The sequence below is a fragment of the Streptomyces viridochromogenes genome (assembly GCF_001270495.1).
GTDB classification, from domain to species: Bacteria; Actinomycetota; Actinomycetes; order Streptomycetales; family Streptomycetaceae; genus Streptomyces; species Streptomyces viridochromogenes_A.
Window position 1 is genome coordinate 1 of the sequence record NZ_LGUR01000036.1, and the last position, 56,937, is coordinate 56,937.

At 70.8% G+C, this 56,937-nt stretch carries 47 protein-coding genes and 5 pseudogenes; 25 read left to right on the forward strand and 27 right to left on the reverse strand.

Going from position 1 to position 56,937, the window contains the following annotated elements:
- The first annotated feature begins 119 nt into the window (after positions 1–119).
- A complete protein-coding gene (locus tag ADK36_RS49970) occupies positions 120–668 on the forward strand; it encodes a protein kinase domain-containing protein (RefSeq protein ID WP_234329690.1) in 549 nt (182 codons plus the stop codon).
- Positions 669–1,545: 877 nt separating this feature from the next.
- Entirely contained in the window at positions 1,546–1,830 is a 285-nt protein-coding gene (locus ADK36_RS49975; RefSeq protein WP_053084662.1) for a hypothetical protein, read from the forward strand.
- Positions 1,831–2,142: 312 nt separating this feature from the next.
- Here the strand turns inward: ADK36_RS49975 and ADK36_RS48695 are convergent, their stop codons facing one another.
- A complete protein-coding gene (locus ADK36_RS48695; RefSeq protein WP_159391086.1) occupies positions 2,143–2,361 on the reverse strand; it encodes a hypothetical protein in 219 nt (72 codons plus the stop codon).
- Positions 2,362–2,574: 213 nt separating this feature from the next.
- On the opposite strand from ADK36_RS48695, the gene ADK36_RS06010 reads away from it, so the two are divergent.
- Entirely contained in the window at positions 2,575–3,876 is a 1,302-nt protein-coding gene (locus ADK36_RS06010) for a HEPN domain-containing protein (RefSeq protein WP_159391087.1), read from the forward strand.
- 385 nt (positions 3,877–4,261) lie between these two features.
- Here the strand turns inward: ADK36_RS06010 and ADK36_RS45885 are convergent.
- Positions 4,262–4,390: pseudogene (locus tag ADK36_RS45885) on the reverse strand (undecaprenyl-diphosphatase); the annotation flags it as partial.
- 723 nt (positions 4,391–5,113) lie between these two features.
- Between ADK36_RS45885 and ADK36_RS06020 the strand changes: the two are divergent.
- Together ADK36_RS06020 and ADK36_RS06030 are read left to right on the forward strand one after the other, a co-directional pair.
- Positions 5,114–5,725, forward strand: coding sequence for a hypothetical protein (locus ADK36_RS06020; protein ID WP_053196625.1), 612 nt, complete (start codon positions 5,114–5,116; stop codon positions 5,723–5,725).
- Positions 5,726–6,129: 404 nt separating this feature from the next.
- A pseudogene (locus ADK36_RS06030) lies at positions 6,130–7,146 on the forward strand (phospholipase domain-containing protein); the annotation flags it as partial.
- 6 nt (positions 7,147–7,152) lie between these two features.
- Here the strand turns inward: ADK36_RS06030 and ADK36_RS06035 are convergent.
- Both ADK36_RS06035 and ADK36_RS06040 read right to left on the reverse strand, forming a co-directional pair.
- On the reverse strand, positions 7,153–8,133 hold the full coding sequence (locus ADK36_RS06035; RefSeq protein ID WP_048580944.1) for a DMT family transporter: 981 nt from the start codon (positions 8,131–8,133) through the stop codon (positions 7,153–7,155).
- Entirely contained in the window at positions 8,130–8,936 is an 807-nt protein-coding gene (locus ADK36_RS06040; protein ID WP_053196630.1) for a phosphatase PAP2 family protein, read from the reverse strand. Before ADK36_RS06040 ends, ADK36_RS06035 begins: the two co-directional genes overlap by 4 nt.
- 215 nt (positions 8,937–9,151) lie before the next feature.
- Between ADK36_RS06040 and ADK36_RS06045 the strand changes: the two genes are divergently transcribed.
- Positions 9,152–9,766 (forward strand): TetR/AcrR family transcriptional regulator, encoded by a 615-nt coding sequence (locus ADK36_RS06045; protein WP_048580942.1) that lies wholly within the window; start codon positions 9,152–9,154, stop codon positions 9,764–9,766.
- 162 nt (positions 9,767–9,928) lie between these two features.
- Here ADK36_RS06045 and ADK36_RS06050 read toward each other — a convergent pair whose 3' ends face one another.
- The 3 genes from ADK36_RS06050 to ADK36_RS06060 all read right to left on the reverse strand — a co-directional run bounded on the left by ADK36_RS06050 (position 9,929) and on the right by ADK36_RS06060 (position 13,658).
- The gene (locus ADK36_RS06050) at positions 9,929–10,966 is read right to left on the reverse strand and encodes a DUF2510 domain-containing protein (protein WP_053196632.1); all 1,038 of its coding nucleotides are present in this window, start codon (positions 10,964–10,966) and stop codon (positions 9,929–9,931) included.
- 226 nt (positions 10,967–11,192) lie between these two features.
- Positions 11,193–12,347, reverse strand: a complete 1,155-nt coding sequence (locus tag ADK36_RS06055) for an anhydro-N-acetylmuramic acid kinase (protein WP_048580940.1) — start codon at positions 12,345–12,347, stop codon at positions 11,193–11,195.
- 18 nt (positions 12,348–12,365) lie between these two features.
- Positions 12,366–13,658 (reverse strand): MFS transporter, encoded by a 1,293-nt coding sequence (locus ADK36_RS06060; protein WP_053196634.1) that lies wholly within the window; start codon positions 13,656–13,658, stop codon positions 12,366–12,368.
- Positions 13,659–13,873: 215 nt separating this feature from the next.
- Between ADK36_RS06060 and ADK36_RS06065 the strand changes: the two genes are divergently transcribed.
- Positions 13,874–16,555 carry an ATP-binding protein gene (locus ADK36_RS06065; protein ID WP_048580938.1) on the forward strand — a complete coding sequence of 894 codons (2,682 nt, stop codon included), beginning with the start codon at positions 13,874–13,876 and terminating at the stop codon, positions 16,553–16,555.
- A 33-nt stretch (positions 16,556–16,588) separates the two neighbouring features.
- On the opposite strand, the gene pcaD is transcribed toward ADK36_RS06065, so the two are convergent.
- The 7 genes from pcaD to ADK36_RS06100 are packed head-to-tail and all read right to left on the reverse strand — an operon-like array spanning position 16,589 to position 23,025.
- Positions 16,589–17,707: a 3-oxoadipate enol-lactonase gene (pcaD, locus tag ADK36_RS06070; protein ID WP_048580937.1), complete on the reverse strand. Its 1,119-nt coding sequence runs from the start codon at positions 17,705–17,707 to the stop codon at positions 16,589–16,591.
- Positions 17,704–18,999: a 3-carboxy-cis,cis-muconate cycloisomerase gene (gene pcaB / locus ADK36_RS06075; protein WP_053196636.1), complete on the reverse strand. Its 1,296-nt coding sequence runs from the start codon at positions 18,997–18,999 to the stop codon at positions 17,704–17,706. The genes pcaD and pcaB overlap by 4 nt, the downstream gene beginning before the upstream one ends.
- Complete coding sequence (gene pcaG / locus ADK36_RS06080; protein ID WP_048580935.1) at positions 18,996–19,601, reverse strand: protocatechuate 3,4-dioxygenase subunit alpha; 606 nt, start codon at positions 19,599–19,601, stop codon at positions 18,996–18,998. The genes pcaB and pcaG overlap by 4 nt, the downstream gene beginning before the upstream one ends.
- A 6-nt stretch (positions 19,602–19,607) precedes the next feature.
- Positions 19,608–20,381 carry a protocatechuate 3,4-dioxygenase subunit beta gene (pcaH, locus tag ADK36_RS06085; protein ID WP_048580934.1) on the reverse strand — a complete coding sequence of 258 codons (774 nt, stop codon included), beginning with the start codon at positions 20,379–20,381 and terminating at the stop codon, positions 19,608–19,610.
- An 18-nt stretch (positions 20,382–20,399) separates the two neighbouring features.
- Positions 20,400–21,602: a thiolase family protein gene (locus tag ADK36_RS06090; protein ID WP_048580933.1), complete on the reverse strand. Its 1,203-nt coding sequence runs from the start codon at positions 21,600–21,602 to the stop codon at positions 20,400–20,402.
- On the reverse strand, positions 21,599–22,243 hold the full coding sequence (locus ADK36_RS06095; RefSeq protein WP_048580932.1) for a CoA transferase subunit B: 645 nt from the start codon (positions 22,241–22,243) through the stop codon (positions 21,599–21,601). Before ADK36_RS06095 ends, ADK36_RS06090 begins: the two co-directional genes overlap by 4 nt.
- Before the next feature lie 2 nt (positions 22,244–22,245).
- Positions 22,246–23,025, reverse strand: a complete 780-nt coding sequence (locus tag ADK36_RS06100; RefSeq protein WP_048580931.1) for a CoA transferase subunit A — start codon at positions 23,023–23,025, stop codon at positions 22,246–22,248.
- A 209-nt stretch (positions 23,026–23,234) separates the two neighbouring features.
- Here ADK36_RS06100 and ADK36_RS06105 point away from each other — a divergent pair, with 209 nt between their 5' ends.
- Positions 23,235–23,699, forward strand: a complete 465-nt coding sequence (locus tag ADK36_RS06105) for a MarR family winged helix-turn-helix transcriptional regulator (RefSeq protein ID WP_048580930.1) — start codon at positions 23,235–23,237, stop codon at positions 23,697–23,699.
- Positions 23,700–23,753: 54 nt separating this feature from the next.
- On the opposite strand, the gene ADK36_RS06110 is transcribed toward ADK36_RS06105, so the two are convergent.
- Positions 23,754–24,716 carry a DUF3048 domain-containing protein gene (locus ADK36_RS06110; RefSeq protein WP_053196638.1) on the reverse strand — a complete coding sequence of 321 codons (963 nt, stop codon included), beginning with the start codon at positions 24,714–24,716 and terminating at the stop codon, positions 23,754–23,756.
- A gap of 276 nt (positions 24,717–24,992) precedes the next feature.
- Between ADK36_RS06110 and ADK36_RS06115 the strand changes: the two genes are divergently transcribed.
- Entirely contained in the window at positions 24,993–26,183 is a 1,191-nt protein-coding gene (locus tag ADK36_RS06115; protein ID WP_048580928.1) for a zinc-dependent alcohol dehydrogenase, read from the forward strand.
- Positions 26,184–26,201: 18 nt separating this feature from the next.
- Here the strand turns inward: ADK36_RS06115 and ADK36_RS06120 are convergent, their stop codons facing one another.
- Positions 26,202–27,272: an ATP-dependent DNA ligase gene (locus ADK36_RS06120; protein WP_053196640.1), complete on the reverse strand. Its 1,071-nt coding sequence runs from the start codon at positions 27,270–27,272 to the stop codon at positions 26,202–26,204.
- 75 nt (positions 27,273–27,347) lie between these two features.
- On the opposite strand from ADK36_RS06120, the gene ligD reads away from it, so the two are divergent.
- Positions 27,348–28,400 carry a non-homologous end-joining DNA ligase gene (ligD, locus tag ADK36_RS06125; RefSeq protein WP_048580926.1) on the forward strand — a complete coding sequence of 351 codons (1,053 nt, stop codon included), beginning with the start codon at positions 27,348–27,350 and terminating at the stop codon, positions 28,398–28,400.
- A gap of 16 nt (positions 28,401–28,416) precedes the next feature.
- Here ligD and ADK36_RS06130 read toward each other — a convergent pair whose 3' ends face one another.
- Together ADK36_RS06130 and ADK36_RS06135 are read right to left on the reverse strand one after the other, a co-directional pair.
- Complete coding sequence (locus ADK36_RS06130) at positions 28,417–30,612, reverse strand: OmpL47-type beta-barrel domain-containing protein (protein ID WP_053196642.1); 2,196 nt, start codon at positions 30,610–30,612, stop codon at positions 28,417–28,419.
- Between the two features lie 14 nt (positions 30,613–30,626).
- Positions 30,627–33,104 (reverse strand): ThuA domain-containing protein, encoded by a 2,478-nt coding sequence (locus ADK36_RS06135; RefSeq protein WP_199830119.1) that lies wholly within the window; start codon positions 33,102–33,104, stop codon positions 30,627–30,629.
- Between the two features lie 178 nt (positions 33,105–33,282).
- On the opposite strand from ADK36_RS06135, the gene ADK36_RS06140 reads away from it, so the two are divergent.
- Both ADK36_RS06140 and ADK36_RS06145 read left to right on the forward strand, forming a co-directional pair.
- Positions 33,283–34,284 (forward strand): multicopper oxidase domain-containing protein, encoded by a 1,002-nt coding sequence (locus ADK36_RS06140; RefSeq protein ID WP_048580923.1) that lies wholly within the window; start codon positions 33,283–33,285, stop codon positions 34,282–34,284.
- A gap of 79 nt (positions 34,285–34,363) precedes the next feature.
- Positions 34,364–35,398: a LacI family DNA-binding transcriptional regulator gene (locus ADK36_RS06145; protein ID WP_048580922.1), complete on the forward strand. Its 1,035-nt coding sequence runs from the start codon at positions 34,364–34,366 to the stop codon at positions 35,396–35,398.
- Positions 35,399–35,592: 194 nt separating this feature from the next.
- Here ADK36_RS06145 and ADK36_RS06150 read toward each other — a convergent pair whose 3' ends face one another.
- Complete coding sequence (locus tag ADK36_RS06150; RefSeq protein WP_048581028.1) at positions 35,593–36,384, reverse strand: VOC family protein; 792 nt, start codon at positions 36,382–36,384, stop codon at positions 35,593–35,595.
- A gap of 330 nt (positions 36,385–36,714) precedes the next feature.
- Here ADK36_RS06150 and ADK36_RS06155 point away from each other — a divergent pair, with 330 nt between their 5' ends.
- Entirely contained in the window at positions 36,715–36,969 is a 255-nt protein-coding gene (locus ADK36_RS06155; RefSeq protein ID WP_199830120.1) for a WhiB family transcriptional regulator, read from the forward strand.
- A 196-nt stretch (positions 36,970–37,165) separates the two neighbouring features.
- Here the strand turns inward: ADK36_RS06155 and ADK36_RS06160 are convergent, their stop codons facing one another.
- The 4 genes and pseudogenes from ADK36_RS06160 to ADK36_RS06175 all read right to left on the reverse strand — a co-directional run.
- Complete coding sequence (locus ADK36_RS06160) at positions 37,166–38,140, reverse strand: acyl-ACP desaturase (RefSeq protein WP_048580920.1); 975 nt, start codon at positions 38,138–38,140, stop codon at positions 37,166–37,168.
- Between the two features lie 221 nt (positions 38,141–38,361).
- Positions 38,362–39,138, reverse strand: a complete 777-nt coding sequence (ddaH, locus tag ADK36_RS06165) for a dimethylargininase (protein ID WP_053196645.1) — start codon at positions 39,136–39,138, stop codon at positions 38,362–38,364.
- Between the two features lie 319 nt (positions 39,139–39,457).
- A complete protein-coding gene (locus tag ADK36_RS06170) occupies positions 39,458–41,083 on the reverse strand; it encodes an ABC-F family ATP-binding cassette domain-containing protein (protein WP_053196648.1) in 1,626 nt (541 codons plus the stop codon).
- Between the two features lie 342 nt (positions 41,084–41,425).
- A pseudogene (locus ADK36_RS06175) lies at positions 41,426–42,067 on the reverse strand (nitric oxide synthase oxygenase); the annotation flags it as partial.
- Between the two features lie 673 nt (positions 42,068–42,740).
- On the opposite strand from ADK36_RS06175, the pseudogene ADK36_RS06180 reads away from it, so the two are divergent.
- The 3 genes and pseudogenes from ADK36_RS06180 to ADK36_RS50910 form a co-directional block, all read left to right on the forward strand.
- Positions 42,741–43,274 (forward strand): annotated as a pseudogene (locus ADK36_RS06180) (condensation domain-containing protein); the annotation flags it as partial.
- A gap of 47 nt (positions 43,275–43,321) precedes the next feature.
- Positions 43,322–43,519 carry a thaxtomin biosynthesis NRPS accessory protein TxtH gene (gene txtH / locus ADK36_RS06185; protein ID WP_053196654.1) on the forward strand — a complete coding sequence of 66 codons (198 nt, stop codon included), beginning with the start codon at positions 43,322–43,324 and terminating at the stop codon, positions 43,517–43,519.
- Positions 43,520–43,576: 57 nt separating this feature from the next.
- Positions 43,577–44,761 (forward strand): annotated as a pseudogene (locus tag ADK36_RS50910) (cytochrome P450); the annotation flags it as partial.
- 147 nt (positions 44,762–44,908) lie between these two features.
- On the opposite strand, the gene ADK36_RS45895 reads toward ADK36_RS50910, so the two are convergent.
- Positions 44,909–45,325: an SsgA family sporulation/cell division regulator gene (locus ADK36_RS45895; RefSeq protein ID WP_048580914.1), complete on the reverse strand. Its 417-nt coding sequence runs from the start codon at positions 45,323–45,325 to the stop codon at positions 44,909–44,911.
- A 223-nt stretch (positions 45,326–45,548) separates the two neighbouring features.
- Here ADK36_RS45895 and ADK36_RS06195 point away from each other — a divergent pair, with 223 nt between their 5' ends.
- Both ADK36_RS06195 and ADK36_RS06200 read left to right on the forward strand, forming a co-directional pair.
- Positions 45,549–46,652, forward strand: coding sequence for a WD40/YVTN/BNR-like repeat-containing protein (locus tag ADK36_RS06195; protein WP_053196656.1), 1,104 nt, complete (start codon positions 45,549–45,551; stop codon positions 46,650–46,652).
- A 49-nt stretch (positions 46,653–46,701) separates the two neighbouring features.
- A complete protein-coding gene (locus ADK36_RS06200) occupies positions 46,702–47,025 on the forward strand; it encodes a hypothetical protein (protein WP_030053957.1) in 324 nt (107 codons plus the stop codon).
- Between the two features lie 3 nt (positions 47,026–47,028).
- Here the strand turns inward: ADK36_RS06200 and ADK36_RS06205 are convergent, their stop codons facing one another.
- Complete coding sequence (locus tag ADK36_RS06205) at positions 47,029–47,325, reverse strand: YciI family protein (RefSeq protein ID WP_048580912.1); 297 nt, start codon at positions 47,323–47,325, stop codon at positions 47,029–47,031.
- Positions 47,326–47,387: 62 nt separating this feature from the next.
- Here ADK36_RS06205 and ADK36_RS06210 point away from each other — a divergent pair, with 62 nt between their 5' ends.
- Entirely contained in the window at positions 47,388–48,086 is a 699-nt protein-coding gene (locus tag ADK36_RS06210; RefSeq protein ID WP_048580911.1) for an endonuclease V, read from the forward strand.
- 61 nt (positions 48,087–48,147) lie between these two features.
- Positions 48,148–48,294, forward strand: a complete 147-nt coding sequence (gene mmpA / locus ADK36_RS49410) for a morphogenic membrane protein MmpA (RefSeq protein WP_167366184.1) — start codon at positions 48,148–48,150, stop codon at positions 48,292–48,294.
- Positions 48,295–48,324: 30 nt separating this feature from the next.
- Here the strand turns inward: mmpA and ADK36_RS06215 are convergent, their stop codons facing one another.
- The gene (locus tag ADK36_RS06215; RefSeq protein WP_048580910.1) at positions 48,325–49,503 is read right to left on the reverse strand and encodes a saccharopine dehydrogenase family protein; all 1,179 of its coding nucleotides are present in this window, start codon (positions 49,501–49,503) and stop codon (positions 48,325–48,327) included.
- Positions 49,504–49,594: 91 nt separating this feature from the next.
- Here ADK36_RS06215 and ADK36_RS06220 point away from each other — a divergent pair, with 91 nt between their 5' ends.
- The 5 genes from ADK36_RS06220 to ADK36_RS06240 all read left to right on the forward strand — a co-directional run bounded on the left by ADK36_RS06220 (position 49,595) and on the right by ADK36_RS06240 (position 55,874).
- The gene (locus ADK36_RS06220) at positions 49,595–49,975 is read left to right on the forward strand and encodes an MmcQ/YjbR family DNA-binding protein (RefSeq protein WP_048580909.1); all 381 of its coding nucleotides are present in this window, start codon (positions 49,595–49,597) and stop codon (positions 49,973–49,975) included.
- Between the two features lie 129 nt (positions 49,976–50,104).
- Positions 50,105–51,235, forward strand: a complete 1,131-nt coding sequence (locus tag ADK36_RS06225; RefSeq protein WP_048580908.1) for a CaiB/BaiF CoA transferase family protein — start codon at positions 50,105–50,107, stop codon at positions 51,233–51,235.
- On the forward strand, positions 51,232–52,374 hold the full coding sequence (locus tag ADK36_RS06230) for an acyl-CoA dehydrogenase family protein (protein WP_048580907.1): 1,143 nt from the start codon (positions 51,232–51,234) through the stop codon (positions 52,372–52,374). The genes ADK36_RS06225 and ADK36_RS06230 overlap by 4 nt, the downstream gene beginning before the upstream one ends.
- A gap of 60 nt (positions 52,375–52,434) precedes the next feature.
- Complete coding sequence (locus tag ADK36_RS06235) at positions 52,435–53,649, forward strand: acetyl-CoA C-acetyltransferase (protein WP_048580906.1); 1,215 nt, start codon at positions 52,435–52,437, stop codon at positions 53,647–53,649.
- 50 nt (positions 53,650–53,699) lie between these two features.
- Entirely contained in the window at positions 53,700–55,874 is a 2,175-nt protein-coding gene (locus ADK36_RS06240; RefSeq protein WP_053196658.1) for a 3-hydroxyacyl-CoA dehydrogenase NAD-binding domain-containing protein, read from the forward strand.
- A gap of 246 nt (positions 55,875–56,120) precedes the next feature.
- Here the strand turns inward: ADK36_RS06240 and ADK36_RS06245 are convergent, their stop codons facing one another.
- A complete protein-coding gene (locus ADK36_RS06245) occupies positions 56,121–56,843 on the reverse strand; it encodes a MerR family transcriptional regulator (RefSeq protein ID WP_048580904.1) in 723 nt (240 codons plus the stop codon).
- Positions 56,844–56,937 lie beyond the last annotated feature (94 nt).

The following is a 56,937-nucleotide window of genomic DNA, read 5'->3' on the forward strand; positions in this document are numbered from 1 at the left end:
CTCGGCATCGCCCGCCTGCACAACCTTGCCCTCGCCGGGTGACGGGGAAACGCACAGGTCATCCAGCATGCCGGAGATCATTTACGGGACAACCCTTAGGGTTCACATCTCATCCACAATTGCTCTCGGCGGGGGTCTTGTTCGTGTCGCGGATTGCTGCTCGTCGTGCTTCGGACCCGGCCCGGATCGGGCGTTTCCGGGTGGTCGGGGTGCTGGGCGCGGGCGGGATGGGCACGGTGTACGCCGCGGTGGGGGAGCGGGGCGAGCAGGTGGTGGTGACGGCTGTGCACGCGGGGCAGGCGGCGGATGACCAGTTCCGGGCCCGGTTCCGGCGCGAGGTCACGGTGCTGCGGCGGGTTTCGGGGCCGTGCCTGGTGCCGTTGCTGGAGGCCGATCCCGAAGCGGACATCCCGTGGCTGGCGACTGCCTATGTACCCGGCTTGACGCTCGGCGATCACACGGCGGTGCACGGGCCGCTGGCCGGGATTCAGCTGCATATGTTCGCCGCGGGTACGGCTGGGGCGCTCGCGGCGGTGCACGCCGCCGGGGTGGTCCACCGCGACCTCAAGCCCGCGAACGTGATCTGGCCCCGGACGGGCCGCGGGTGCTGGACTTCGGCATCGCCCACGTCGTCGACGGTACTGCGGTCACCCGCACCGGCATGCTGACCGGGACTCCGGGCTGGCTGAGCCCCGAGTACTACCGGGACGGCACTACCGGGCCGCCCGGGGACGTTTTCGCCTGGGGTGCTCTGCTGCTTTCGCGGCCACCGGCCGTCACCCTTTCGGCACCGGCAACGCCGAGGCCGTCGCGTTCCGCGTCCTCAGCGCCGAGCCGGACCTCGCCGGCGTCCCCGATGACTTGCTCAGTCTGGTGACGGCGTGTCTCGCCAAAGACCCGGGCTACCGGCCGTCGTCCGCCGTCGTGGCACAGAAGACTGGCGAACTGCTCGACGTGTAGGCGACCCAGGTCATCGGAGATGTCCACGACCGGCCGACCGAGGTCCCGAACCTGATCGCCGAGCAGTGGCACCCTCCGACCGTGGAAGGCCCTGCCTGGCCCGCTCCCGACATACGCCGTCCCGGCAGGCGCGCCTGGCTCATCGTGGCCGCGGCTGCCGTGTTTGCCTCGGCCGCGGCGGGCACCTGGTTCGTTCTGGCGTCGGGCCACGCCCCAGCGCGCGGCACCCACTCCCCACAGGCAACTGCGGCCCGTTCCACGCCTGCCGCCGAACCGGCAGCGACCACGTCACGCCTCGCTCGTTCAGCCACCAGCGAGTCACAGACCCCGACCGCTGTGGCCTCGTCCGCGTCGGCGCAGACCCAGGTGGTCACCCTCAGTCCCTGGTCACCGGGCGGTACTCCGGCAACCGGTATCACCATCATGAACCGGGCCAGCGGCTCCTGCTCCGGGGCTGCCGAGTCCACCATGCGCACAGAGGCCTGGCGCTGTACCGCTGGCGACCGGATCCTCGACCCGTGTTTCTCCCCGGACTCCAACCCTGCAGCCACCAGAGCCCTGTGCTTGGACGGAGCCCCCGACCGCATGGTCGAGCTGTCTGTCGCCGAGAGCTTTCCCGGTAACAACAACCACATGCCGGGCGGACCCGACGTCGAGCCGATCGTCCTTGTCCTGGCCAACGGCGCCCGCTGCTCGTTCGCCGGTGGCGGCACCGCGATGCTGGCAGGACAGCGCCTGAACTACGGCTGCGACAACGGCGGCTACCTGTACGGCTACCCGAACAAGACAGCCACGCTGTGGACCATCTCCTACGCAGCCCCCGGCAGCGGAGCCAGCGTCTCCACGCCGATCACCACGGTCTACCAGTAGCCCGCCGACGGCCACGCCGCTGAAGCGGCGAGTGGTGGCGTTTGGCCCGCGATCAACGCCGCAATGCGGCCCGAATATCCAAGCTCAGCAGGTGGCGGAAGCGCCAGCCGGGCTCGTCCAGAAGAGTCGCAGCGAAGTACGAACGGCGTCCCTGTGGCGTCCCGGTCGTGTCTCCTGAGAGACGCCACCCGGCATCCCTGCACAGGTGAGTCCTTCGAAGGCTCTGCCTGCGGCGCCAGTGCGGCACTGCCGGGGCGCGCACGAGACACAGCGAGGACGCACGCAGAACTCCAAGAGGTACACCGGCATCAGTCAGCGTCCTATCGGTGTCCCCGCCGAGTCTCGTTCGTGTACTGATGAGTCACCTCGGCGCGCTTCCTTGGTCACATGGTTCCGCTCGTTCTCCTCACGCCGCTGGGTCTTCAGCGCCCTCCTGGCCGCGACCTCCCGCATCTGCTTCGCCCGCACCCGCCGCACGTGGTGGGCGTCGTCGTCCAGGACGACACCGTCGGCGAGCGCCGCCTCAGTCAACGCTGCGACGTACGAGTCACGTGGTAGTCAGCTGCTGCTCGAACGATGGTCGGTTGCTACAGGTTCCGCCGCTGGAAAACTGGTGCCCCGATGCGACAGGGGCCGCTAGTTTCAATCCGTATGAGCAAGCATCTCTCCCTGCGTGAGGCCGTGTTGTCGTGGCTTGAGTACGCGGGCGGTCTGTCCCCAACACCCCAGTCCATCGTGGTACTGATGCTCCAGCCCCACTGGGAGGACGTGGTGAGTGAGGTGGCCGCCGCGGCGCCTAGGGAAGAGCACCCCGACCTCTACACAAGGGTCGACGGAGACTGGGCCCCAAACCCCCTGACGCTGCTGGAGGAGTCGGGCCTGTCTGCGGCGGCACGTCTGATTGCCCAGGGCGCACCGGTCCCTGTCTCCGAGGTCGCGGACAGCTTCGTCACCTTCTGCACAGGCCCGGCACCGATCACTGAGCAATGGCTGCTCCTCAACGGCACCTTCCCCCAGGGAACACGGATTCCGCTCGGGCGGCACACCCTTCAGACCTTCACCGCGGACGAGCTTCGTCAGACGGTCCCGATGCCGGCGCTGAGCAGCTTGGAGCCCTGGAGCCGCGATCTCGACCTGATCACCGGCGCACCCTTCCTCCATGCTCCCGATCCCGGCCGCACGGTCACCCGCCGTCCGACCTGGTTCGACTTCACCGGCCCGCGTGCGGAAGCCCAGCACTGGCAAGCCCTTCTTCCGTTGATGCTGTGGGACAGCGAACTGCTCCGGGTGGACTCGGTCTTCACCGTCGCGCGCGGACGCCGCTTCGATCTGAACCCCAGAAATGTGCCGACGACTATCCGGGTCTATGAAGGGCGGCACGGGAGAGAAGAGGAGGTCGAGGTCCGCGACACCGGCGAATTCCATGTCCCGGCCGCATGTCTACCGGCCCTGGCTGACTTCTGCGCCGCGATCTCGGCGAAGATCGACGCGGTCATGGCAGGCGCTACCCACGACCGGAAAATCGTCAACCGGCGAGCCAGGCGCCTCGAACGCGCCGCCCGGCACCTCCTGGCCGCCTACCAGCGCACCTACAACGACGACGGTGTATGGGACGTGGAGGCGGACGAACTGCATCTCGACTACGTCATCGCCCTGGAAGCCCTGCTGATCAGCCCCAACGACAAACGCGAAGGCATCGCCGACAACATCCGCTCCCGCGCGGCCGCACTGTTTCTCGCCCCTGACCACCAAGAAGAGGCCACGGAGATCGTCCGACGTGCCTACAAGGCTCGATCCGCTTACGTGCACGGTGACGTGATCAAAGACCAGATAGGGCAGGAGCAGCTGCGAACCCTCCGGCTCCTCACACTGCAGGTCATCCTGCGCTGGCTCATCCTGACCCCTTCCGACACCGAGGACCTGGCGCCCCTGCTCGATGCTGCCGCCCAGGACACAGTCCGCGAAAACCACATCAGCCAGCCCCTGCGCGCCTTCTTCACCACTACCCCGCCACGCAACCGGCCCGCCGACGTCACCGCCACATGACCCCTGGGGGAAGCCGCCATAACGGTGTACGAGGCACAGGTCCGCACGGTGAGACAGTCGAGGTGACGCACACGTGGGAGGACATGGAAGCGCGCCTCGGCCGGCTCATCCTCACGGGCGCCGCGCTGGACGACCTCACCGGGTGCTGCCTGGGACACTGTGGACGAGCGGCTGCGTTTCCGCGTGGCGAGGGTCGCGGACTTGGCCGGACATGATCCTCAGCTGACCCGCTCTACCCTCTGCGCGGAAGGGTCCGCACGGACGTGCGGGCCCTTCCGCGTCATCCCCTGGGAGATGAGTGGGAGACAAGTGGGAGATGATCATGGCGTGGTGCTGCAATCAGGCGCTAGGAAATGTTAGATAGCGCTGTCTGTGCGGCCCTGGTTCAGCCCCCGGATTCGGCCGCGTGAGGAGACAGCACACCCGCGCTGACCAGCACAATGATGACGATGCCGAGGGCGATGCGGTACCAGACGAACGGCATGAAGCTCTTGGTCGAGATGAACTTCATGAACCGGTTCATACGTCGAGGTCATGAGCCGCTTTGGCCAGCGTGGGTGCTCCCTGCCCCCGCTCCGACTCCGCAGGCTACCCCGCGTGGGGTGCGCGGGACCACGGGAGGGTCTTCTGGTAGGTGTGAAGCGCGGCGTACAGCTCGGCTGCCTCACGGTGCTTCGCGAGAAGGTCGGCGGGGAACGGGTGCCGACCCCTGCGGACGCAATCCCGGCAAGCCCCGGCGGCCCGGCACCTCCACGGTGGTCTCCCGGACGGCCTCCACCACCTCGATGCGAGTCATCGCGGCCCGCCGCGCGGCCTTGACCTCCTCGGCCAAGACCTCCGCGGGGTGCATGACCCACTTCGCCTCGATACTCGCGGCCCGCGCCAGCTCCTCCGCCGGAAGCGCCAGCCGGACCCTTCCAGGAGAGGCGTAGCGAAGTACGAACGGCGTCCCTGTGGTGTCCCGGTCGTGTCTCCTGGGAGGCGCCACCCGGTACCCCTGCACAGGTGAGTCCTCCGAAGGCTTTGGGTGCGACGCCAGTGCGGCACTGCCAGGACGCGCAGGAGACACCGTGAGGGCGTGCGCAGAACTCCAAGAGGTACACCTGCATCAGCCGGTGTCCTATGTGTTCCCAGTGGCGTCCCCTGCGTGTCCCGATGGGCCACCTCGGCGCGCTTCCTTGGCCAGCCGGTTCCGCTCGTTCTCCTCACGTCCGGGGAGAGGAGCTGCCGCAAGCGGATGGCCGCGCTGGCCTGCGTCTACGACCCCGCCCCGGCGTCCCGGCGCCCGCACGATGTGATCGCCGTGCCCGGTGGCCGGACCGGCGGCCGTGCGTTGCGCAAGGGACCGCGTGCCCGGGCCAAATGGCTGACCGCTTCGGTCGACCATGACGCCGCCACGGTGATCGCCGCCGCGTTCGACCAGGCCGAGGCCCGCGACCCCGCCCACCGGCGGTGCGGGGTGGTGCTGGTGGACGGCGACCGCCACCAGATTGAACTGGCCGAGGCCGCTCGCCGGAAGGTGACGATCCATCTGATCGTGGATCTGATCCACGTGATCGAGTATCTCTGGAAGGCGTCCCGGTGCTTGCACGCCAAAGACGATCCGGCCGCCGAAGACTGGGTTGCCGAGCATGCGCTGGCCCTCCTGCACGGCCGTTGTGCCGAGGCGGCCGCCAGCATCGCGCGGCAGGCCGACGACTTGGGGCTGACGACCGAGCGGCGCGGGGGCGTCGAGGAGTGCGTGCGCTACCTCGCGACCAAGGAGGCCCTACCTGGGGCTACGCGCAGGCCCTGGAGCAGGGCTGGCCGATCGCGACCGGGGTGGCGGAGGGCGCCTGCCGCCACTTGATCGCGGACCGCTTCGACATCACAGGATCCCGGTGGAGCGTCGAGGGTGCCGAAGCCCTCCTCGTGCTCCGCGCCGTGATCGTCAACGGAGACTTCGAAGAATACTGGCTCCACCACATCGAACAAGAACATCTCCGCACTCGGCAGGCCCGCCACCAGGACGGATACGCCCTTACCGCTTGACCGAGCAGGTCACTACGAAAGAGCCGCACCCACCGGGGTTTCGTGTTTCTACGTCACGACGACGTCACCCCCCGACCGGCGCGGCAGTGCGCACAGCGCTGGTCGCACTGTGGTCGCATACGCGCGTGAAGTGGGGTGTTGTCGGGTGTAGTCGGGTGCAGTATCCGTGCAGGTCAGACCCGGTTTCCCGGGTTACGCTGCTGGTGGCGAAACCGCGTGTCTGAAAACGACGGCTTCTTCGACCACGTGGTGCCGCCGCTCCCGCCGAAGGACGCCTCCCGCGGCAAGTCCACCGTCGACGTCTCGCTCGACCTCTACAAGGGCGACAGCAACCGCCCGGCCGGCCCCTACGGCCTCGGTCCGCGGGTCCCGATGCTGGTCGTCTCACCGTGGAGCAAGGGCGGCTACGTCAACTCCGAGACCCTCGACCACACCTCGATCCTGCGGTTCATGGAGCGCCGCTTCGGCGTCGAGGAGACGAACATCTCGCCTTGGCGCCGGGCCATCTGCGGCGACCTGACCTCGGCCTTCGACTTCTCCCGCAAGGACAGCCGCCCGGCCGCGCTGCCGGGGACGGACGAGTACGAGCCGCAGGACCGCGAGCGGCACCCCGACTACAAGCCGACCCCGCCGGCCGACCCGGACATGCCCCGGCAGGAGCGTGGCCTGCGCCCGACCCGGCCGCTGAGGTACGCCCCGTACGTGGACGGCTCCGTCGACGCCGCGGCCGGCAAGTTCACGCTCGCCTTCGCCTCCGGCGCCAAGGCCGGTGCCGCCTTCCATGTCACGTCCGGCAACCGCACCGACGGCCCCTGGACGTACACCACCGAGGCCGGCAAGAGCATCGCGGACACCTGGAACTCGGCGTACTCGAACGGCTCGTACGACCTGACCGTGCACGGCCCGGCCGGCTTCGTGCGCTGGTTCAAGGGCTCGAACAAGGCGGCCGGCCCCGAGGTCACCGCCCGGCACACCGGTAACGACATCGAGCTGACCTTCACCAACAAGGGACCGGCGAGCGTTCGTCTGAAGATCGGCAACGGGTACGGCGGTCGCGCCACGACGGTGACCGTGCGGCCCGGCGCCACCGTCTGCCGCACGGTCGACCTCGCGGGGAGCCGGCGCTGGTACGACCTGACCGTCACCGCGGACGCCGACCCGGCGTTCCTGCGGCGGTTCGCCGGGCACGTCGAGAACGGGCGGCCGGGTGTGAGCGACCCCGCGATCATCACGGAGTAGCCGGGTTCAGAGCGGTGTGAGGTGCCCCGGCCGCGGTTGCCGGGGCATCAACGCCGGCTCCTGTGCCGCCGACTCGGGCTCCAGGGCCAGTACGGCGGCCACCGGGTGCTCGTCGTCGGTCCCGTGGGAGCGCGTGACATCCGGGGCCGGGGCGTGCGTGACGGCGGGCTCGGGCGTCGCCCGGCTGAGCAGCACCACGCCCCAGGACGCCAGCCCCGCCCCGGCCAGCGCGAGCAGGATGCCTGCCGCGCCGCCCTGCAACCGCTCGCCGAGCAGGACGAGCCCGATCACCGCGGCCGCCAGCGGGTTGGCCAGCGTCACCACTGCCAGCGGGGCGCCCAGGCCACCCCGGTAGGCGGTCTGCGACAGCAGCAGTCCGCTCGCCGCGAGGGCCGCGACCAGCAGCGCCACGCCGGCCACCTGGAGGCTGAGCAGCGGGGCGGAGTGGTCCGTCACGGCCACCGTCACGGTCTGCGTGAGCGCCGAGCCGACCCCGGAGGCGAAGCCGGACGCGGTCGCGTGCCGCAGTCCCGGCCGGGCGCCCGGCCGGGACAGCATGCCGATCAGCGTCACCGTCACCGCCGCCACCGCCAGGGCCTCGGACGTGCTCAGTACCTCGTCGGGCGCGTGCCCGGACGCCGTGACGAGGATCGCGGCCAGGCCGACGAGCGTCAGCGCGGTACCGCGCCACTCGACCGCGCTGACCCGCCGCCCCGCGATGCGCGCACCCAGCGGCACCGCGACCACGAGGGTGAGCGCACCGAGGGGCTGCACCACGGTCAGCGGACCGTACTTCAGGGCCACCACGTGCAGCAGGGCGCCGGAGCCGTTGAGGAGGACCGATCCCCACCAGGCGCCGGAGCCCACCAGCTGGAGCAGTCCCGACCCGGCTGCGCGGGAGGCCAGTCGCTCCTGGGCGACGGCCGCGGCGGCGTAGGCGGCGGCGGAGAACAGAGACAGGACGACGGCGAGAAGGGTGGCGTTCATCGGCCCGCTCCCACGAGTACGGATTCCTCGTCCCGGGCTGCCGGCACGAGCTTGTCGGCGCCGCGTCCGGCCGTGGTCGCCGTGTGCTGCGGCAGGTTGATCACCGAGAGCGCGACGCCGAGCATGGCCGTCGCCACGATCGCGTCGAGCCAGTAGTGGTTGGCCGTGCCGAGAATGACCAGCAGGGTCAGCAGCGGGTGGAGCAGCCACAGCCACCGCCACCTGGACCGGGTCGCCATGATCAGGCCGATCGCCACCATCAGGGCCCAGCCGAAGTGCAGCGAGGGCATCGCCGCGAACTGGTTCGAGAGGTGGTCGGTCTCGGGTGGGCCGTACACGGAGGGGCCGTAGACCTGACCGGTGTCGATCAGGCCGGTCGCGGCGAGCATCCGCGGCGGGGCCAGCGGGAACGCCAGATGCACCACCAGGGCGGCGGCGGTGACCACGGCGAGAACGCGGCGGGCCCAGACGTAGTGGGCGGGGCGGCGCAGATACAGCCAGATCAGGAAGGCCGCGGTGGCCGGGAAGTGGACGGTCGCGTAGTAGATGTTCGCGACGTGTATGAGCGTGTCGCCGTGCAGCAGGAGATGTTGCACCGAGCCCTCGCCGGGCAGATGGACGGCTCGTTCCAGGTCCCATACGCGGTCGGCGTTGCGAAACGCCTCGCCGGTGTGGCCCGTGGCGAGCTGCCGGCCGAACTTGTAGACGAGGAAGAGTCCTACGACGAGCAGGAGCTCCCGGACGAGCGGAGGCCGCGCTATCGCGTCGGTATCCGCCTGGGCAGGCTCGGTGCGGCCATTCATTCCCCCGGACCTTTCGCTGAACGGGTGGGTGGTGCGAACCAATCGATACGGCAGCGTACCGAAACGTCTCTGTACCGAAACGCCTCTGTACCGATACGACACTGTACCGATACGGAAGCGTTCCGGTACAGTGACGTATCGATAGACGTGCGACACACTGGAAGCGCGGTCTCGGACAACGCGAGGCCGCCACACCCGAGTGAGGAGAAGAGCCGATGACGTCGCAGGCTGCGGACGGACCGGAAACGGTCGTCGCCTCGCGCCGCTCCAAGATCACGCCCCAGCGTGAGCAGGAGTTCTTCGACGCCGTGCTCGAACAGATCCGCGCCTGCGGCTACGACGCCGTCACCATGGAGGGCGTCGCCAGCAGCACGCGGTGCAGCAAGTCCACGCTGTACCGGCAGTGGAAGACCAAGCCCCAGTTCGTGGCGGCGGCCCTGCGCGCGAGCCGCCTCACCCGCTTCGAGGGCATCGACACCGGCACGCTCTCCGGTGACCTGCGCGAGGCGGCGCGGGCCGCGGGGGCGTGGTCCGGCAAGGACACGCGGCTGTTCCAGGCGCTGGGACACGCCGTGATGGAGGACCCGGAACTCAAGTGCGCTCTGCGTGAGGCGCTCGTCGACCCCGAGATCGAGGCGCTGCGGCAGATTCTTCGGCGTGGCGTCGAGCGCGGGGAGGTCGCCGCCGACCATCCCGCGCTGGAGTACGTCCCCGCCCAGATCTTCGGCGTGCTGCGCGCCCGGCCCGTACTGGAGGGTGAGGACGCCGATCCCGACTACCTCGTCCGCTTCGTGGAGGCCGCCGTGCTGCCGGCACTGGGCCTCACCTGATGCTCAGGCCGCCGTCCACGGGATGACTGGACGGTGACCTGTTCCGCGCCGCACCGTGGGGACGGGGGCGGCGCGCACCCCCGGCCGGGTGGGGTGCCTCTTGAGCGGAGGGGCGCCCCACCCGGCCGCATCACGTCCGGGGTGCGTGGGATCCGGGGTGCGTCAGATGTCCTGGCCGTTGCCGCCGCCCGTGGACACCTTGATGCCCTTGGCGATCTCGTCGAGGACCGACTGCCCCTCGTCGACGTCGACGCCGAGCCGGACCACGACGATCTGCTGCTCACTCGCGGGTGAGGGGAAGGCGAGCGACTCGACGTAGCCGTCGGAGCCCTTGCTCGTCACCGCCTTCCAGCGGACCAGGTAGCCCTTCTGCCCGGCCACGGTGACCGCCTTCGAGGCCAGCACCTCGTGCGAGGTGATCTCGCCGTACCCCTTGCCGTACGACTCCTCGGCGTTCGCCGCGATGTCCGCCTTGGCGACTTCCTCGGCCGTGTCGCCCTTGGTGCGCAGCGCGAGCGCGGGTGCCGAGTAGGCGCCGCCCTTCATGCAGGTCTGGGAGGTGTCGGAGGGGCACTTGTACGTCTTGTCCGACCCGACGTGCGCACCCCAGCTGATCTGCTGGCCGTACCAGCCGTCCGGGATGGGGAGGCTGATCCCGCTCACCGCGTCGGTCACCGAACCGCTGTCCACCTTCGGTGCCTCGGACTGGCCGGGCGCGGGCGACTGCCCGCCGGAACCGCCGTCACCGCCCCCGGAACCGCCGTCACCACCGCCGGAACCGCCGTTGCCGCCGCCGGAGTCGCCGAAGGGGCCGCCCTGGCCCCCACCGGGCCCGCCCTGGCCGCCCTGCCCGCCCGGCCCCTGCTGCTGGGAGTTGGCGCTGCCGCCGCCCGAGCCGTCGTCGGCCGTCAGCGCGTACACGCCGACGCCGATGCTCGCGAGGACCACCGCGGCCACTCCCACGGCTATGCCGGTGCGCAGACCGCGCCGCCCGCCCTGCTGCGGCAGGCCGGGATACCCGGGATGCACCGGATACGCCCCGCCGGCCGCCAACTGCTCCGGAGGACCCCATACGTCGGTCGCCCCCGCGGGCCGGACCTGGTCCGTCCATGCCTTGCCGTCCCACCAGCGCTCGGTGGGCGGACCATCACTTTTCTGCCCCGGGTCGGGGTACCAGCCGGGAGGAGTCACCTGCGTCATGCGCCCACCGTATGAGGTGTCGGTGAAAGTCGGATGAGAGGAACCGGCCCCAGAACCACGGAATCCGGCCCCGCACCCCGCACTTTCGGCCGACCTCACTCCATGACGAGCCGCACCGGACGCCTCTCGGCGGGCGGGGTCGGTGCCTGGGAGTGTGCGGCCGGGGGTCCGGGGTGGTGATGGTGTGGGGCTGTTCGCGGCTTGCTCGCGGCGGTGTTCGGCCGGGTCACTCCAGGACTAGCCGTACCGGACCCTTCTCGGTGGGCGGAGGAAGGCGCAGCCCGTCCCGGCCCGGGGTGAGGGAACCGAGGACGCGTGCGTGGCGGGCGCCGGTGGCCGACGGGGCGGTGCCGGGGAGGCCGTGTGCGGTCAGGAAGCCCAGCACGGCGAAGGCGTACGCCTCCTTCGCCGTGGCCGGCAGCCCCAGCGCGTCGGACGTGCGCAGCGCGACCCCGGCCAGCCGCTGCCCGAGCATCGCCATCAGGACGGGGTTGCGGGTGCCGCCACCCGAGGCGATCACCTCCGTGGCGCCCACCGCGCCCACGGCGTCGGCGACCGTGCTTGCCGTGAGCATGGTCAGCGTGGCGACGACGTCCTCGGCGGGCAGGGTTCCGAACCTGGCCAGCGCGTCCCGCAGATGGCCCAGGTGGAACAGCTCCTTGCCGGTCGTCTTGGGGGCGGGCAGCGCGTAGTACGGCTCCTCCAGCAGCCGCCGCAGCAGCGGTTCATGGACGGTGCCGCGACCGGCCAGCGCCCCGTCCACGTCGTACGCCAGCCGTCCGCCGCTGAACCCCCGGGCCGCCGCGTCGATCAGCGCGCAGCCGGGCCCGGTGTCGAGGGCGGTGCCGTCGGGCGCGGTGAGGTTGGCGATCCCGCCGATGTTGAGGGCGACGGGCGTGCCGGGCCGGCCGCGCAGCCACAGCAGGTCGACCAGGCTGACCAGCGGGGCGCCCTGTCCGCCGACTGTGATGTCGCGTGGCCTGAAGTCGGCCACCACGGGCAGCCCGGTCGTCTCCGCGATCCACGCGGGCTGCCCGAGTTGCAGCGTGCCGTATGCCTTCCCGTCCTCGGCCCAGTGATAGACCGTCTGCCCGTGCGAGGCGACCAACTCGGCCTGTCCGTCGCATAGTTCACGGTCCGCACGGGCGGCCGCCGACGCGAAGGCCCGGCCGATCCGGGTGTCGAGCCGGCACACCTCGGCCATCGAGGTCGTCCCCGGCGGCAGCGCCGCCGCGAGCGCCTCCCGCAGCACCTCGTCGTATCCCTCGCTCACCAGGCCCAGCGGCTTGAGGACCAGGCTGTCGCCGACGAGGCTCAGGTCGGCGGCCGCGGCGTCGATGGCGTCGTACGAGGTGCCCGACATCAGACCGATCACCCGCATCCGATCACCCGCATCCGCTCAACCTGCCTTCTCCTTCGCTTTCCAGGCCGGAGTCGCCGTCAGGGCGAGGACGCTCACCGCGCAGGCCGCGGCCGCGTAATACGCGGGGATGTCCAGGTTCCCGGTCCGTTCGATCGTCTCCGTGATGATGAGCCCGGCACAGCCCGAGAACACCGCATTGGACAGGGCGTAGGCGAGTCCCAGCCCCGTGTAGCGGACGTTCGTCGGGAACAGCTCCGCGAGCATCGCCGGACCCGGCCCCGCCATCAGCCCCACCACGGCACCCGCGCCCCACACCGCCGCACCCTTCACGGTGAGGGAAACGCCCGGGCCCTGGAGAAGGTTGAGCAGCGGCACCGCGAGGACCACGACCAGCACCGCCCCCGTCAGCATCACCGGCCGCCGCCCGACCCGGTCGCTGAGCCACCCCGCCGGCACGATCGTCACCGCGAAACCGAGGTTGGCCAGCACCGTGGCGATCAGCGCCTGCTGGAAGGACGCGCCCAGCGCGGACTGGAGATACGACGGCAGCACGACCAGGAACGTGTACCCGGCCGCCGCCCACCCCATGATCCGCCCGGCGCCCAGCGCGATCGCCCCCGCGACCGCACGCCCCGGTGGCCGCTCGGCCTCCCGCTCCTCCCGGAACGCCGGCGTCTCGTCCAGCCGCAGCCGCAACCACAGGGCGCCCAGCCCCAGCGGCAACGTCAGCAGGAACGGCAACCGCCAGCCCCAGTCGCCCAGTTGCCGCTCCGTGAGCACCGTGGCCAGCAGCGCCGCCGCCCCCGCACCGCCGAGCAGTCCCAGAGCCACGGTGAACGACTGCCACGAACCGTACAGACCGCGCCGCCCGGGTGGCGCGAACTCGGTCATCACCGACACCGCACCCCCGAACTCCCCGCCCGCGGACAGACCTTGCAGCACCCTCAGGAACGTCAGCAGCCACGGGGCGAGGGCGCCGACCGTGTCGTACGTGGGCAGCGCGCCGATCAATGTCGTGGCCCCGGTCATCAGCGTGATCACGAGGATCAGCACCGGACGCCGGCCGACCCGGTCGCCGAGCCGGCCGAACACGGCCGCTCCGACCGGCCGGAAGAAGAACGCCAGCGCGAACGACGCGTACGTCTTCACCAGCGCCTCGACCTCGCTGCCGCCCTCCGGCGTGAAGAAGCGCGCCGCGATGATCGTCGCGAAGTAGCCGTAGACACCGAACTCGTACCACTCGATGAAGTTGCCGACCGAACCCGCGACCAGTGCCTTGCGGGACCGGGCCGGGACCCGGTCGGAGAATTCGGAGACGGTCGACGTCATGTCCGTGCCTCTCTGAGTCGTGAAGGCCGGTCGGGCGGCCGGCTTTTGACTGTGGGTCAGTTTCGCCGGGGCAGGTCGCGGGCCCTTCGCGTCGCCCCGGCACACCCCTTGTCACCCATCACGGCAACAGCTGCCCGGACCCGCCTCCACTTAGGCAATCGGACGGCTACGCTCGAGGTCTGTACGTCGTTCGGGCGACTTGGGGAGGTAGCGGGATGACGGAGGTACGGCCCACACAGGCCGCCTCGGCCTCCCTGTGGGAGCGCGACGAGGAAGTCGCCGCCGTCGAGCGGGTACTCGACACCCTGTGCGCGGACAAGTCCTCCTCGGGCAACCTCCTGGTGCTCCGGGGCGAGGCGGGACTCGGCAAGACCGCCTTACTGGCCGAAACACGCCGCATCGCCGAGGCCCGCGGCTGCCAGGTGTGGTCCGCCCGGGGCAGCGAGACCCTGAGTTCCGTTCCCTTCAACGTCGTACGGCAGCTGCTCCAGCCCGCGCTGCTGTCGCTGATGCCGGAAGAGGCGCGGGAGTACCTCGGCGACTGGTACGACATCGCCGGACCGGCCCTCGGCATCACGGAACCCGGCGAGCGCCAGGCCGACCCGCAAGGTGTGTGCGACGGGCTGGTGGCGGCCGTACGCCGACTGGCCCGGCGCGACTGGCCGCTGGTGCTGCTGATCGACGACGCGCACTGGGCCGACCAGGAGAGCCTGCGCTGGCTCGCCGCCTTCGCCGAACGCCTCGGCGAGCAGAACGTCCTGGTCGTGGTGGCCCGGCGCCCCGGCGAGGTCAGCGGCGACAGCGCCCGCCACCTCGACGCGGTCGCCGCCGCGGGCGGCTCCGTCGCCACCCTGAGCGCCCTCACCCCGGACGCGACCGCCGGCCTCACCCGCGCCACCCTGGGCCCGCACGCCGACGCCCCGTTCTGCCGCGAGGTCTGGGCGGTGACCGGCGGCAACCCGTACGAGACCGTCGAACTCCTCGCCAAGGTGCAGGACAGCGAGTTCGAGCCGACCGAGTCCGCCGCCGGCGAGCTGCGCGCCCTGAACCGCGCGGCGCGCGGCGGCGGCCTGGTCGCCCGCCTTGAGACGCTCGGCATCGAGGCCACCCGGTTCGCCTGGGCGGCCGCGATCCTCGGCACCGGCATCTCGGTCGACCTGGTGGCCGAGCTCGCCACCATGAGCGTGGACGAGGCCGTGCGCTGCGCCGACCTGCTGCGCACCGCCCGCATCCTCACCGAACCCGACCCGGCGGGTGCCCAACCGGACGACGGCGACCTCGAGTTCGTCCACCCGCTGATCGCGACGGCCGTCTACAACTCCATCCCCGACGCCCTGCGCACCGCGATGCACGGCATCGCCGCCCGTGTCGTCACCGACAACGGCCGCGGCGCCGCGGTCGCCGCCCGCCACCTCCTGGAGGTCCACCCGGACAACGACGCGGAACTCGTCGAGCAGTTGCGCGAGGCGGCCCGCGAACACCTCGCCGTGGGCGCCCCCGACGCGGCCCGCCGCTGTCTGGAGCGTGCCCTGCTGGAGCCGCCCCTGCCCGAGGTCCACGCCCGCGTGCTCCACGAACTGGGCGGCGCCACCCTCCTCACCGCGCCCGCCACCACCATCGACCATCTCCAGACCGCCCTCGGCATGCCCGGTCTCGACGGCGACGAACGCGTCGACGCCGTCTACCGCCTCTCCCAGGCCCTGCTCCACAACGACCAGCTGGAGGAGGCCGTCCGCACCGTCGAGGCGGAGGCCGCCCGGCACCAGGCCGGCCCCGCCAGGCTGCGGCTCCAGGCCGTGCAGTTCATGTGGGAGGGCATCCACGCGGGCGAGGCCGCCTCCCCGGGACGCTCCGCACGCCTCGCCGAACTCGCCGGGACCTGCACCGGCCGCGACAACTCCGAGCGTGCCGTGCTCATCCTGCGCGGCTTCGACGTCATGGCCCGCGGCGAGAACGCCGAGGAGGTCGCCGAGCTGTGCGACCGCGCCCTCGTCAACGGCCGCCTCGCCCCCGGACTCGGCTGGACCGACCCGGAGTGGGGCATCGAGCTGCTGATGATGCTCGCCAACTCCTACGCCTTCACCGACCGCCTCGACCGGGCCGAGTCCCTCTACAACGAGGCCCTGCGCGCCTACGAGTCCGCCGGCTGGAGCGGCGGCCACCTCGCCCTGGCCCACGCCTACGTGGGCGTCGGACACCGCAGGCGCGGCCGGCTCCGCGAGGCCGAGGCATCCCTGCGCAAGTCCCTGGCCCTCGCCGAGCGCGTCGGCCGCCGACTGCCCCTGTACTGGTCCGCGACCTGCAACCTCGTCGACACGCTGCTCGCCCGCGGGCACGTCGACGCGGCCTGGGAGATCGCCGAGCAGCACGGCTTCGCCCCGCCCTACCCGTCCACCATCGTGCTACCGGACCCGCGCTCGGTCCGCGGCCGACTCCTCCTCGCCGTCGGCCGCACGAAGGACGGCGTCAACGAACTGGAGGCGGCGGAGAAGGCGGCCGCCGTACGGGGCCACTACAACCCGGTGCTGGTCCCCTGGGCCGTCGACCTGGCCCGCGCCCTCGCGAACGAGGACCCGCCGCGCGCCGCCCGGCTGGCCACCGAAGTCCGCCGGCACGCCGAGCGCCTCGGCACCGACACCGCCATCGGCGAGGCCCTGCGCTGCGCCGCCGCCCTGGAGACCGGCCAGCGCGCGGTACGCCTCGCCGAACAGGCCGTCACCTATCTGGAAGCCTCGCCCTGCCAGTACGAACACGCGGCCGCCCGCGTCGAGTACGGCATCGCCGCCCGCTCGGCCACGGAACTCCAGCGCGGGCTGACGCTGGCGCGGTCATGCGGGGCGGACGGGCTGGTGGCGCAGGCACAGGCGGAGACGGCGTTGCTGTCGGGCGTGGGGTGAGAGCCGGGCATGTGGTGAGCGCGACCGCGAGAGTCACCCTTCCTCTTCCGCGAGGACGCGTTGCGCCGCCGCGAAGGCCGAGTTCGCCGCCGGAACCCCGCAGTACACGGCCGTCTGGAGCAGTACGGCCCCGATCTCGTCCGGGGTCAGCCCGTTGCGCCGGGCCGCGCGCACATGCATGGCCAGCTCGTCGTAGTGGCCGTGGGCGACCAGCGCCGTCAGGGTGATCATGCTGCGCTCGCGGCGGCTGAGCGTCGGGTCGGTCCAGATCTCGCCCCAGGCGTAGCGCGAGATGAAGTCCTGGAAGCGTGCGGTGAACGGCGTCTGCCGGGCCTGTGCCCGGTCGACGTGGGCGTCACCGAGCACCTCACGCCGTACCTCCATGCCGCGCTGGGCGACGCCGCCGAAGTGTGCGCGCAGGGCGGTCAGCACGGCCTCCGGACACTGCGCCGGGGCCAGATGCGAGGCCCCCGGGAGCTCGACGAGCGCGGCACCGGGAACGGCGTCCGCGATCTCCCGCAGATGGCCCGGCGGCGTCGCCGGATCTTCCCGCCCCGCGATCAGCAGCGTGGGCGAGGAGATCTCGGGCAGCCGTTCGCGCAGGTCGAAGGCGGCGAGCGCGTCACAGCAGGCGGCGTACGCGCCCGGATCGGCGTCGCGGTGGTCCTGCACCAGTTCCGGCGCGGTGAAGCCGGACGTGAACCAGCGGTCGTTCGCGCTCGCGGCGAGCCTCGCCAGCCCTTGGCTCCGCACCAGCGCGGCCCGCTCCTCCCACGGCTTCGCACCGTTGAAGTGCGCTGACGAACAGATCACCGCCAGCGAGGAGACCCGCTCGGGATGGTGCACGGCCAGGTGCAGCCCCACCGCACCACCCAGAGACACCCCCGCGTATGCGAACCGCCCGATGCCCAGCGAGTCGGCGAGCGCGAGTACCAGGCCGGCGAGGTCACCGACCGTCGCGCCCGCTCCGATGAGATCGGCCGCGGAACCGCCGTGCCCCGGCAGATCCCAGCGGACCACCCGGTGGGTGATCGACAGCTCGGGCGCGACCCTGTCCCAGAGGGCGTACGAGGTGCCGAGCGAAGGGCCGAGAAGCAGTGAGGGAGCGGAAGTGGGGCCCTCGGCACGGTGGTTGAGGAGTTTCTCGGTCAACGTCGCTCCAGAGCACGGTCGGTGAGGGCTCCGGCGGAGCCGGTGTAGTGGGTGGGATCGAGGTCGACGTCCGTCAGCTCCGGCGCCTCGGCCAGCGGGCGGCCCTCGGATGCCAGTCGGGTGAGCAGTTCCTTGGCGCGGGCCCGGCCCAGCACCGGGGCCAGCTCGGCGGACAGCCGCTCGGACACGATCAGCCCATGGGTGAGGTCGAGGTGTTCGCGCATGACGGCAGGTCTGACCCGCAGCCCCTCGGTCAGTTCCACGGCGTCCCTGGCGGCCCCGCCGACCAGCCGCAGCAGCTCCCGCAGCGGCTCCCACTCGGCGTGCCAGGCACCGGCCGGCCGTTCGTCCTCCGCCGCCAGCGACCCGTAGAGACCGACCGCGAGGTGAGGCGCCCGCCGCGCCGCGGAGGCGATCAGCGTGGACCGTACCGGATTGGACTTGTGCGGCATCGCGGACGAGCCCCCGCCGCTGCCCTCCGCGAGTTCCGCGATCTCGGTGCGCGAGAGCGTGAGGACGTCCACGGCGACCTTGCCGAGCGCTCCCGCCGTGAAGGCCAGGCACCCGGCGAGATCGGCGACGGGCGTGCGCAGCGTGTGCCACGGCAACTGAGGTGCGCGCAGGCTGAGTTCGCGGGCGTACACCGCCGTCAGCTCGACCGGATCGGACGCGCCGTATGCCCCGAAGGCCGCCAACGTCCCTGCGGCGCCCCCGAGTTGGGCGGGCAGCGAGTTTCGTACGGCCGTCACCCGGTCCCGCGCGTCCAGCACCAGCGACCGCCATCCGGCCGCCTTCAGCCCGAACGTCGTCGGTACGGCGTGCTGGGTGAGCGTCCGCCCCGCCATCGCGGTGTCGCGGTGCTCTGCGGCCAGCCGCGACAGCGCCCGCTGCCCACGGTCGAGGTCGCCGAGGACCAGGTCGAGGGTGCGCGCGGCGACCAGTATCGTCGCCGTGTCCATGATGTCCTGGCTGGTCGCGCCTCGGTGCACATAGGGGCCGTACTCGCCGCCGACCGCCTTCGTCAGATCCGCGACCAGGGGGATCACCGGGTTGCCGCCGGCGCGGGCGCGCTCGGCGAGGGAGCGGACGTCGAAGCGGCCGGCGTCCGCCGCCGCCGTCACCGCGGACGCGGCTTCGGCCGGGGCGAGGCCCAGGGTGGCCTGGGCGCGGGTGAGGGCGGCCTCCGCGTCGAGCAGGGCCTGCAGATAGGCCGCGTCGGAGGTGGCCGACGCGGCGGGGGAGCCGGCCCACCCGGGGGCGAGCAGGCCGGTGTCCGGATCGGGAGAAGTCACTGGAACTCCAGGAAGACCGTTTCGCCTTCGCCCTGAAGGCGGATGTCGAAACGGTAGGTGCCGTCGCGCCGCTCCCGCGCGATCAGCGTGTCGCGCCGCTCGGCCGGCACCCGGGCGAGCAGCGGGTCCGCGGCGAGGGCCGCCTCGTCGCCCGGCAGGTAGATCCGTGTGTACAGATGCACCAGCAGGCCACGCGCGAACACGCACACGCTGATGTACGGGGCGCTCCGCCCGCGTGCGCCCGGCCGCAAGGTCCGCGCCGTCCAGTGCCCGTTGGCGTCGGTCTGGATGCGGCCCCACCCGGTGAACTCCACGCCGTTGCGGCCCAGATAGCCGCCGCTCGCCGGGTCGCGCCGGATCGAGCCGTCGACCTGCGGGACGTCGCCGTCGGGGTCGGCGCTCCACAGCTCCACGAACGCGTCGGGCAGCGGGTTGCCCTCGCCGTCGTAGACGTAGCCCTGGAGGGCGATGCTCTCCGGGTGTCCGACGGGCGCGATGTCGCCGCCGCCGGGGAAGGGCAGGGCGTGGCCGTAGAAGGGGCCGACCGTGTGCGACGGGGTGGGGAGCACGGTCTCCGGGCGGCTTGTGTCGATCTTCGTCATGGCGGGTCAGCGTCCCTCTTCGATCCAGGTGGCGTTCGGTCCGTCGAGGACGATGTCCCAGTGGTAGCCCATCGAGAACTCCGGCACCGACAGGCTGTGGTCGTACGTCGCGACCAGCCGCTGCCGGGCCGCGTCGTCCGTCACGGACTGGATGATCGGGTCGTACGGGAACAGCGGGTCGCTCGGGAAGTACATCTGTGTCACCAGCCGCTGGGTGAACGCCGTACCGAAGAGCGAGAAGTGGATGTGGGCCGGCCGCCAGGCGTTGACGTGCTGGCGCCACGGGTACGGGCCCGGCTGGATGGTGGTGAAGCGGTAGAAGCCGCTGTCGTCGGTCAGGGTGCGGCCGACGCCCGTGAAGTTCGGGTCCAGCGGGGCGTCGTGCTGCTCGCGCTGGTGGGCGTAGCGGCCGGCCGAGTTCGCCTGCCAGACCTCGATCAGCTGGCCGCGCAGCGGACGGCCGTCGCGGTCGAGGAGTCGGCCCTCGACGGTGATGCGCTCGCCGATCGGCTCGCCGTTGTGCTGCCGGGTGAGGTCGTTGTCGATCTCGGTGATGTCCCGCTCGCCGAAGGCGGGGGAGTGCAGCTCCACCAGCTCCGGGTCCTTGCTGACGTCGATCGTGATCGGAGGCTGTTTCGGGTGGCGCAGCACCGAGGAGCGGTACGGGGTGTAGTCCCGGCGCGGGTGGTGCTCGACGGGGGCACCGTCGGCGACGCGCTTCTCGTACGCGGCGTGCTCGGCCGCGATCTCCCGGTCGATGTCGTGCTGAGTGAGAGTCATGGGGGATCCCGCGTTTCGTTAACGTTCGAGGACGAGGGCGAGGCCCTGGCCGACGCCGATGCAGAGGGTGGCGACGCCGACTCCGCTGCCCTTGCGGGCGAGCTGGTGGGCGACGGTGCCGGCGAGGCGGGCACCGGAGGCGCCGAGGGGGTGGCCGAGGGCGATGGCGCCGCCCCGGGGGTTGAGGATCGCCGGGTCGAACTCGGGCCATTCGGCGACACAGCCCAGCACCTGGGCGGCGAAGGCCTCGTTGAGTTCGAGGACGGACAGGTCGTCGAATGCCTTGCCTGCTTTGGCGAGAGCGCGGTTGACGGCTTCGACGGGGGCGAGCCCGAAGTAGTCGGGGTCGAGGGCGTGCACGCCGGTGGCGGAGATCCGGGCGAGCGGTTCGCGGCCGGTGGCCTTCAGTCCCTCCTCGTCGACGAGCAGCAGGGCGGCGGCGCCGTCGTTGAGCGGTGAGGCGTTGCCCGCGGTGACGGTGCCGTCCTCCGTGCGGAAGGAGGGCTTCAGCTTCGCCATCGCCGCGAGGGAGGCGTCGGCCCGTACGGACTCGTCGGCGGCGAAGAGGAGCGGGTCGCCCTTGCGCCGCGGGACGGACACGGGGGCGAGCTCGGCGTCGAAGAGACCCTGCTGCTGTGCCGCGGCCGCCTTCTGGTGCGAGGCCAGCGCGAACTCGTCCTGCTGCTCGCGGCTGATCTTGTGCTTCTCGGCGATGAGTTCGGCCGACTCGCCCAGCGGGATGGTCCACTGCGGTGCCATCCTCGGGTTGACCATGCGCCAGCCCAGGGTGGTGGAGTACAGCTCCGTGTGCGCGGCGGGGAAGGGCTTGTCGGACTTGGGGAGCACGTACGGGGCCCTGGTCATCGACTCGACGCCGCCGGCCACGGCGATGTGGGCGTCGCCGGCGGCGATGGCGCGGGCGGCCTGGATGACCGCCTCCAGGCCGGAGGCGCACAGCCGGTTGACGGTGACGCCGGGCACGGAGGTGGGCAGGCCGGCCAGCAGCGCGGCCATCCGGCCGACGTTCCGGTTCTCCTCCCCGGCCCCGTTGGCGTTGCCGAGGTAGACGTCCTCGATGAGGGCCGGGTCCAGGTCGGGGGTGCGGGCGAGGAGTTCGCGGAGGGCGTGGGCGGCCAGGTCGTCCGGGCGGACGGAGGCGAGGGTGCTGTTGTAGCGTCCGATCGGGGTGCGGACCGCGTCGACGACGTAGACGGTGTTCACAGCAGATTCTCCGCGACGGTGAGTTTTGCGTCGGTCTTGGCGATGATCTCGTCAACGGTCACGCCGGGTGCGGTCTCGACGAGGGCGAGCCCGTCCTGGGCCACGTCGAGCACGCCCAGGTCGGTGATGACCCGGTTCACACACGCCTTGCCCGTGAGCGGCAGCGCGCACTCGGTGAGGATCTTCGCCGAGCCGTCCTTGGCGGTGTGGGTCATCACCACGATGACCGTGCGGGCCCCGTGGACGAGGTCCATCGCCCCGCCGATCCCGGTGATCATCTTGCCGGGGATGGCCCAGTTCGCCAGGTCACCGGAGGCGGAGACCTGCATGGCGCCCAGCACGGCGACATCGATGTGCCCGCCCCGGATCATCGAGAACGAGAGCGCCGAGTCGAAGAAGGACGCGCCCGGCAGGACGGTGACGGTCTCCTTCCCGGCGTTGATCAGGTCCGGGTCGACCTGGTCCTCGGTGGGGTAGGGGCCGGTGCCCAGGATGCCGTTCTCCGACTCCAGGATCACCTCAACCCCTTCGGGGAGGTAGTTCGGGATCAGCGTCGGCAGACCGATGCCGAGATTGACGTACTGCCCGTCCTGGAGTTCGCGCGCAGCACGCGCGGCCATCTCTTCCCGCGTCCACGCCATGGCTAGCCCACCGTCCCTCGTGCCTCGGGCGCGGAGACCGTGCGCCGTTCGATGCCCTTGTCCGCCGCCTGCTCCGGGGTGAGAGCGACGACATGCTGCACGAAGATCCCCGGCAGATGGACCGCGTCCGGATCTATCTCGCCGGGCTCGACGAGTTCCTCGACCTCGGCGATCGTGACCTTGCCCGCCATCGCCGCGAGGGGGTTGAAGTTCCGGGAGGCCTTGTTGAACACCAGGTTCCCGTGCCGGTCACCCCTGGCCGCCCGCACCAGAGCGAAGTCGGTACGGATGCCGCGCTCCAGCACGTAGTCGGTGCCCTCGAACTCCCGCACCTCCTTCGGCGGCGAGGCGAGCGCGATCCCGCCGGAGCCGTCGTAGCGCCAGGGCAGTCCGCCGTCGGCGACCTGCGTGCCCACTCCGGCGGGGGTGTAGAAGGCGGGGATGCCGGCACCGCCTGCCCGCAGCCGCTCGGCGAGCGTGCCCTGCGGGATCATCTCGACCTCCAGCTCGCCGGCCAGGTACTGGCGGGCGAACTCCTTGTTCGCCCCGATGTAGGAGCCGGTCACCCGGGCGATCCGCCCTGCCGAGAGCAGCACGGCCAGGCCGGACTCCATCGCCCCGCAGTTGTTGGAGACGACCGACAGCCCGGCCACGCCGCGCTCGTACAGTGCCTGGATCAGCACGTTCGGCACACCGCTCAGCCCGAAGCCACCCACCGCGAGCGACGCGCCGTCACCCACATCGGCCACCGCCTCAAGGGCCGTGGCGACCACCTTGTCCATCCGAGATGCCCCATCTCTTCCGAGCCCTCAGCACCCGGATTACTCAGGGAACTGATTATCTGTACGAGGTTGCCTCTCACGCTGCCACTGGAGCGAGAAGCCGTCAAGACCTCGGAAAATGCGAAACGTGCGACTCGTTCACCCCGAAGACGGTCCCGCATGGGTCCGGTATTGTTCAGTGCACCGACGATTACGACCAAGGAGCGCGCATGGGCGCCGTGGACCTCACCACCCACCCCGGGCATCTGGCCCGGCGGCTCCAGCAGGCGCACTACCTGCTGTGGAACACGATGGTCTCCGAGGAGATCACGTCGCCCCAGTTCGCCGTCCTCAACGCGCTCGTCGCCGAGCCGGGTCTGGACCAGCGGACGGTGGGGGAGCGGGTGGGGCTCGACCGGTCCACGATCGCCGAGGTGATCAGCCGGCTCGGCCGCCGCGGGCTGCTCGACAAGGTCCGCGATCCGCAGGACGGCCGTCGCTTCCTGCTGCGCCTCACGGACGAGGGGCTGCGTACGCACAAGAAGCTGACCGTGCGCACGGCTCGGATGAACCAGGTCTTCCTGGCCCCGCTCGCCACCGATGAGCAGGTGCTGTTCTTCGATCTGATCCGGCGCGTCGCGGACGCGGCCGAGGGGCTCCGCAACCCGTCGGAACCCCTCGTCGCACCATCCTGATCCTCGGTCGGGACGGTCACGCGTCCGCTCGTGCGCCCGCCTGCGGAGGGATACTCAGGATGCGTTCGCGTACACCACCCACACCTGGCCGTGCTGGAAGTTCACCCGCTTCCCGTCCTTGGTCGTGAACGTCGTGCCGTCCGTCGCCTTCGGACGCTTCCAGTTGACGTCGTAGGCGCGCCCGTCGCGCAGCACCCGCGCCTTCCCGGAGCCCACCGTCTCGGTGAACGGCGTGTTCTTGCCGAGGGAGTCATGGAAGGCGGACTTGCGCACCTTGACGTACTGCACGACGACCGTCCCGGCCGCGACCCGCTTCCCGTCCGTCGTCGCGGCGGCCTTGCCGTCCATGGCGACGAGCCAGCGGTGCCGGCTCTCGGACCAGGTGAAGGTGTACCGGGCCGCGAAGTAGCGCACCGTCTGCGAGGTGGTGGCCTTGCCGCCGGCCGGGGCGGCGCCGAAGCGGAAGCCGGTCGTCAGGGCATGCGCGCCCGGGGCGGAGGCCATCAGCCGATGGGGCCGTAGGTACAGGTTGTGCGGCGAGCGCCGGTACTTGCCGCGGAAGTACGCGTCGGCCGCATTGCCGGGTGTCACCGCCTGCAACGGAGCATTGTCGATCAGGGGCAGGAGCTTGCCCTGCGCCCCGGAGAAGGCCAGCGTCGGCCGGTTGAACTGGCGCAGCAGCTCCAGGTCGCTCTCGCGTGCGCTGCGCACCGGCCCGATGGCCTTGGGCAGCTTCGTCGCGTACACCGCCATCAGGCGGCTCAGTCCGCCCTCGACCTGCTCGACGTACACGACGTCGGCGGCGTTCAGGCCCGTGTGGGGCCGGGCGGCACGGGCGTTGTCGATCTTCACGGCGAGCACCGAGGCGCTGTTCGCCCGGCTCTCGTTCCCGCCTCCGCCCTCGTTCGACGACGAGAGCGGAGACGTCCTGCCGCGGCCGTCGTCGCGCCGTTCGTCGGATGTCGTACAGCCCGCCGCGAGGGAAGCCGTCAGCGCGGCGGCCAGCAGTCCCGCCATGGTCGTGGCGCGTCTCGTGCGCGCCCCTTGTCGCCTGCCCACCGTCGCCACCCGCAGCCACCCGCCCAGTCCGTGTCAGCAATTGTGCGCTTATCTGTTCATAGGTTCACATACCCGCTCGGTCCCGACCGGCCCCGTGAATCCGCCGATCGGCCCACACCGCCGACCGCCGACCGTCGACCGCCGGTCCGTCCGAGCGATTCGGCGCGGGAGCGCAGGGGTACCCGGCGCCCACCGCACCAGCGGACGCACACGCCACGGAGGGAGCGCGGGGCGATGAGGGCAGTGACCTGGCAGGGCAAGCGCGACGTACGCGTGGAGAACGTGCCCGATCCGACGATCCAGGAGCCGACCGACGCGGTCATCCGCATCACGTCCACCGGACTGTGCGGCTCCGACCTGCACTTGTACGAGGTACTGACGCCGTTCATGACACCGGGCGACATCCTCGGGCACGAGCCGATGGGCATCGTCGAGGAGGTCGGCGCCGGGGTGCCGGACCTTCAGGCGGGCGACCGGGTCGTGGTGCCGTTCCAGATCGCCTGCGGCAACTGCTGGATGTGCTTGACCGGGCTGCCCACCCAGTGCGAGACCACCCAGGTCACCGGCGAGGGCATGGGCGCGGCCCTGTTCGGCTACACCCGTCTGTACGGCTCGGTGCCCGGCGCCCAGGCCGAGTACCTGCGCGTCCCGCAGGCGCAGTTCGGCCCGATCAAGATCCCGGAAGGGCCGGCCGACGACCGCTTCGTCTACCTCTCCGACGTCCTGCCCACCGCCTGGCAGGCGGTCCGCTACGCCGAGGTCCCGGAAGGCGGCAGCGTCGCCGTGCTCGGCCTCGGCCCCATCGGCGACATGGCCTGCCGGGTCGCCCAAGTACAGGGCGCCGGGCGGGTGTTCGGCGTGGACCTGGTGTCCGAGCGGCTACGGCGGGCACGCGAGCGGGGCGTCGAGACGTACGACCTGAGGAGCTTCGACGACGAGAAGGAACTCGTGGCCGCCATCCGCGACGCCACGGACGGCCGCGGCCCCGACGCCGTCATCGACGCGGTCGGCACGGAGGCCCACGGCAGCGCCGCCGCCAGGCTGGCCCAGTCGGCCTCGGCGATGCTGCCCCGCAAGATCAGCGGGCCGTTCGCCGAACGCTTCAGCGTCGACCGGCTCGCCGCCCTCTACACCGCCATCGACCTGGTGCGGCGCGGCGGCACGATCTCCCTGTCCGGCGTGTACGGCGGCATGGCGGACCCGCTACCGCTGCTCACCCTGTTCGACAAGCAGATCCAGATCCGCATGGGGCAGGCCAACGTGCGCCGCTGGAGCGACGACATCCTGCCGTACCTGACGGACGAGGACCCCCTCGGCGTCGACGACTTCGCCACGCACCGCCTGCCGCTGAGCGACGCCCCGCACGCGTACGAGATGTTCCAGCGCAAGCAGGAGGGCGCGGTCAAGGTGCTGATGAAGCCCTGACGCGGACGAACACGCCCGTCAGGCCGGCGGCGCGAAGATCTCCGCCAGGTCGTAGCGGACCGGCTCCTCCAACTGCGCGTAGGTGCAGCTCTCGGGGGTGCGGTCCGGGCGCCAGCGGCGGAAGCGGGCCGTGTGCCGGAAACGGGCGCCGTTCTCCATGTGGTCGTACGCCACCTCGGCCACCCACTCCGGTCGGAGCGGCACCCAGGACAGGTCCTTCTTGCCCGACCAGCGGCTCGGCGCGCCCGGCAGCCGGGCCGACTCGTGAGCCGCCTCGTCGGCCCAGGCCCCCCAGGGATGCCCCGCGACATCCTCCATGCGCAGCGGCTCCAGCTCCTCGATCAGTTCGGCGCGCCGCTTCATGGGGAAGGCCGCCGACACGCCCACGTGCTGGAGGGCACCCCGGTCGTCGTAGAGGCCGAGCAGCAGGGACCCCACGATCGGCCCGCTCTTGTGCAGGCGGTAACCCGCGACGACGACGTCCGCCGTCCGCTCGTGCTTGATCTTGAACATGGCCCGCTCGTCCTGGAGGTAGCGCAGCGTGAGCGGCTTGGCGATGACACCGTCGAGTCCCGCCCCCTCGTACTGCTCGAACCACCCCTGAGCCGTGTCGATGTCGGTCGTCGCCGGGGCCACATGGACCGGCGCCGTCACCCCGGAGAGCGCCATGGTGAGCCTCGACCGCCGATCCGTCAGCGGCACCTCCAGCAGCGACTCGTCCGCCAGCGCCAGCAGGTCGAAGGCCACGAAGGACGCCGGGGTCCGCTCGGCCAGCATCCGCACCCGGGAGTCGGCCGGGTGGATGCGCTCGGTGAGCGCGTCGAAGTCCAGCCGACCCTCCCGCGCGATGACGATCTCCCCGTCCAGTACGCACCGCTGCGGCAACCGCTCCTTCAGCCCCGCCACCAACTCCGGAAAGTACCTGGTCAGCGGCTTCCCGGTACGGCTCCCCAGCTCGACCTCGTCCCGGTCGCGGAACACGATCGCCCGGAACCCGTCCCACTTCGCCTCGTACTGCATGCCCGGCGGGATCTTCGCCACCGACTTGGCGAGCATCGGCTTCACGGGCGGCATCACCGGCAGGTCCATGCTGTCGATTCTGCTCGCATACGGCCGCCGCCGCCCGGTGTGCGAGGTGTGCCGGGTCCGCCTACCGTGGCTCGCATGGGCGAAGCGGTGGAACTGGAAGCGGGCGGCCGGACCGTTCGCCTGTCCAACCCGGGCAAGGTCTTCTTCCCCGAGCGCGGCTTCACCAAGCTGGACCTCGCCCGCTACTACATCGCCGTCGGCCCCGGCATCCTGCGTGCCCTGCGCGACCGCCCCACCACCCTGGAGCGCTACCCGGACGGCGTCACCGGCGAGTGGTTCTACCAGAAGCGGGCGCCCAAGAGCATGCCCGACTGGATCCCCACCGCCCACATCACCTTCCCCAGCGGCCGCAGCGCCGACGAGATGTGCCCCACCGAGGAGGCCGCCGTCCTGTGGGCCGCGCAGTACGGCACGCTCACCTTCCACCCCTGGCCGGTCCGCCGGGACGACGTCGACCGTCCCGACGAACTCCGCATCGACCTGGACCCGCAGCCCGGCACCGACTTCGACGACGCCGTCCGGGCCGCCCACGAACTGCGCGCCGTACTCGACGAGTTCGGCGGCCTGCGCGGCTGGCCCAAGACCTCCGGCGGGCGCGGTCTGCACGTCTTCGTGCCCATCGAGCCGCGCTGGACCTTCACCCAGGTCCGGCGGGCCGCCATCGCGGTGGGGCGGGAGCTGGAGCGCCGGATGCCGGAACAGGTGACGATCAAGTGGTGGAAGGAGGAGCGGGGCGAGCGCATCTTCGTCGACTACAACCAGACGGCCCGCGACCGCACCATCGCATCCGCCTACTCCGTACGTCCCCACCCGCACGCCCCTGTCTCGGCGCCCCTGCGCTGGGAGGAGGTGGGTGTCGCCCACCCCCAGGACTTCGACATCGCGACCATGCCCGCGCGCTTCGCCGAACTCGGCGACGTACACGCCGCCATGGACGACCACCGCTTCTCGTTGGACGCGCTGCTGGAGCTGGCCAACAAGGACGAACGCGACCACGGACTGGGCGATCTGCCGTATCCGCCCGAGTATCCGAAGATGCCGGGGGAGCCGAAGAGGGTGCAGCCGAGCCGGGCGAAGAAGGAGGCGCCCCCGTCGGAGGCGCCTCCCGCGGAACCTACAGCTCCTTGATCTACAGCTCGCTCAGCTACAGTTCCTTGATCCGGATGTCCCGGTACGAGACCACATCCGTCGTGCCGTGCACCTGGAGACCGACATAGCCGGAGGCGAACCGGCGCCCGTCCGTGCCCGGGTCGTCCGAGCGGGGCGGCACGAAGTCCTGACCACCGTTGTTGTCGAACTCGTTGATCAGCACGCCGTTGCGGTAGACCGAGTAGTGCTGGTCGACCACGCGGATCTCGTAGTCGTTCCAGGTGCCCTTCTGGGTGACTCCGGCGCCGGCGAGCCCCACCCGGTCGAAGCCGTAGACCGAGCCCGTCTTGTACATGTCGCCGTCAGGACGGTCGAGCACCTGCACCTCGTGCCCGTACTTGATGGCGACCCACTCCGGCCGGGACTCCTCGGGGTGGTCGTGGACCCACGGGAAGCGGACGAAGACACCGGAGTTGGCGTTGCCGGTGCCCGGAGCGTCGTCGCGCCACTGGAGCTTGAGCGAGAAGTCGCCGTACTTGCGCTCGGGGAACCACAGCATGCCCAGCCCCGGCTTGCTGGTGCCGCTGGTGATCGAGCCGTCGCCGTTCGGCGCGAACGAACCACCGCCCACCTGCTGCCACTTGGCGAACGACTCCGCGCTGCCGTCGAGGATCGTGCGGTAGCCCTCGGTCTGGCCGGGCTTGCCGATCCCGGACTGCCGGGCCGCCTTGCGGACGGCGTTGTACTCGCGCTGGTCGACGACGCCATCCTTCAGGAGCTTGTCCAGGACCGTCGTCACATGCTTGAGGAACAGCGCGTGGGACGTCCACTCCTTCTCGTCCTCGATCAACTCGTTGATCCGGCACCGGCTGTTGGTGAGCCGGTTCGGGACACCCGAGTCGACCGTGCCGACGATCACCGTCAACCGCTCGTCGAACTCGGGGCAGTTGGGGGAGGGGACCTGACTGGACACGACGGTGAAGGTCACCGTGCGGGCCGCCGAGGTGTTGCCCGCCTTGTCCGTCGCCCGGTAGCCGAGCGTGTGCGTGCCCGCGCGGTCGACGACCACCGGGGCGCCGTACGCGAGGTACGGCCCGCCATCGATCGAGTACTCGATCCGGTCGACACCCGAGCCGTGGTGCTCGTCGGTCGCCGTGACCGTCACCTTGGCGTTGCCGATGTACGCCCCGTCGGAGTTCTTCGCGCCCTCGACGGTCACACCGGTCACCGGCGGGGTCGTGTCCGGCTGGGGTGCCGCCACGACCGTGAACCGCACGCTCTTCTCCGCCGCGACGTTCCCCGCCTTGTCGGTGGCCCGGTAGCGCACCGTATGGCTGCCGGCCTCGTGCACCATCACGGGCGCGGTGTACGGCTGCCAGGCGCCGGAGCCGATCGCGTACTCGACGGTGTTGACGCCGGAACCGGTGTCGGAGGCCCAGACGGTGACGGTCGCCATGTCGACATATGTACCGTCGGGGTTCTGCTCGCCGCTCACCGTCGCCGAGGTCTCCGGCGCGGTCGTGTCGTCGGTGGCTGGCGGCACCACCGTGAACTGCACGCTCTTCTCCGCGGAGACGTTCCCCGCCTTGTCGAGAGCGCGATAGCGGACCTTGTGGTCTCCGACCTGGTCGACGACGACCGGGGTGGTGTACGGCTGCCAGGCCCCCGTGTCACCGATGGCGTACTCGACGCGGTCGACCCCGGAGCCGCCCGCCTCGTCGGTGGCGTGGATCGCCACGCTCGCCGAACCGACGTACTGGCCCTGCGAGTTCTGTGTCCCGCTGACGTGCGCCGACGCCTCGGGCGCGGTGGTGTCCTCGCCGCTGCCCTCGGTCACCACCAGGATGCCCTGCATCTGCCCGTGGCCGGGGATCGTGCAGTAGTAGCGGTAGCGGCCGGGGGTGAGCGTGACCTCGGCCGTGTGGCGGCCGCCCTGGTCGTCGTTCGGGTTGGCGAGGATGTTGAGCTGGACGTCGTTGTTGAACTCGGGGTCGGACGTGTCGAACGTCAACGTGTGCGGCATTCCGGTGGTGTTGCCGGTCGCCTTGCTGTTCTCGAAGACGATCGTCGTCGTGCCTTCCACCGCGGTCGCGGGTGCCGAGGTGTACTTCGTGATGTCGTCACCGGCCGTCCAGGTGAGGACCTGCGCGGCGGCTGCCAGTGGCTGTGGCGGTGACTGCGGCTGCCCGGTCGCGGGCAACGCCTGCAGCCCCAGCACCGCGAGCAGCGCGGCCAACAGGGCCACCCACATTCCTCGTTGCTGTGTCACCGCGTCCCCCTCGCCAGCTGGTCGGCGGCCGGAGTCGGTGCGCCGCCCGTGTAAGTGACCCGCCACAGCGCCGACTTGGCGTCCGAGGTGAAGAAGCCGCGGCCGTAGTCGAGGACATACAGCGCGCCGTCCGGACCAAACTTCCAGTCCATGAGGTTCTTGATGCCGTCGTTGCCGATCGGCACGATCTTCTTCAGCGACTCCGAGTGGACCGGCAGACCGCCGTCACCCTGCGTCTTCGGGTCGGTGATCACCGCGTTGCGCGGCTGGTCGGCGTCGTAGAAGTCGCCGACGAACCACTTGCCGTCCCAGTAGGCCGGCCATCTACTCTCGCCACCGCCCGCCGCGTCGTACCGGTACACCGGCCCGTTCATCGCCGCCTGGCCGCCGCCCTTGAGCCACGGCAGCCCGTAGGTGGCCTCCTCCTGCTTGTACGACGGGACGCCGTTCGCGTCGCGCGGGAAGTCCGGGGCGCCGCCCTGGGGCGAGTACCAGATGTTGTTGCCGGTGACCGGCGGGAGGTTGACGAGGCCGTCGTTGTTCGGCGACTCGTTCTTCGGGTGGTCGCAGTCGTACCAGCCCAGCGGCTTGGTCGGATCGGGCAGGTTGCGGTCCCGGTAGGGCTGCTTGTTGCCCATGCAGTACGGCCAGCCCCGGTTGCTCGCCTTGGTGATGACGGCGAACGTGTCGTACTTCGCCGGGCCCCAGGTGGTGGAGGGCGCCGAGGCGTCCGGGCCGACCCAGCCCGCGTACAGGACGTCGGTCTGCTGGTCGACGGAGATGCGCGCGGGGTTCCTGACACCCATCACATAGATCTCACCGCGCGTCTTGCCGCCGCCCTCGTCGGTCTCCTCGCCGGTGAAGAGGTTGCCCTCGGGCAGCGTGTACGTCCCGTCCGGCTCCGGGTGGATGCGCAGGATCTTGCCGTTGAGGTTGTTGGTGTTGCCGGCGGTGCGGCGCGCGTCGGCGAAGGACACGCCCTTGTAGTCGGGCTCGGGGTTGTTGCCCGAGTACCCGTCGCTGAAGCGGCTGGAGTTGTTGTCGCCGGTCGCGATGTACAGGTTGCCCTTGGAGTCCCAGGCCATCCCGCCGCCCGCGTGGCAGCAGCTGTGGACCTGTACCGGCCACTTGAGCAGCGCCTTCTCGCTGCCCGGGTCCAGCTTGTTCGTCGCCAGGTCGAGTGTGAAGCGGGAGACGCGCCGCTCGGCCATCCGCGTGTCGCGGTTGATCTGCGAGTGCGGGGTGTAGTGCAGATACACCCAGCCGTTCTGCTCGAAGCGTGGATCGAGCTCGATGCCGAGGAGCCCCTCCTCGACCTTGATCAGCTCGTCACCGCCACCCTTGTTGCCGAAGACGGTCAACGCCCCGGCCAGAGTGACCTTCCTGGTCTTCGGGTCGTAGACGTGGATCTCGCCCTTGCCCTTGCCGATGTCCGGGTTGTTCCAGTCGGTGATCACCGGCTGGGAGGAGTCGGCGCCGCCCCGGCCGATGTAGAGCACCCGGCCGTCGGGCGCGGTGACCAGGCCGTGCGGCTCCCCGATCTGGTCGTTCTGGCCCGGCTGGTTGGGCTGGGTGAGGCGCTCGGCCTTGTAGTTGCCGGTGATGGTGGCCTTGCAGTCGGCCTGGACCAGCCGCGTCGTCCACAGCAGAGCGCCGCGCAGATGCGTACGGAAGTCGGTCTCGTCGTACGACGACACCGTGCCGCCCATGCCGGTGTAGAAGGAGCGGCCGCCGTCGTAGTCACGGCACCAACTCACCGGGTGGTCCCAGCCGTTGGCGCCCGTGCCCGGCTGGTAGCTCGACTCGCGTACCCGGGCGACGGTGTGCACCGCACCCGACGGGTTCTTCACCCAGTTCAGCCACTTGTCCGGCCGTTTCCACTGCACCGGCAGTTCCTTGGTGGCCGGGTGCTTCCGGTCACCGACCTCGACGACGGCCCGCTGTACGTTCGTCGGGCCGCCGGCCGCCGGGCGGGCGCCGACGAGGCCGGTGAACCAGTCCGAGTACGGTTCGGCGCGGGCAGCGTCATGGATGCCGACGAAACCGCCGCCCGCCTCCATGTAGGTCTCCAGGCCCGCCTCCTGCTCGGGGTCGAGGGCGTCGCCGCCGCCGGTCAGGAACACGATGGCGTTGAAACGGCCCAGCCTGGTCTCATCGGTGAAGACCGAGGCGTCGTTCGTGGCCTCGACCTTGAAGCGCTGGTCGGCCGGCCCGGACAGGCCGATCTTCTCGATCGCCCCGATACCGGCGTTCACCAGAGGCGACTCGTCCCCGGCGGCCGCGGACCCGTGGAAGATGAGCACGCGAACATTCGCGCCGCCCGGCGGCGACTTGACGGACATCGTTGTCAGGGGTGGCTCCGGGACCGGGCGCGCGTCGGCGGCCGGGGCGGACATCAGCCCGGCGGCGACGATCCCGGTGGTCACAGCGGCCACCCAGGTCTGTCTTCTCGTGCTCAACCCTCGTAAGCGCATGGGCACCTCCACGGTCACAGCAACAGCGACAAGGAAGCTAGACCCCTTTGAACGACTCGCCAATACCTATGGCCGACCTGGGACCAACTTTGTCCTGAGTGTGGATAAACGGGAGATCGACCGGTACCGTCGCACCGGTTCATCCCCGCAATCTCCGTACCGCCGCTGGGAGTTCGGCATGAACAGACGCAGCTTCAACAGGCGTACCTTCAACAGACGCGTGCTGCTGGGTGGTGCGACCGCCGCGACATCGTTGTCCCTGGCGTCGGTGCCCGAAGCCGTGAGCGCCGACACGCCCCCGAGGACCGCCCCGGCCGGCGGCGAGGTCAGGCACCTCAAGCTGTACGCCGAGAAGCTCGCTGACGGGCAGATGGGCTACGGCTTCGAGAAGGGCAAGGCGACGATCCCCGGCCCGCTGATCGAGCTCAACGAGGGCGACACCGTGCACATCGAGTTCGAGAACACGATGGACATACCGGTGAGCCTGCATGTCCACGGCCTCGACTACGAGATCACCAGCGACGGCACGAAGCTGAACAAGAGCGACGTCGAGCCCGGCGGTACCCGCACCTACACCTGGCGCACCCACGCCCCCGGCCGCCGCAAGGACGGCACCTGGCGGGCGGGCAGCGCCGGTTACTGGCACTACCACGACCATGTCGTCGGCACCGAGCACGGCACGGGCGGCATCCGCAAGGGCCTCTACGGGCCGGTGGTCGTCCGGCGCAAGGGCGACATCCTCCCGGACGCGACCCACACCATCGTCTTCAACGACATGTTGATCAACAACAAGCCGGCGCACAGCGGTCCCGACTTCGAGGCCACGGTGGGCGATCGCGTCGAGTTCGTGGTGATCACCCACGGCGAGTACTACCACACCTTCCATATGCACGGGCACCGCTGGGCCGACAACCGCACGGGCATGCTCACCGGCCCGGACGACCCCAGCCAGGTCATCGATAACAAGATCGTGGGCCCCGCGGACTCCTTCGGTTTCCAGGTGGTCGCGGGCGAGGGCGTCGGGGCGGGCGCGTGGATGTACCACTGCCATGTCCAGAGCCATTCGGACATGGGGATGGTGGGGCTGTTCCTGGTGAAGAAGACGGACGGGACGATCCCCGGGTACGAGCCGCACGAGCACGGTCATGAGGCGGCGTCGGGGTCGGCGCACCAGCACTGACGGATCATCCGAGAGCGCTCTCACCTCCTCCTCTCACCACGGCTATCCTGATCCGCAGCCGCCGACGAGGAGCCCGAAAGTGACCGAAACCGCCCCGCGTCCCACCCTGGAGGCCGTGGCCGCCCGGGCCGGGGTCTCGCGGGCCACCGTGTCCCGGGTCGTCAACGGCGGGGACGGGGTGCGGGAGCCCCTCGTGGAGCGGGTCCGCAAGGCGGTGGAGGAACTCGGGTACGTGCCCAACCAGGCTGCCCGCAGCCTCGTGACCCGGCGGCACGACGCCATCGCCGTCGTGGTCGCCGAACCCGAGACCCGCGTCTTCGCCGACCCCTTCTTCGCGCTGCAACTCCGCGGAATCAGCAAGGAGTTGACGGCCCATGACAACCAACTCGTGCTGCTCCTCACGGAAGGCCGCGACGACCATGCCCGAGTCGGCCGCTACCTCGCCGGCGGCCATGTCGACGGGGCGCTCGTCTTCTCGCTGCACCTGGACGACCCGCTGCCCGGACTGATCCAGCACGCCGGCGTCCCCACGGTGTTCGGCGGACGGCCCGGCTGGAGCGGCGACCGGCGTGGTGTGGTGTACGTCGACAGCGACAACCGAGGCGGCGCCCGCGACGCCGTACGGCATCTCGCCGGCCTCGGCCGCACCCGGATCGCGCACATCACCGGCGCCCTCGACCAGACGTCGGCGGTGGACCGCCTCGACGGATACCGGGACGTCATGGTCGACGCCGACCCACAGCTGATCGTCGAGGGCGACTTCACGCCGACCGGTGGTGAACGGGCCATGCGCGAGCTTCTCGAACGCTGCCCCGACCTGGACGCCGTCTTCGCCGCCAACGACCTCACCGCGGCCGGTGCGCTGCGTGTGCTGCGTGCGTCGGGGCGGCAGGTGCCGGACGACGTCGCGGTCGTCGGGTTCGACGACATGCTCCCGGTGGCCGAGCAGACCGACCCCCCGCTTACGACGGTCCGTCAGGACATCGAGGAGATGGGCCGGTTGATGGCCCGGCTGCTGCTGCGCGGCGTCGACCGCCGGGCCGGTGAGCGGGTGGGAGGGGCGCCGTCCAGCGTGGTTCTGCCCACCACGCTGGTCCGACGCGCTTCCGCCTAGAGCCCGTCGTCTGGATCAGGCCGGCCGTGAGGTGCGGCGCTTTTCAGCCGACCCGAGCGGGGTCTGGTGTGTGCAGCTGCAAGGCGAGCCGGTTCGAGCGGGGGGGGGAGAGAGAGTCGGCGAGTGACGACAACGCGGCAGATGCGGGCCGAGATGCTCGTCAGACCGGTCCGAGATGCCCGTCGCCGTCCCCCTCAGCCCCGCGTCGGCGCGCTCTTGATCACCGCGAAGCGCGCCCCGTACGGGTCGGTGAGCTTGGCGACACGGCCTACGTCCGGCAGATCCGTGCCCGGCATCCGGACCGTGCCGCCCAGCTCCTGGGCCTTGGCGACCATGGCGTCCGTGTCGGTGACCTCGAAGTACGGCAGCCAGTACGCCGGGCCCTCCGCCTCCGCCGGGTCGTCGGCCTTGTCGACGACGCCGCCGAACATGGCCTCCTCCCCGGCCGCGGCCGGGCTGAACGTCGTATAGGTGCCGCCGTAGAAGTCGAGGGCGAAGGTCTCCATGCCGAGCGTCGCGTTGTAGAACCCCGCCGCGGCCGGCACGTCCGTCGTGTACAGCTCCAGCCAGCACAGCGATCCGGGTTCCTGGACGACGTCGAGTCCCTTGTTGGTGCCGGGCTGCCACAGGCCGAAGCCCACGCCGGCCTTGTCGGCGAGGATGGCCATACGGCCCATGTCCATCACGTCCATGGGTTGCACCAGCACCGCGCCGTGCGCCTGCTCGGCCGCCTTGGCCGTGGCGTCCGCGTCCGGTGTCTGGAAGTACACCGTCCAGGACGGCGGGCCCTGCTCCTCGGTGGTCTGCATACCGCCGGCCACCGTCCTGCCGTCGAGCTGGAAGAGGCCGTAGCCGCCGGTCTCTGGTCCGCCCGGCTGGAACCGCCAGCTGAACAGGCCGCCGTAGAAGGAACCGGCGCCCTCGATGTCGGGTGTGCCGACATCGATCCAGTTCGGCGCGCCGGTGACATAGCGGGTGGTGAGCATCATCGCCCTCCTCGGATGGGTCCCCTTGTCGGCTCTGCCGGTGTCTGCTCTGCCGAGTCTTCCACCGCCCACTGACAATCGCTGCCGGAGCGCGGCGGTCGGCTCAGTCGGCCTGATCGGCCTGATCGGCCTGATCGGCCTGATCGGCTTGAGCGAAGGCTGCCATGACCGTGAGCGACAGGAGCGAATCTCCTCGACTTTCACCGTTTCCGCGCGCCGCCGTGCGCCGCGCGGCCCGGAGGGGGACCATCGAGTCGGCCGGGGGCCCTGCGGTGCGGCGTTGATCCCGCGTTGATCGAACGTTTTTCGCGGCCCGGCACGATCCTGCGCATGCACATCGACACGATCACAACGATCACCTCGCCCGACCTGGACTGGCAGCAGGAGGCGTTGTGCGCGCAGACCGGGGCGGACTTCTTCTTCCCCGAGCCGGGCAGCTCCGTACGCGAGGCGAAGCGGATCTGCGGCATGTGCCCGATCCGCTCGGCCTGCCTGGAGTACGCGCTCGACAACGACGAACGCTTCGGCGTCTGGGGCGGCCTGTCGGAGAAGGAACGGCTGGAGCTCAGGCGGACGGCACGCTGAACACATCGACAGCGCCGACGGGCGGCTGAATCGGCGACGGGGCACGTTCCGTGCCCCGCCTGTGCCCCACGCCCCCATGCCGGCGATGTCGAATTCCCGGAGAGCGGCGCCCCCTCGGCCAGCTCCGGGGGTGGCCGAGGGGGCGACCCCCGTCACTGAGACCCGGAGTGGCCCCCTCGGCCCCCGGCGGCGTACGTCAGCCCGCGGCCCGAGCCGCCATGCGTGCCTTGCGGGCCGCCAGCCTCTCGTCGAACTTCAGGGCCTCCGCGTCCAGGCCGCCCATGAACAGGCCCAGTTCCTCCTGGGCCTTCTGGCCGTCGGGGCCGAGGCCGTCGATCTCCATGATCTTCAGGAAGCGCAGGACGGGCTGGAGGACGTCGTCGTGGTGGATGCGCATGTTGTAGACCTCGCCGATGGCCATCTGGGCGGCGGCGCGCTCGAAGCCGGGGATGCCGTGGCCCGGCATACGGAAGTTGACCACCACGTCGCGCACGGCCTGCATGGTCAGGTCCGGGGCGAGCTCGAAGGCCGCCTTCAGCAGATTCCGGTAGAAGACCATGTGCAGGTTCTCGTCGGTCGCGATGCGCGCCAGCATGCGGTCGCAGACCGGGTCACCGGACTGGTGGCCGGTGTTGCGGTGCGAGATGCGGGTCGCGAGCTCCTGGAAGGCGACGTAGGCGACGGAGTGCAGCATCGAGTGCCGGTTGTCCGACTCGAAGCCCTCGCTCATGTGGGACATGCGGAACTGCTCCAGCTTGTCCGGGTCCACCGCGCGCGAGGTGAGCAGGTAGTCGCGCATCACGATGCCGTGCCGGCCCTCCTCGGCGGTCCAGCGGTGCACCCACGTGCCCCAGGCTCCGTCGCGGCCGAAGAGCGAGGCGATCTCGTGGTGGTAGCTGGGGAGGTTGTCCTCGGTGAGAAGGTTCACCACCAGGGCGATCCGGCCGATCTCGGTGACCTTGGAGTGCTCCTTCTCCCAGGCCTCGCCGTCCTCGAAGAGGCCGGGGAAGTTACGGCCGTCCGTCCACGGCACGTACTCGTGCGGCATCCAGTCCTTGGCGACCTTCAGATGCCGGTTGAGTTCTGTCTCGACCACTTCCTCCAAGGCGTACAGCAGCCGGGCGTCGGTCCAGACGGCAGGACTACCGAGGTGCGGGGAAGCGATCGTCACGGGAACTCCAGGGGGACGCACTACAGAGGTAACGGTGACCGGCGAGCGGTTGCCGGGAACCTACGGGATCGTAGGCTACGAACCCGTAGGTTACGAAGCCGTAGGTTAAGAACGGTGTAAAGACCGCTGCTCAGCGCCCGTTCCGCCGGGAATTCCCGGGGTGCGCGAAAAGCCCCAGGACGCGCAGGTCCCGGGGCTGAACGAGGGTTCCAATCGGCCGGTCAGGCGTACAGATCACGCATCCGGACCGAGAGACATGTCACACATCCCTCCAGCTTCTCGAACTCGCTGATGTCCACCTGCACCGGTTCATGGCCCAGGTCGGCGAGCAGCTCCGCCGTCTTCGGCGCGCTCGCGGCCATGAGCAGCTTGCCGCCGCCGAGCAGCACCACGTGCGCCCCGGACTCCTCGGGCACCGGCAGGAAGCGGGGGAAGAGGGAGGGGACGTCCAGCTGCGGGATGCGCCCCAGAATCGTTCCGTCGGGCAGCGCCGTGATCGCCGACTTCAGGTGCAGCACCTTGCTCACCGGTACGGCGACGACCCGCGCCCCCAACGGCTCGAAGGCGGCCCGCAGCTGCTGGACGCCGACCGCGTTGGTACGGCCGCCCCGGCCGACGTAGATCGTGTCGCCGACCTTCAGCACGTCGCCGCCGTCCAGCGTGCCCGGCTCCCAGATCCAGTTCACGGAGCAGCCGAGCGACGCCACGGCCTCCTCCACGCCGAGGGTCTCGTCGCGCCGGGACTCGGCGCCGGGCCGGGTGATCAGCGCGACGTTCTTGTACATGACGACCGTGTCCTCGACGAACACCGAGTCGGGGCAGTCGTCGGCCGGGTCCACCTCGATCGTCTCCCAGCCGTGCGTGCGCAGGGCCTCCGCGTACGCCTCCCACTGCTCGACCGCGAGGTCGACGTCGACCTCCTCCCGGTCGATGTGCGTCACCAGTCCGTCGGCGAGGCGGGGGCTGGGGCGGCGGATGAGGGCCTTCTTGCTGGGCACGGGGATCTCCGGGTCGGTGGCGGGTGTCGGCGCCCTGATGCGAGGGGCACCGACCCGCCATCATGCAGGGGTTACCCGCCCGTACAAAACCCCCGTGGCCAGGCTGTAGCCCTCCTGAGACGCTCCGCGGTGAAGGAGCCGCGTGCTGCGAGGAGCCGTCGCGGGGTTCCATCGAAGATCACCCGGCCCCCGTCGCCGGCTTTGGTGCGCTGACGTTCACCGCCGGAGAGGGCGGAGAGGAGCTGGCTCAGCGTGCGATACGTCAGCCCCACCTCCCGCAGCGCGCACCTCGTCCCTGAAACGCCGCCCCTCGCCGAAGCTAGGCGGGATACCCGACAGCTTCCGGCGTGGTCTCCTTGAACTCTCCGTCCTCCACCATCAGCCAGCGCGTGATGCCGATCGACTCCAGGAACGGCAGGTCGTGACTGGCCACGAGCAGCGCCCCCTCGTACGACTCCAGGGCCGTGGTGAGCTGCCGTACGCTCGCCATGTCCAGGTTGTTCGTCGGCTCGTCCAGCATCAGCAGCTGCGGCGCGGGCTCCGCCAGCATCAGCGCGGCCAGCGCCGCCCGGAAGCGCTCACCGCCGGACAGCGTCGCCGCCTTCTGGTCGGCGCGGGCGCCCCGGAACAGGAAGCGGGCCAGCCGCGCCCGGACCCGGTTGTTGGTGGCGCCCGGCGCGAACCGGGCCACGTTCTCGGCGACCGACAATTCCTCGTCGAGCACGTCGAGCCGCTGCGGCAGGAAGCGGTGCGGGACATGTGCCGTCGCCTCACCCGACACCGGCGGCAGCTCCCCGGCGATCGTGCGCAGCAGCGTCGTCTTGCCGGCGCCGTTGCGCCCGATGAGGGCGACCCGCTCCGGCCCGCGCAGATCGATACCGCCGGTCACGCGCGCGCCGTACGCCAGCTCCAGGTCCAGCAGCGTGAGGACGTTCCGCCCCGGAGGCACGGCCGTGTACGGCAGGTCGACGCGGATCTCGTCGTCGTCCCGTACGGCGTCCACCGCCTCGTTGAGCCGCTCCTTGGCCTCGGCGAGCCTCTCCTCGTGCATGATGCGGTGCTTGCCGGCGGACTCCTGCGCCGCCCGCTTGCGCGCACCCATGACGATCTTCGGCTCGCGCTTCTGGTCCCACATCTTCTGCCCGTACCGCTTGCGCCGGGCCAACTTGACCTGGGCGTCGACCAGTTCGCGCTTCTGCTTCTTCAGGTCGGCCTCGGCGACCCGCAGCATGCGCTCGGCCGCCTCCTGCTCGATGGCGAGCGCCTCCTCATAGGCGGAGAAGTTGCCGCCGAACCAGGTGACCTCCCCGGAACGCAGATCGGCGATCTGGTCGACGAGGTCCAGGAGTTCACGGTCGTGGCTGACCACCACCATCACCCCGGGCCAGGACGCGACGGCCGCGTACAGCCGCCTGCGTGCGTACAGGTCGAGATTGTTGGTGGGCTCGTCGAGCAGCAGGACGTCCGGGCGGCGCAGCAGCAGCGCGGCCAGCCGCAGCAGCACCGACTCGCCGCCCGACACCTCGCCGATGGTGCGGTCCAACTCGATGTGGCCCAGCCCGAGTTCGCCGAGGGTGGCGACGGCCCGCTCCTCCACGTCCCAGTCGTCGCCGACGGTCTCGAAGTGCTCCTCGGCCACGTCGCCCGCCTCGATGGCGTGCAGCGCGGCCCGCCGGTCCGCGATACCGAGGGCCTCGTCGACCTTCAGGCCGGTGTCGAGGGTGACGTTCTGCGGGAGATAGCCGACCTCACCCGCGACGCGTACCGCGCCGTCGGCCGGGGTGAGCTCACCGGCGATGAGCTTCAACAGGGTTGACTTTCCTGACCCGTTGACGCCGACGAGTCCGGTCCGGCCGGGGCCGAACGCGACGTCGAGGCCCTCCAGGACGGGGGTGCCGTCGGGCCAGGTGAAGGAAAGGGACGTACAGGTGATGGAAGTAGACATACGGGCCTCCGCGGATGCTCGAAGCGATCAGGGGCAAACGCGTTTCGAGACACCGGCGACCGACGGGGAGGCCTCGGAGGGCTCAGGGAAATGAGAAAAGCCCTGTTCCGGAGGACGGCTCGAACGCCGAGGTCGCACGCAGCGCAAACACACCTCAGGTGTGGCGCGGTGTCTCAGGACCTCAGACGAGCAACGTCCTTCTCCAATCGACGGCAACAGGACCGCTGTACACCGTAGGAGGGGGCGGAGAGGGTGTCAACGCAATTAAAAGCTCGACAGCCGTCGGCACTGGCGGCTGTCGAGCAGATGCCGCGGGGCGGGGGTGTGGACGCCTCACGGGCCTCACTGGCGGGGGTAGAAGTTGGGGCGCTGGTCGACGTTGTCGTAGTAGCGGTGGAAGACGGGGGTGATCCCGCCGGACAGCGGGGGGACGATCCAGCTCCAGTCCGCGGGTACGGTACGGCCCTGGCGTTCCTCCTTGGCCAGGTGGGCGAGGAAGCGCCGGGACTCCTCGTGGTGGTCGCTGATGCGGACGCCCGCGGCCTCGAAGGAGTGCAGGACGGCGACGTTGAGCTCGACCAGGGCGCGGTCGCGGCACAGGGTGGACTCGCTGCTGGTGTCCAGTCGGAGGCAGGCGGCGATGGCGGGGAGCAGGTTGTAGCGGTCCTCGTCGACGAAGTTGCGGGCGCCGATCTCCGTGCCCATGTACCAGCCGTTGAACGGGGCGAGAGGGTAGTCCATCCCGCCGATGCGCAGGCGCATGTTGGAGATGACGGGTACGGCGTGCCAGCGCAGGCCCAGTTCGGCCAGGCGTGGGACGTCGGGGTGGGTGATCGGGACCTCCAGGACCACCTCCCGCGGCAGCTCGAAGAGCCGGGGTTTGTCATCGGGGGTGTCGATGACCAGGGGCAGGACGTCGAACGGCCCTTGGGGGCCGCGCTGCCAGCCGAGGCCGAGGCCGAGGACGGATTCGGTGAGGTCGTCGCTTCCAGCACTTCCGTCCCCCGGTCGGCGGTGAACCGGGGATCCTTCAGTCCTGCGGCGCAGTCGGCGTACGTCAGGACCGCCCAGGCGTTCAGACGCTCGACCCAGTGGACGGGCTCCCGCCGGGCCAGGCCGGCGTAGACGGGGTAGGGGTCGGGCACGATGGACAGGTCCGCGAGCGGCGATGAGGCGGTCACGGGGGCTCCTTGGGGTAGTCGAAAAGGGATGCGGAGAGGGGGGAACGCGGCAGGGATGTCGGGGATGGGAGGCGAGCACCTCGATCCCGTGGTCGTCAGCCACGGCGCATACGTAAACCGGGGCGGGCAGCGCGACATCGCCGGCGGAATGTCCAGCGAGGGGGTGAACCCGGCCCGTCGGTGGAGGCCCGACGAGACGAAGCGGGCTGGAGAAGAACCACGCTCACATGGTTTGTCCGCCTTGGTGGCGGGGGCGCCGTGGCACCGCGATTCCTCTCTCTTGAAGGTCGTGCGCTGGCACGCCTTCATCATGGAGGGGCATACCCGACGAAATCGTGTCGATCGGTGACCGATGCCTAGCTCTTGGATGCCAGGTCCGCTATGCGCGTTGTGCTGCGGAGATGGACAGCCGGACGGAAGCTGGTAGCGGGTCGGCCGGTCCTGCCGGACGATGAACTTCCGGATTCCATGGGTGAGATGGCGCGCTGGACAACCTCGTCGGGCTGTTCGCCAACAGTGTCGTCCTTCGCGTGGACACCTCGGGCGACCCGACGTTCCGCACCCTGCTCGCCCGTACCCGTGCCGTGGACCTCGATGCCTTCACCCATCAGGAGGTCCCGTTCGACCAGGTGGTGGATCTCGTCAACCCGGCACGCCATCCGGCGCGTCACCCGCTGTACCAGACGGCCCTCGTCGTGCACGCGCCGCCCGGTGACGGCCATCGGGCCGACCTCGTCACCATCACCCCCGAACCGCCCCCGAACACCGGAACGGCCCGCTTCGACCTGATGTTCGACTGGGACGAGAGCCGGGACGGCGCCGGCCATGCCCAGGGCCTCACCGGCCGCACCGAGTACAGCTCGGACCTCTTTACCCAGGACACCGTGGAACTCCTCCTCCAGCGGTACCTCCTGCTGCTGTCCGCCGCGGTACGTGACCCGGACGCAACGCTTCACACCCTGGACATCCTCACCGATTCGGAACGGCGGGCCTCCTCACCGCGGCCGTAGCCGTCCGCCCCTCCCCAACACCGAGCCGGAGCTAGGAGAAACTCACCGTGCCCTCACCCTTCGACGACCACGACGGGCAGTTCCACGTACTCCGCAACGAGGAAGGCCAGTTCTCACTGTGGCCGAACTTCGCCGACATTCCCTCCGGGTGGCGTTCCGTGAACGGGCCGAGCCCCCGCGACAGCACCCTTGAGTACATCGAGAAGGAGTGGACGGACATGCGCCCGGCGTCCGTCCGTGAATGATCCGCCGCCACGACTCCGTACGGCCCCGGCCCCGCGGTCCTGAAAGGAAACGACACCATGGAATCTCCGGCCACCCGGGCGCACCCGGCGGACTCGCCGTTGGAGCCCTATCACATCTACCCCGAGGCCAAGTCCTGCCCGGTGGCGAAGGTCGGTCTGTGGAACGGCACACCGGCGCATGTGTTCTCCAAGTACGAGGATGTGCGGACCCTGCTGCAGGACAGGCGGTTCAGCTCGGACTCGCGTCGGCCCGACTTCACCGAACTCACTCCGACGCTTCAGTCGCAGGCCGCGGCACCGCCGTTCGTACGCACCGACAACCCCGACCACCGGCGCCTGCGGGGCACCGTCGCACGGGAGTTCCTGCCCAAGCGCATCGAGCTGCTGCGCCCCGCGATCCGCGAGATCGTCCACGGTGTGCTCGACGGGCTCGCCGAGACCGCGCCTCCCCAGGACATACTTGAGGCCTTCGCCGTCCCGGTCGCCTCCGCGACCGTCTTCCGGCTTTTGGGGATTCCGGCCGGGGACCGCGCGTTGCTCACCCGGTGCGTCAAGGGCGTGGTCTCGGCGGTGGGGAGCGAGGACGAGGGCGCCGAGGTGTTCCGGACACTGGGCGAGTACATCGCCGGACTCGTCCAGGACTTCTCCGCACTGCCCGAGGACAGCCTGATCCGGCGCCTGGTGACGGGCCCCTACCAGGAGAAGCAGCTCACCTTCCACGAGACCATCGGCGTCATCCTCATGCTCATCGTCGGGGGCTACGACACGACGGCCAGCACCATCTCGCTGTCCTTGGTGAGTTATGCGCTGCACCCGGAGAAGTTCTCCGTCGTCCACGAACACCCGGAGCGGATCCCCCTGCTCGTCGAGGAGTTGCTGCGCTACCACACCGTCACACAGCTCGGACTGGGCAGGATCGCCACCGAGGACGTCGAGGTGGGCGGCGTCACGGTGCACGCCGGCGAGATGGTGGTGGCGGCGCTCCCGCTGGCCAACCGGGATGAGAGCGTCTTCCCCAACCCGGACGAACTCGACTTCGACCGCCCGTCCGTGCCCCATGTCGGCTTCGGCTACGGCTCCCACCAGTGCGTCGGCCAGGCACTGGCCCGAGTCGAACTCCAGGAAGCCATTCCCGCGGTGATCCGGCGGTTGCCCGGCCTGCGGCTCGCCCGCGCTCTGGAAGACCTGCCGTTCCGGCACGACATGGCCATCTACGGCGTCCATGAACTGCCCATGACCTGGAGACCGGGCCTGCCGCCAGGGGCTGTCGTCCGAACCGCCCCGCCGCGGTGGTTCACCGGCTGGGACGGCCTCGATGCCGACGTCTCCTTCACGGGAGAGGACGGCCGCATCGGCCGCACACCCCGCACCAGGACGCTCCGGGAGACCTCAGCAGGCGTCCCGCATCAGCTCCGCCAGGTCCCGGTCCAGGTCCAGCTGAAGGTGCTCCAGCCCCAGCGGCACCAGCTCGCTCGTCGCCTCCAGGAACCGCCGGACCTCACCCGAGCGGATGTGCACGACCGCCGTGCCCTCCGGCGCGTGGAACTCCAGTACCGTGCGGTCGTACCCGTACGGCCGCACCCGGACGTCGCCGTGTCCCTCGGGCCCTTCCAGGCCGGTCAGGAGCAGCTCACGGCTGAAGGTCCAGCAGACCTCCACACCCTCCAGCGTGGCCGGGGCCGGGAAGGTCATGCGGACGGCGAACGGATCGCGCCGGTCGTAGTGCAGGGTCGCGGGAATGCTCGGCATCCGCGGCGCGGCGGCGACGAGTCGGGCCTCAACGGGCTGCTCGATGACGGAGGACAACGCCTTGCTCCCTTGTGACAGCTGGACGAACATCCGGGCGGACGAGACCGGGCACCGGTAGAGACGATGGAATCGGCCAATCGGTGCACACGGAGGGCGAGTGACCTCTGTCACCGCCTTCATGCACAGGGGTGACTCGTACGTCCCCCTGTGCCGGGAAAGTCACCTGTGACTGTTGTGGCCGTCTGGACGCCGCCGGGGCGCTGGGCTAGCTTCGCCCGCCATGAGGCGTTCGGGGATCACGCGACGGTCGGGGCGTACGTTTCGGACAGTGGCCGCGGGGGTGGCCTGCGGGGCGGCGCTGGCCGCGCTGACGGCCGTACCCGCGCAGGCGCGCGAGCCGGAGCGCCGGGCGCCGCACTGGGAACTCAAGGACAGCGGCACGCCCGAGGTGCGCTTCCGCGGTCTGTCCGCGGTCAGCCGGAACACCGCGTGGCTGGCCGGAACCGAGGGCACCGTCCTGCGCACCACCGACGGCGGCGGAACCTGGCGGAACGTCTCTCCGCCCGACGCCGGCGAGCTTCAGTTCCGGGACGTCGAGGCGTTCGACGCGCGCCGCGCCGTGGTGCTGGCCATCGGAGAGGGCGAGGCGTCCCGCGTGTACCGCACGGACGACGGCGGCGCGACCTGGACGGAGTCCTTCCGCAACACCGACGCGCGGGCCTTCTACGACTGCATGACCTTCTTCGACCGCCGCCACGGACTGGCGATGAGCGACCCGGTCGACGGCAGGTTCCGCATCCTGTCGACCAGTGACGGCGGCCGCTCCTGGGAGGTGCTGCCCGACGACGGGATGCCCGCCGCCCTGGCGGGTGAGGCGGGCTTCGCGGCGAGCGGGCAGTGTCTGGTCGCCTCCGGGCCGAAGGACGTCTGGCTGGCCACCGGCGGAGCCGCACGCGCGCGTGTGCTGCACTCCCGCGACCGAGGGCTGACCTGGACGGCCTCCGACACACCGATCCCGGCGGGCGACCCGGCCCGCGGTGTCTTCGCCCTCGCCTTCCGCGACCGTACGCACGGACTTGCGGTCGGCGGCGACTACCGCCCCGAGCAGGTATCCCCGCAGGCCGCCGCACGCACCCACGAAGCCGGTCACCGCTGGCAGCCCGCCGCCACGCCTCCGCCCGCCTACCGGTCCGGCGTCGCCTGGCTCCCGCACAGCCGCACCGCCGCCCTCGCGGTCGGCCCCACCGGCACCGACCTGACGACCGACGGCGGCCGCACCTGGCGGACCGTCGACACCGGCTCGTACGACACCGTGGACTGCACGCCGGACCTGGGCTGCTGGGCCGCGGGGGAGAAGGGCAGGGTCGCCCGTCTGGAGAGCTGACGCCGGAAAGTGGGTACTCGGGCGCCGACTGCGAGAGGAGTGACCCGACATGCCACGCGGTTCGAGCCCCAAGCGGGAACGCCAGTACGAGCACATCAAGGAGAGCGCCCAGGACCGGGGCGAGAGCACGAAGCGCGCCAAGGAGATCGCGGCGCGGACGGTGAACAAGGAGCGTGCCCGGTCCGGCGAGTCCAAGTCCGCCAGCCGCACGTCCACCCAGGACATGTCCTCGGGCAAGCGCGGCGGTCAGCGGTCGGGCCAGGGCTCCCAGGGACCCACGAAGGACCAGTTGTACGAGGAGGCCAAGAAGCGCAACATCCACGGGCGTTCGGACATGAACAAGAGCCAGCTCAAGCAGGCGCTGGGCAAGTGAGGTTCAGCGGGGTGTCTCGCGGTACCGCTGAAGTTCCGGTGCCGTCTTCGTGGCGACGAACTCGGTGATGCGGTAGGCGCAGACCCCGGCGGTGACGAACGGATCCCCCGCGGCGATCTCCTCGATGCGACCGCGGTCCTCCGCGACGGCGAGGATCACCCCGCCGTCGCGGGGGTTCTTGCGTCCGGACGCGAGGAACACCCCCTGCTCGTACCGCTCGTCGAGCCACGCCACATGCGCCTCCAGCACGGCGTCGACGGCCTCGATCGGGGCGGTGTAGGTCAGCTCCAGCACGAACATGATCGCGAGCCTACCCCTGGGCCCGCCGCATCCGGCGCCGTCCCCGTACGCTCGTGCCCACCATGACGACCGTAAGCATTCCCGCGGGCTGGCCCGCGACCGAGGAAGAGGCCCGCGCCGTCCAGGACGGACTACGGAAGCGGGTGGTCCTCGACGAGCCGGGCCCGCCGCCCGGATCCGGCCACGTGACCGGCGTCGACGTGGCCTACGACGACGAACGGGACGTGGTCGCGGCCGCGGCGGTCGTGCTGGACGCCGCGACCCTGGAGGTGGTCGCCGAGGCCACGGCCGTCGGCCGGATCTCCTTCCCGTACGTCCCCGGCCTGCTCGCCTTCCGTGAGATCCCCACGGTGCTGGCCGCCCTCGACGCCCTGCCCTGCCCACCCGGCCTGGTCGTCTGCGACGGCTACGGCCTCGCCCACCCCCGCCGCTTCGGCCTCGCCAGCCACCTCGGCGTCCTCACCGGCCTGCCGACGATCGGCGTCGCGAAGAACCCGTTCACCTTCACGTACGACGACCCGGGCCCCGAGCGCGGCGCCGCCGCGCCCCTCCTCGCGGGCGCCGAGGAGGTCGGCCGCGCCCTGCGCACCCGCGACACCGTCAAGCCGGTCTTCGTCTCGGTCGGCCACCGGACGAGCCTCGACAACGCCTGCGCCCACACACTCGCCCTCACCCCCGAGTACCGCCTGCCGGAGACGACCCGCCGTGCGGACTCCTTGTGCCGGCAGGCGCTGAAGAGGGTGAGTGCCGGTCCCGGCTGAGTACGTCGTCTGAGTACCTGTACGGATGCCGGTCCCCGCCATGATCGGCAGGCTGTGACGCATGACGACGCACCGTGCCCCGAAGCCCCTCGCCGACCCCGACCGTCCCGTCGAGCGTGCCGTGACGGCCGCGCTGGTTCTCGCCGTGGTGGCGGGGCTCGCCTGGATCGGCGGGATGATCTTCACCGTGGCGGGATGGACCCTGTAGGGCCCGTCCCGCGGGTCGTGCGGGGCCGGTTCAGCGGGTCGCGGCCACCCGGAAGGTGATCCCCGCCGTCCGCAGCCGCTCCGTCAGCGCGTCCCCCATCGCGACCGCCGTGGTGACCTGACCGGCCGTCGGCGGCAGGTCGTCGAAGGCCAGGGACAGGGCCGACTCGGCGAACATCTTCGCCGTCTCGCCGTACCCGGGGTCACCGCCCGCCACCTCGGTGAAGACGCGCCGGCCACCGCCCTCGCCGACGAAGCGGACGGAGAACCAGCTCTTCGCGCGCTTCTCGGGGCCCGGCCCCTCGCCGGGCTTGAGCCGGTCGGACAACCAGCGCCGGGCGGGCGGCAGTTGGGCGGCCGTGGCGAGCGCGCCGACCGCCGCGACCCCGCCGAGCGCGACGGGCAGATGCCGTACGGCGGCGTAGTGGCGGTAGCGGAAGTCGGGGCCGTACCGATCGAGGGCCCGCGCGGAGCGCTTGACGATCTGCGGGTCGATCGTCGGCAGCGGTACCGCCCAGGAGCCGACCTCCTTGGCGAACCTGGGCGCACCCGAGGGCGCCTGCGCCCGGCGCCCCATCAGCCGCGGCTCGTGGCGGGCCCGGTCACGCGCGGCGGACAGCATCTGGCGCCCACGCGAGAACTGGTTCAGCGCCGACGCGAACGTGCCGCCCGAGAACATGGCGTCGGCGGTCACGAACCCGTCCACCGTCAGCGGCACGCCCTCCGGCAGCTGCTGGACGGTGAAGTACGCGCCCAGGTCGTGCGGAATCGAGTCGAAGCCGCAGGCGTGCACCAGCCGCGCACCGGTCTCACGCGCGCGTGCGTCGTGCCGGACGTACGTCAGGTCCACGAACTCCGGCTCACCGCAGAGGTCGAGATAGTCGGCCCCGGTCTCCGCGCAGGCCGCGACGAGGTCCTCGCCGTACTTCACGTACGGCCCCACCGTGCTGGCCACCACGCGCGCGTGCTCGGCGAGTCGGCGCATCGAGGCCGGATCCGCGACATCCGCCTCCAGCAACCCGACCTCATCGCCGCCCGGCAGCCGCTCGCGCAGTCGCTCCAGCTTCTCCTTGCTGCGCCCGGCGATCGCCCAGCGCAGCCCCTCGGGCGCCTGAGCGGCCAGGTACTCCGCGGTGAGGACCCCGACGAAGCCCGTCGCTCCGAAGAGCACGACGTCGTACGGGCGATCCGCCCTTTTCAGCCTGGTCATGACACCCCTCGGTCTCGCAGCACGCGCCGTTGTCGGTGGCCGAGGCTAGCGTGAGGTGTGCGGAGCCCGACGACGAGCCCGGAGGTAAGCGGTGGCCGTGCCCAGGTCTGCCCTGAAGAAGTGGGAAAAAGTGCGCGAGTTCGCGCTCGGGATGCCGGGTGCCGTCGAGGAGCACCCGTGGGGCGAGACGGTCGCGAAGGTCAACAAGAAGGTGTTCGTCTTCCTCGGCGTCGACGACGGCAGCCATCCACTGGGCGTCACGGTGAAGCTCAAGGACGAGTCCGCCCACGCCCACGCCCTGACCTGCCCCGGCGCCGAACCCGCCGGCTACGGCCTGGGCAAGGCGGGCTGGGTCAGCATCCCGCTGGAGCAGAAGGGCTCCCCGGCGGCGGAGCTGCTGTGCGACTGGGTGGAGGAGAGCTACCGCACGATCGCGCCGAAGCGGCTGACAGTGGAGCTGGACGGGCGCTGATTGCGCCGCGGCGGGTTCGCGGCCGGGCTTCCGGCGGGTAACTTCCTAAGCGCTTGCTCTTGTGTCCGTCGGTGCATGTTCTTAGCATCGCTGGTGTTACAGCAGTAGTGTCATACCCCTGGGGGCAGCATGGCGACGACGCCAGGACAGGGCCCGCTCACCGGCGTGCGCGTGGTCGAGCTGGCCGGAATCGGGCCCGGCCCGTTCGCCGCCATGCTCCTCGCCGACCTGGGCGCGGACGTGGTCCGTGTGGACCGTCCCGGCGGCACGGGACTCGCCATCGACACCGCGTACGACATCACCAACCGCAACAAGCGCTCGGTGATCGTCGACCTGAAGTCCCCCGACGGCCCCGCGCGCGTCCTCGACCTCGCCACCCGCGCCGACATCCTCATCGAGGGCAACCGCCCCGGCGTCGCCGAACGCCTCGGCGTCGGTCCCGGGGCCTGCCACGCCCGCAACCCGAAGCTCGTCTACGGCCGCATGACCGGCTGGGGCCAGGACGGGCCGCTCGCCGACCGCGCCGGCCACGACATCGCGTACATCGCCCTCACCGGCACCCTCGGCATGATCGGCAGCCCCGACGAACCGCCCGCCGTCCCCGCCAACCTGGTCGGCGACTACGCGGGCGGCTCCCTCTACCTCGTCGTCGGCGTCCTCGCCGCCCTCCACCACGCGCGCGCGACCGGCACCGGCCAGGTCGTCGACGCCGCCATCGTCGACGGCACCTCCCACCTGGCCGCGATGATCCACGGCATGCTCGCCGCCGGCGGCTGGCAGGACCGGCGCGGCGCCAACCTCCTCGACGGCGGCTGCCCCTACTACGGCACCTACGAGACGGCCGACGGGAAGTACATGGCGGTCGGCGCCCTGGAGCCGCAGTTCTACGCCGAGTTCCTGCGGCTGCTCGACATCGAGGAGCACGCGGACGCCCGTAAGGACTGGTCCCGCTGGGGCGAGCTGCGCGAGGCGGTCGCGGCCCGCTTCAAGTCCCGTACCCGGGACGAGTGGACGGCCGCCTTCGAGGGCTCCGACGCCTGTGTGGCCCCCGTCCTGTCCCTGCGCGAGGCCCCGCACCACCCGCACCTCGCCGCCCGCGGCACCTTCACCGACCACGGCGGCATCACCCAGCCCGCCCCCGCGCCCCGCTTCTCCGCCACCCCGACGGCCGTACGGACCGGCCCGGCCCGGCCCGGCGCGGACACCGCCGACGTGGCACGCGACTGGGACGTACCCGACCTGATGAAGGGCCTCGCATGAAGCGGCAGATCTTCGCCCCCGAGCACGACGCGTTCCGCGCGACCGTGCGCAGCTTCCTGGCCAAGGAGGTGCTGCCGCACTACGAGCAGTGGGAGAAGGACGGCATCGTCTCCCGCGACGCCTGGCGCGCCGCCGGAAAGCAGGGCCTGCTCGGCTTCGCCGTCCCCGAGGAGTACGGAGGCGGCGGCACCCCGGACTTCCGCTACAGCGCCGTCCTCGCCGAGGAGTTCACGCGCGCGGGCGCCCCGGGCCTCGCCCTCGGCCTGCACAACGACATCATCGGCCCGTACCTCACCTCGCTCGCCACCGACGAGCAGAAGCAGCGCTGGCTGCCCGGCTTCTGCGACGGCTCGCTGATCACGGCCATCGCCATGACCGAGCCCGGCGCCGGCTCCGACCTCCAGGGCATCCGCACCCACGCCGAGGACCGCGGCGACCACTGGGTCCTCAACGGCTCCAAGACCTTCATCTCCAACGGCATCCTCGCCGACCTGGTGATCGTCGTCGCGAAGACGACTCCCGAGGGCGGTGCGCACGGGCTGTCGCTGCTCGTCGTCGAGCGCGGCATGGACGGCTTCGAGCGCGGGCGCAACCTCGACAAGATCGGCCAGAAGGCGCAGGACACCGCCGAGCTGTTCTTCCACGACGTCCGCGTGCCCAAGGAGAACCTCCTCGGCGTCCTCGACGGCGCCTTCGTCCATCTGATGACGAACCTCGCGCAGGAGCGGCTGAGCATCGCGGTCTCCGCGATCGCCGCCGCCGAGCACCTGCTGGAGATCACCACGGAGTACGTCAAGGAGCGCGAGGCCTTCGGCCGGCCGCTGGCGACCAAGCAGCACATCCGCTTCGAGGTGGCCGAGATGGCCACCGAGTGCGCCGTCACCCGCACCTTCCTCGACCGCTGCATAGCGGACCACGACAACGGCGAGCTCGACGCCGTGCACGCCTCCATGGCCAAGTGGTGGGCGACCGAGCTGCAGAAGCGGGTCGCGGACCGCTGCCTCCAACTGCACGGCGGCTACGGCTATATGAGCGAATTCCCCGTCGCCCGGGCCTTCACCGACGGCCGTATCCAGACCATCTACGGCGGGACGACCGAGATCATGAAGGAGATCATCGGCCGTTCCCTCCTCGGCTAGGGCTCGCCTGCTCGGCCAAAGCCCCTTGCTCGGCAGACCCTCACCTCGAAAGGCCTCCCTGTGAGCACCGAAGCGTACGTGTACGACGCGATCCGCACCCCGCGCGGCCGCGGCAAGGCCAACGGCGCCCTGCACGGCACCAAGCCGATCGACCTGGTCGTCGGCCTCATCCACGAGATCCGCGACCGCTTCCCCGGCCTCGACCCGGCCGCCGTCGACGACATCGTGCTCGGCGTCGTCGGCCCGGTCGGTGACCAGGGCTCCGACATCGCCCGGATCGCCGCGATCGCCGCCGGGCTGCCGGACACGGTGGCCGGCGTACAGGAGAACCGCTTCTGCGCCTCGGGCCTGGAAGCCGTCAACCTGGCCGCCGCCAAGGTGCGCTCGGGCTGGGAGGACCTCGTCCTCGCGGGCGGCGTCGAGTCCATGTCCCGGGTGCCGATGGCCTCGGACGGCGGCGCCTGGTTCAACGACCCGATGACCAACCTCGCCGTCAACTTCGTCCCGCAGGGCATCGGCGCCGACCTCATCGCCACCATCGGGGGCTTCTCGCGCCGCGACGTAGACGAGTACGCGGCGCTCTCCCAGGAGCGGGCGGCGACGGCCTGGAAGGAAGGCCGCTTCGACCGCTCCGTCGTCCCGGTGAAGGACCGCAGCGGCCTGGTCGTCCTCGACCACGACGAGCACCTGCGCCCGGGCACCACCGCCGACTCACTGGCCAAGCTGAAGCCGTCCTTCGCGGACATCGGCGACCTCGGCGGCTTCGACGCCGTCGCGCTCCAGAAGTACCACTGGGTCGAGAAGATCGACCACGTCCACCACGCGGGCAACTCCTCCGGCATCGTCGACGGCGCCTCCCTGGTCGCCATCGGCTCCCCGGAGGTCGGCGAGCGCTACGGACTCACGCCCCGCGCGCGGATCGTCTCCGCCGCCGTCTCCGGCTCCGAGCCCACCATCATGCTCACCGGCCCCGCGCCCGCCACCCGCAAGGCGCTCGCCAAGGCCGGGCTGACCATCGACGACATCGACCTCGTCGAGATCAACGAGGCCTTCGCCGCGGTCGTCCTGCGCTTCGTGCGGGACATGGGCCTGTCCCTGGACAAGGTCAACGTCAACGGCGGCGCGATCGCCCTGGGCCACCCGCTCGGCGCGACCGGCGCGATGATCCTGGGCACCCTGATCGACGAACTGGAGCGCCAGGACAAGCGGTACGGCCTCGCGACCCTGTGCGTCGGCGGCGGCATGGGCGTCGCGACCGTCATCGAGCGCATCTGAACTTCCGGCGGAACCAAGAGACTTCAGAGACTTCTACGGAGACCCCCGTCATGACTCAGAGCACCACCATCCGCTGGGAACAGGACCGCACCGGCGTCGTCACCCTCGTCCTGGACGACCCCAACCAGTCCGCGAACACCATGAACCAGGCGTTCCGCGACTCCCTCGCCGTGATCACGGACCGGCTGGAGGCGGAGAAGGACACCATCCGCGGTGTCATCGTCACCTCCGCCAAGAAGACGTTCTTCGCCGGCGGTGACCTGCGCGACCTGATCCGCGTCACGCCCGAAACGGCACAGGAGCTGTTCGACGGCGGCCTGGCCATCAAGCGCAACCTGCGGCGCATCGAGACCCTGGGCAAGCCGGTCGTCGCCGCGATGAACGGCGCGGCCCTGGGCGGCGGTTACGAGATCGCGCTCGCCTGCCACCACCGCATCGCCCTCGACGCGCCCGGCTCCAAGATCGGCTGCCCCGAGGTCACCCTCGGCCTGCTGCCGGGCGGAGGCGGCGTCGTCCGCACCGTCCGCCTCCTCGGCATCGCCGACGCGCTCCTGAAGGTCCTCCTCCAGGGCACCCAGTACAACCCGCAGCGCGCCCTGCAGAACGGCCTGATCGACGACGTGGCCGCCACCCAGGAGGAACTGCTCGCCAAGGCCCGCGCCTTCATCGAGGCCCACCCCGAGTCGCAGCAGCCCTGGGACAAGCCGGGCTACAAGATCCCCGGCGGCACGCCGGCCAACCCCAAGTTCGCGGCGAACCTGCCCGCCTTCCCGGCCACCCTGCGCAAGCAGACGAACGGCGCCCCCTACCCGGCGCCGCGCAACATCCTCGCGGCCGCCGTCGAGGGCTCGCAGGTCGACTTCGAGACGGCGCAGGTCATCGAGGCCCGCTACTTCGTGGAGCTGGCGGCCGGCCAGACCTCCAAGAACATGATCCAGGCGTTCTTCTTCGACCTCCAGGCCGTCAACTCCGGCGCCAACCGCCCCAAGGGCATCGAGTCGCGCCCGGTCCGCAGGGTCGCCGTCCTCGGCGCCGGGATGATGGGCGCGGGCATCGCCTACTCGTGCGCCCGCGCGGGCATCGACGTGGTCCTCAAGGACGTCTCGGCGGAGGCGGCGCGCAAGGGCAAGGCATACTCCGAGAAGTTGTGCGCCAAGGCCGTCTCCAGGGGCCGTACGACACAGGAGAAGGCGGACGCCCTGCTGGCCCGCATCACACCGACGGCCGATCCGCAGGACGTGGCCGGCTGCGACGCGGTCATCGAGGCGGTCTTCGAGAACCCCGAGCTCAAGCACAAGGTGTTCCAGGAGATCCAGAACATCGTCGAGCCGGACGCGCTGCTGTGCTCCAACACCTCCACGCTGCCGATCACCGCGCTGGCGGAGGGCGTCGAGCGCCAGTCCGACTTCATCGGACTGCACTTCTTCTCGCCCGTCGACAAGATGCCGCTGGTCGAGATCATCAAGGGCGAGCGGACGGGTGACGAGGCCCTGGCCCGCGCCTTCGACCTGGTCCGGCAGATCAAGAAGACACCGATCGTCGTGAACGACTCCCGTGGCTTCTTCACCTCCCGCGTCATCGGCCACTTCATCAACGAGGGCGTGGCGATGGTCGGCGAGGGCATCGAGCCCGCGTCGGTCGAACAGGCGGCGGCGCAGGCGGGCTACCCCGCCAAGGTCCTGTCCCTGATGGACGAACTGACGCTCACGCTGCCGCGCAAGATCCGCAACGAGTCCAAGCGGGCCGTGGAGGAGGCGGGCGGCACCTGGACGTCCCACCCCGCCGAGGCGGTCATCGACCGCATGGTCGACGAGTTCGACCGCCCGGGCCGCAGCGGCGGGGCCGGCTTCTACGACTACGACGCCGACGGCAAGCGGACGGCTCTGTGGCCCGGCCTGCGCGAGCACTTCACGCGCGAGGGCGCGCAGATCCCGTTCCGGGACATGCAGGAACGCATGCTGTTCGCCGAGGCCCTGGACACGGTCAGGCTCCTGGAGGAGGGCGTCCTGACGTCCGTCGCCGACGCCAACATCGGCTCCATCTTCGGCATCGGCTTCCCCGGCTGGACCGGCGGTGTCCTGCAGTACGTCAACGGCTACGAGGGCGGCGTCCCCGGCTTCACGGCACGCGCGCGTGAGCTGGCGGAATGGTACGGGGAGCGGTTCGCGCCGCCGGCGCTGCTGGTGGAGAAGGCGGAGAAGGGGGAGCGGTTCGGGGACGCGTGACGCCGGGCGCGGGGGAGTTTCCTCGCCCCCGCCGCCCCTACCCGTCCCATCCTTCTGGGACTCCGCCCCAGACCCGCTCCTCGAACGCCGGAGGGGCTGGATTCGCCAGGCATTTTCAGCCCGTCCGGCGTTTGAGGACGAGGCCCCTTCAGGGCCGAAGCGGGGTCTGGGGCAGCAGCCCCAGTGGGGGCGAAGGGGCAGCGCCCCTGGGGATGGGACGGGTAGGGGCGGCGGGGGCGAGAACTGTCAGGGGGATCCGGGGTCCTCCGGCATGCCGCCCAGCCACTCCCGCAGCTCCCCGCGCAACGACCGCTGAAAGGTCGTCAACAGTGCCTGCACGACCACGGGTTGCATGTATGCGGACAGCGACCTCACGTCCTGCGCGGCACGCTCCGACACCTCGCCGCGAAAGAGCCGCGCCAACTCGTGCGCGGCGGCACGCGAGTGCTCGATGAGGACCTTGCGCGCCGCGAGGATCGCCTCCTGCGACAGAGGCACGTCCAGCAGCCCGACCCCCAGCCGCAGCAACCCGAGATCGACGCGGTAGTCACCGCCACCGTCGCCCGAGTCGACCACCCCCATCGCGGCCAGCCGCTCCACGTCCTCGTCGCCGAGCCCACGCCCCGCCCGCCGCTCCAGCTCCTCCCGCGTCACCGTCTCCACGGCGTCCGGCGCCCATGAGGCCACCACGGCCCGGTGAATGGCGAGGTCATGGGCGTCCAGGTCCGGCGGCAGCTGCTGCAGATACCGCTCGATCGCCGCCAGCGTCATCCCCTGCTGCTGCAGCTCCTCGATGAGCGCCAGCCGGGCCAGGTGCTCACGCCCGTAGTGGCCCACTCTGCGCGGACCGAGCACCGGAGGCGGCAGCAGCCCCTTGGTGCCGTAGAACCGCACCGTGCGGACCGTCACACCCGCCCGCGCGGCCAGCTCGTCGATCGTGAGGGTCGTCCCCTCGGTGCCGGTCGTCATGTGCAGCAGTATCGCTGTCTCACCAGTGCTGTGACACCTCCGGTGACCGGTGAGGACGGTGCGGAAGTGCCCTGTGAGAAGTAACGCTCTGTGA

Coding starts and splice junctions, on each gene's coding strand:
- ADK36_RS06200 (WP_030053957.1), top strand. CDS start 46,702: ATGCCACGCGGTTCGAGCCCCAAGCGGGAACGCCAGTACGAGCACATC.
- ADK36_RS06245 (WP_048580904.1), bottom strand. CDS start 56,843: ATGACGACCGGCACCGAGGGGACGACCCTCACGATCGACGAGCTGGCC.
- ADK36_RS06035 (WP_048580944.1), bottom strand. CDS start 8,133: ATGAACGCCACCCTTCTCGCCGTCGTCCTGTCTCTGTTCTCCGCCGCC.
- ADK36_RS49975 (WP_053084662.1), top strand. CDS start 1,546: ATGGTCGAGCTGTCTGTCGCCGAGAGCTTTCCCGGTAACAACAACCAC.
- ADK36_RS06240 (WP_053196658.1), top strand. CDS start 53,700: ATGACTCAGAGCACCACCATCCGCTGGGAACAGGACCGCACCGGCGTC.
- ADK36_RS06170 (WP_053196648.1), bottom strand. CDS start 41,083: ATGTCTACTTCCATCACCTGTACGTCCCTTTCCTTCACCTGGCCCGAC.
- ADK36_RS06110 (WP_053196638.1), bottom strand. CDS start 24,716: ATGGCGGGACTGCTGGCCGCCGCGCTGACGGCTTCCCTCGCGGCGGGC.
- ADK36_RS06055 (WP_048580940.1), bottom strand. CDS start 12,347: ATGCGGGTGATCGGTCTGATGTCGGGCACCTCGTACGACGCCATCGAC.
- ADK36_RS06045 (WP_048580942.1), top strand. CDS start 9,152: ATGACGTCGCAGGCTGCGGACGGACCGGAAACGGTCGTCGCCTCGCGC.
- ADK36_RS06130 (WP_053196642.1), bottom strand. CDS start 30,612: ATGTGGGTGGCCCTGTTGGCCGCGCTGCTCGCGGTGCTGGGGCTGCAG.
- ADK36_RS06050 (WP_053196632.1), bottom strand. CDS start 10,966: ATGACGCAGGTGACTCCTCCCGGCTGGTACCCCGACCCGGGGCAGAAA.
- ADK36_RS06065 (WP_048580938.1), top strand. CDS start 13,874: ATGACGGAGGTACGGCCCACACAGGCCGCCTCGGCCTCCCTGTGGGAG.
- ADK36_RS06020 (WP_053196625.1), top strand. CDS start 5,114: ATGGCCGCGCTGGCCTGCGTCTACGACCCCGCCCCGGCGTCCCGGCGC.
- ligD (WP_048580926.1), top strand. CDS start 27,348: ATGGGCGAAGCGGTGGAACTGGAAGCGGGCGGCCGGACCGTTCGCCTG.
- ADK36_RS06205 (WP_048580912.1), bottom strand. CDS start 47,325: ATGTTCGTGCTGGAGCTGACCTACACCGCCCCGATCGAGGCCGTCGAC.
- ADK36_RS06120 (WP_053196640.1), bottom strand. CDS start 27,272: ATGGACCTGCCGGTGATGCCGCCCGTGAAGCCGATGCTCGCCAAGTCG.
- ADK36_RS06225 (WP_048580908.1), top strand. CDS start 50,105: ATGGCGACGACGCCAGGACAGGGCCCGCTCACCGGCGTGCGCGTGGTC.
- ADK36_RS06140 (WP_048580923.1), top strand. CDS start 33,283: ATGAACAGACGCAGCTTCAACAGGCGTACCTTCAACAGACGCGTGCTG.
- ADK36_RS06095 (WP_048580932.1), bottom strand. CDS start 22,243: ATGGCGTGGACGCGGGAAGAGATGGCCGCGCGTGCTGCGCGCGAACTC.
- mmpA (WP_167366184.1), top strand. CDS start 48,148: ATGACGACGCACCGTGCCCCGAAGCCCCTCGCCGACCCCGACCGTCCC.
- ADK36_RS06150 (WP_048581028.1), bottom strand. CDS start 36,384: ATGCTCACCACCCGCTATGTCACCGGCGCGCCGAACTGGATCGATGTC.
- ADK36_RS06195 (WP_053196656.1), top strand. CDS start 45,549: ATGAGGCGTTCGGGGATCACGCGACGGTCGGGGCGTACGTTTCGGACA.
- pcaG (WP_048580935.1), bottom strand. CDS start 19,601: ATGACGAAGATCGACACAAGCCGCCCGGAGACCGTGCTCCCCACCCCG.
- ADK36_RS06210 (WP_048580911.1), top strand. CDS start 47,388: ATGACGACCGTAAGCATTCCCGCGGGCTGGCCCGCGACCGAGGAAGAG.
- ADK36_RS06040 (WP_053196630.1), bottom strand. CDS start 8,936: ATGAATGGCCGCACCGAGCCTGCCCAGGCGGATACCGACGCGATAGCG.
- pcaH (WP_048580934.1), bottom strand. CDS start 20,381: ATGACTCTCACTCAGCACGACATCGACCGGGAGATCGCGGCCGAGCAC.
- ADK36_RS06215 (WP_048580910.1), bottom strand. CDS start 49,503: ATGACCAGGCTGAAAAGGGCGGATCGCCCGTACGACGTCGTGCTCTTC.
- ADK36_RS06010 (WP_159391087.1), top strand. CDS start 2,575: ATGCTCCAGCCCCACTGGGAGGACGTGGTGAGTGAGGTGGCCGCCGCG.
- ADK36_RS06105 (WP_048580930.1), top strand. CDS start 23,235: ATGGGCGCCGTGGACCTCACCACCCACCCCGGGCATCTGGCCCGGCGG.
- ADK36_RS06155 (WP_199830120.1), top strand. CDS start 36,715: ATGCACATCGACACGATCACAACGATCACCTCGCCCGACCTGGACTGG.
- ADK36_RS06230 (WP_048580907.1), top strand. CDS start 51,232: ATGAAGCGGCAGATCTTCGCCCCCGAGCACGACGCGTTCCGCGCGACC.
- ADK36_RS06115 (WP_048580928.1), top strand. CDS start 24,993: ATGAGGGCAGTGACCTGGCAGGGCAAGCGCGACGTACGCGTGGAGAAC.
- ADK36_RS06135 (WP_199830119.1), bottom strand. CDS start 33,104: ATGCGCTTACGAGGGTTGAGCACGAGAAGACAGACCTGGGTGGCCGCT.
- ADK36_RS06060 (WP_053196634.1), bottom strand. CDS start 13,658: ATGACGTCGACCGTCTCCGAATTCTCCGACCGGGTCCCGGCCCGGTCC.
- ADK36_RS06100 (WP_048580931.1), bottom strand. CDS start 23,025: ATGGACAAGGTGGTCGCCACGGCCCTTGAGGCGGTGGCCGATGTGGGT.